Source organism: Allobosea sp. P1_B10 (assembly GCF_056406735.1).
Genome location: NZ_JBFTZP010000021.1, coordinates 1 through 53494 on the forward strand (window position 1 = coordinate 1; position 53494 = coordinate 53494).

General features: G+C 66.1%; 48 protein-coding genes, 2 tRNA genes and 1 pseudogene. 18 read left to right on the forward strand and 33 right to left on the reverse strand.

Features of this window, described 5'->3' with window-relative positions; translation table 11 throughout:
• From AC1D2L_RS24465 to aceB, 8 genes are all read right to left on the reverse strand, one after another.
• The coding region (locus tag AC1D2L_RS24465) for an alcohol dehydrogenase catalytic domain-containing protein (RefSeq protein WP_476848511.1) at window positions 1–389 on the reverse strand (389 nt) is incomplete at its 3' end.
• 31 nt (window positions 390–420) lie between these two features.
• Entirely contained in the window at window positions 421–705 is a 285-nt protein-coding gene (locus AC1D2L_RS24470; protein WP_476848512.1) for a metal/formaldehyde-sensitive transcriptional repressor, read from the reverse strand.
• An 86-nt stretch (window positions 706–791) separates the two neighbouring features.
• On the reverse strand, window positions 792–1628 hold the full coding sequence (locus tag AC1D2L_RS24475) for a hypothetical protein (protein WP_476848513.1): 837 nt from the start codon (window positions 1626–1628) through the stop codon (window positions 792–794).
• 259 nt (window positions 1629–1887) lie between these two features.
• Entirely contained in the window at window positions 1888–2787 is a 900-nt protein-coding gene (locus tag AC1D2L_RS24480) for a hypothetical protein (RefSeq protein WP_476848514.1), read from the reverse strand.
• Window positions 2788–2928: 141 nt separating this feature from the next.
• Window positions 2929–3498 (reverse strand): NUDIX hydrolase, encoded by a 570-nt coding sequence (locus AC1D2L_RS24485; protein WP_476848515.1) that lies wholly within the window; start codon window positions 3496–3498, stop codon window positions 2929–2931.
• The gene (locus AC1D2L_RS24490; protein ID WP_476848516.1) at window positions 3495–4532 is read right to left on the reverse strand and encodes a DUF3616 domain-containing protein; all 1038 of its coding nucleotides are present in this window, start codon (window positions 4530–4532) and stop codon (window positions 3495–3497) included. The genes AC1D2L_RS24485 and AC1D2L_RS24490 overlap by 4 nt, the downstream gene beginning before the upstream one ends.
• An 80-nt stretch (window positions 4533–4612) precedes the next feature.
• Complete coding sequence (locus AC1D2L_RS24495; RefSeq protein WP_476848554.1) at window positions 4613–6076, reverse strand: metal-dependent hydrolase family protein; 1464 nt, start codon at window positions 6074–6076, stop codon at window positions 4613–4615.
• A 108-nt stretch (window positions 6077–6184) separates the two neighbouring features.
• On the reverse strand, window positions 6185–7792 hold the full coding sequence (gene aceB, locus AC1D2L_RS24500) for a malate synthase A (RefSeq protein ID WP_476848517.1): 1608 nt from the start codon (window positions 7790–7792) through the stop codon (window positions 6185–6187).
• Between the two features lie 320 nt (window positions 7793–8112).
• On the opposite strand from aceB, the gene AC1D2L_RS24505 reads away from it, so the two are divergent.
• On the forward strand, window positions 8113–9405 hold the full coding sequence (locus AC1D2L_RS24505) for a TadE/TadG family type IV pilus assembly protein (protein WP_476848518.1): 1293 nt from the start codon (window positions 8113–8115) through the stop codon (window positions 9403–9405).
• Window positions 9406–9434: 29 nt separating this feature from the next.
• On the opposite strand, the gene AC1D2L_RS24510 is transcribed toward AC1D2L_RS24505, so the two are convergent.
• From AC1D2L_RS24510 to ygfZ, 3 genes are all read right to left on the reverse strand, one after another.
• Complete coding sequence (locus AC1D2L_RS24510) at window positions 9435–10034, reverse strand: YfbR-like 5'-deoxynucleotidase (RefSeq protein ID WP_476848519.1); 600 nt, start codon at window positions 10032–10034, stop codon at window positions 9435–9437.
• Window positions 10035–10139: 105 nt separating this feature from the next.
• A complete protein-coding gene (locus tag AC1D2L_RS24515) occupies window positions 10140–10763 on the reverse strand; it encodes a DNA-3-methyladenine glycosylase I (protein ID WP_476848520.1) in 624 nt (207 codons plus the stop codon).
• Entirely contained in the window at window positions 10760–11644 is an 885-nt protein-coding gene (ygfZ, locus tag AC1D2L_RS24520) for a CAF17-like 4Fe-4S cluster assembly/insertion protein YgfZ (protein WP_476848521.1), read from the reverse strand. The genes AC1D2L_RS24515 and ygfZ overlap by 4 nt, the downstream gene beginning before the upstream one ends.
• Before the next feature lie 196 nt (window positions 11645–11840).
• On the opposite strand from ygfZ, the gene AC1D2L_RS24525 reads away from it, so the two are divergent.
• The 4 genes and pseudogenes from AC1D2L_RS24525 (at window position 11841) to AC1D2L_RS24540 (ending at window position 15657) form a co-directional block, all read left to right on the forward strand.
• Window positions 11841–13181: a dihydroorotase gene (locus tag AC1D2L_RS24525; RefSeq protein WP_476848522.1), complete on the forward strand. Its 1341-nt coding sequence runs from the start codon at window positions 11841–11843 to the stop codon at window positions 13179–13181.
• Window positions 13182–13425: 244 nt separating this feature from the next.
• On the forward strand, window positions 13426–13845 hold the full coding sequence (locus AC1D2L_RS24530; RefSeq protein ID WP_476848523.1) for a YciI family protein: 420 nt from the start codon (window positions 13426–13428) through the stop codon (window positions 13843–13845).
• A 43-nt stretch (window positions 13846–13888) separates the two neighbouring features.
• Window positions 13889–14314 carry a YciI family protein gene (locus tag AC1D2L_RS24535; RefSeq protein WP_476848524.1) on the forward strand — a complete coding sequence of 142 codons (426 nt, stop codon included), beginning with the start codon at window positions 13889–13891 and terminating at the stop codon, window positions 14312–14314.
• A gap of 67 nt (window positions 14315–14381) precedes the next feature.
• Window positions 14382–15657: pseudogene (locus AC1D2L_RS24540) on the forward strand (RNA polymerase sigma factor).
• Here AC1D2L_RS24540 and AC1D2L_RS24545 read toward each other — a convergent pair.
• From AC1D2L_RS24545 to pdxH, 5 genes are all read right to left on the reverse strand, one after another.
• The gene (locus AC1D2L_RS24545) at window positions 15654–15923 is read right to left on the reverse strand and encodes a hypothetical protein (protein ID WP_476848525.1); all 270 of its coding nucleotides are present in this window, start codon (window positions 15921–15923) and stop codon (window positions 15654–15656) included. The pseudogene AC1D2L_RS24540 and the gene AC1D2L_RS24545 sit on opposite strands and share 4 nt — an antisense overlap.
• A 196-nt stretch (window positions 15924–16119) precedes the next feature.
• Entirely contained in the window at window positions 16120–16542 is a 423-nt protein-coding gene (locus AC1D2L_RS24550) for a TIGR02301 family protein (RefSeq protein WP_476848526.1), read from the reverse strand.
• A gap of 3 nt (window positions 16543–16545) precedes the next feature.
• On the reverse strand, window positions 16546–17028 hold the full coding sequence (locus tag AC1D2L_RS24555; RefSeq protein WP_476848527.1) for an NUDIX hydrolase: 483 nt from the start codon (window positions 17026–17028) through the stop codon (window positions 16546–16548).
• Entirely contained in the window at window positions 17025–17747 is a 723-nt protein-coding gene (locus AC1D2L_RS24560; RefSeq protein WP_476848555.1) for an SDR family NAD(P)-dependent oxidoreductase, read from the reverse strand. Before AC1D2L_RS24560 ends, AC1D2L_RS24555 begins: the two co-directional genes overlap by 4 nt.
• Window positions 17748–17813: 66 nt before the next feature.
• Window positions 17814–18428: a pyridoxamine 5'-phosphate oxidase gene (gene pdxH, locus AC1D2L_RS24565; RefSeq protein ID WP_476848528.1), complete on the reverse strand. Its 615-nt coding sequence runs from the start codon at window positions 18426–18428 to the stop codon at window positions 17814–17816.
• 159 nt (window positions 18429–18587) lie between these two features.
• Here pdxH and AC1D2L_RS24570 point away from each other — a divergent pair, with 159 nt between their 5' ends.
• The 3 genes from AC1D2L_RS24570 to fabI all read left to right on the forward strand — a co-directional run bounded on the left by AC1D2L_RS24570 (window position 18588) and on the right by fabI (window position 21061).
• Window positions 18588–19019, forward strand: a complete 432-nt coding sequence (locus AC1D2L_RS24570; RefSeq protein ID WP_476848529.1) for an RT0821/Lpp0805 family surface protein — start codon at window positions 18588–18590, stop codon at window positions 19017–19019.
• A gap of 120 nt (window positions 19020–19139) precedes the next feature.
• Window positions 19140–20060, forward strand: a complete 921-nt coding sequence (locus tag AC1D2L_RS24575; RefSeq protein WP_476848530.1) for a DnaJ C-terminal domain-containing protein — start codon at window positions 19140–19142, stop codon at window positions 20058–20060.
• 158 nt (window positions 20061–20218) lie between these two features.
• Complete coding sequence (gene fabI / locus AC1D2L_RS24580; RefSeq protein ID WP_476848531.1) at window positions 20219–21061, forward strand: enoyl-ACP reductase FabI; 843 nt, start codon at window positions 20219–20221, stop codon at window positions 21059–21061.
• Window positions 21062–21075: 14 nt separating this feature from the next.
• On the opposite strand, the gene folK is transcribed toward fabI, so the two are convergent.
• From folK to folP, 3 genes are read right to left on the reverse strand one after another with little or no spacing between them, the layout of a single operon-like run.
• Window positions 21076–21600: a 2-amino-4-hydroxy-6-hydroxymethyldihydropteridine diphosphokinase gene (gene folK, locus AC1D2L_RS24585; RefSeq protein ID WP_476848556.1), complete on the reverse strand. Its 525-nt coding sequence runs from the start codon at window positions 21598–21600 to the stop codon at window positions 21076–21078.
• Window positions 21581–21955, reverse strand: a complete 375-nt coding sequence (gene folB, locus AC1D2L_RS24590) for a dihydroneopterin aldolase (protein WP_476848532.1) — start codon at window positions 21953–21955, stop codon at window positions 21581–21583. The genes folK and folB overlap by 20 nt, the downstream gene beginning before the upstream one ends.
• Entirely contained in the window at window positions 21952–22815 is an 864-nt protein-coding gene (gene folP, locus AC1D2L_RS24595; RefSeq protein WP_476848533.1) for a dihydropteroate synthase, read from the reverse strand. The genes folB and folP overlap by 4 nt, the downstream gene beginning before the upstream one ends.
• A gap of 153 nt (window positions 22816–22968) precedes the next feature.
• On the opposite strand from folP, the gene AC1D2L_RS24600 reads away from it, so the two are divergent.
• The 3 genes from AC1D2L_RS24600 (at window position 22969) to AC1D2L_RS24610 (ending at window position 28503) form a co-directional block, all read left to right on the forward strand.
• Window positions 22969–23565 carry a histidine phosphatase family protein gene (locus tag AC1D2L_RS24600; RefSeq protein WP_476848534.1) on the forward strand — a complete coding sequence of 199 codons (597 nt, stop codon included), beginning with the start codon at window positions 22969–22971 and terminating at the stop codon, window positions 23563–23565.
• 137 nt (window positions 23566–23702) lie between these two features.
• Window positions 23703–24131: a translation initiation factor 2 gene (locus tag AC1D2L_RS24605; RefSeq protein WP_476848535.1), complete on the forward strand. Its 429-nt coding sequence runs from the start codon at window positions 23703–23705 to the stop codon at window positions 24129–24131.
• A 361-nt stretch (window positions 24132–24492) separates the two neighbouring features.
• Entirely contained in the window at window positions 24493–28503 is a 4011-nt protein-coding gene (locus AC1D2L_RS24610) for a Pls/PosA family non-ribosomal peptide synthetase (RefSeq protein ID WP_476848536.1), read from the forward strand.
• A gap of 3 nt (window positions 28504–28506) precedes the next feature.
• Here AC1D2L_RS24610 and AC1D2L_RS24615 read toward each other — a convergent pair whose 3' ends face one another.
• On the reverse strand, window positions 28507–29280 hold the full coding sequence (locus tag AC1D2L_RS24615; RefSeq protein ID WP_476848557.1) for a pseudouridine synthase: 774 nt from the start codon (window positions 29278–29280) through the stop codon (window positions 28507–28509).
• Window positions 29281–29705: 425 nt separating this feature from the next.
• Here AC1D2L_RS24615 and aroC point away from each other — a divergent pair, with 425 nt between their 5' ends.
• Window positions 29706–30824 carry a chorismate synthase gene (gene aroC, locus AC1D2L_RS24620; protein ID WP_476848537.1) on the forward strand — a complete coding sequence of 373 codons (1119 nt, stop codon included), beginning with the start codon at window positions 29706–29708 and terminating at the stop codon, window positions 30822–30824.
• 164 nt (window positions 30825–30988) lie between these two features.
• Complete coding sequence (gene ribB, locus AC1D2L_RS24625) at window positions 30989–32266, forward strand: 3,4-dihydroxy-2-butanone-4-phosphate synthase (RefSeq protein WP_476848538.1); 1278 nt, start codon at window positions 30989–30991, stop codon at window positions 32264–32266.
• Between the two features lie 13 nt (window positions 32267–32279).
• Here ribB and AC1D2L_RS24630 read toward each other — a convergent pair whose 3' ends face one another.
• Entirely contained in the window at window positions 32280–32597 is a 318-nt protein-coding gene (locus AC1D2L_RS24630) for an NIPSNAP family protein (protein WP_476848539.1), read from the reverse strand.
• Between the two features lie 55 nt (window positions 32598–32652).
• Window positions 32653–33582 carry a histone deacetylase family protein gene (locus tag AC1D2L_RS24635; RefSeq protein WP_476848540.1) on the reverse strand — a complete coding sequence of 310 codons (930 nt, stop codon included), beginning with the start codon at window positions 33580–33582 and terminating at the stop codon, window positions 32653–32655.
• Window positions 33583–33803: 221 nt separating this feature from the next.
• On the opposite strand from AC1D2L_RS24635, the gene AC1D2L_RS24640 reads away from it, so the two are divergent.
• Window positions 33804–34400 (forward strand): L,D-transpeptidase, encoded by a 597-nt coding sequence (locus AC1D2L_RS24640; protein WP_476848541.1) that lies wholly within the window; start codon window positions 33804–33806, stop codon window positions 34398–34400.
• Between the two features lie 147 nt (window positions 34401–34547).
• On the opposite strand, the gene AC1D2L_RS24645 is transcribed toward AC1D2L_RS24640, so the two are convergent.
• The 4 genes from AC1D2L_RS24645 to AC1D2L_RS24660 all read right to left on the reverse strand — a co-directional run bounded on the left by AC1D2L_RS24645 (window position 34548) and on the right by AC1D2L_RS24660 (window position 39301).
• Window positions 34548–35444, reverse strand: a complete 897-nt coding sequence (locus AC1D2L_RS24645; protein WP_476848542.1) for a metallophosphoesterase — start codon at window positions 35442–35444, stop codon at window positions 34548–34550.
• Window positions 35445–35912: 468 nt separating this feature from the next.
• Window positions 35913–37292 (reverse strand): aspartate aminotransferase family protein, encoded by a 1380-nt coding sequence (locus tag AC1D2L_RS24650; protein WP_476848543.1) that lies wholly within the window; start codon window positions 37290–37292, stop codon window positions 35913–35915.
• 125 nt (window positions 37293–37417) lie between these two features.
• Window positions 37418–38881: an amidase family protein gene (locus AC1D2L_RS24655; protein WP_476848544.1), complete on the reverse strand. Its 1464-nt coding sequence runs from the start codon at window positions 38879–38881 to the stop codon at window positions 37418–37420.
• An 18-nt stretch (window positions 38882–38899) separates the two neighbouring features.
• Window positions 38900–39301: a MarR family winged helix-turn-helix transcriptional regulator gene (locus AC1D2L_RS24660; RefSeq protein ID WP_476848558.1), complete on the reverse strand. Its 402-nt coding sequence runs from the start codon at window positions 39299–39301 to the stop codon at window positions 38900–38902.
• A 227-nt stretch (window positions 39302–39528) separates the two neighbouring features.
• Between AC1D2L_RS24660 and AC1D2L_RS24665 the strand changes: the two genes are divergently transcribed.
• Together AC1D2L_RS24665 and AC1D2L_RS24670 are read left to right on the forward strand one after the other, a co-directional pair.
• Window positions 39529–41157, forward strand: a complete 1629-nt coding sequence (locus AC1D2L_RS24665) for a long-chain-fatty-acid--CoA ligase (protein ID WP_476848545.1) — start codon at window positions 39529–39531, stop codon at window positions 41155–41157.
• Window positions 41158–41219: 62 nt separating this feature from the next.
• Window positions 41220–41996 (forward strand): DUF1499 domain-containing protein, encoded by a 777-nt coding sequence (locus AC1D2L_RS24670; protein ID WP_476848546.1) that lies wholly within the window; start codon window positions 41220–41222, stop codon window positions 41994–41996.
• A 3-nt stretch (window positions 41997–41999) separates the two neighbouring features.
• On the opposite strand, the gene AC1D2L_RS24675 is transcribed toward AC1D2L_RS24670, so the two are convergent.
• The gene (locus AC1D2L_RS24675) at window positions 42000–42914 is read right to left on the reverse strand and encodes an MBL fold metallo-hydrolase (protein WP_476848547.1); all 915 of its coding nucleotides are present in this window, start codon (window positions 42912–42914) and stop codon (window positions 42000–42002) included.
• Window positions 42915–43029: 115 nt separating this feature from the next.
• Here AC1D2L_RS24675 and AC1D2L_RS24680 point away from each other — a divergent pair, with 115 nt between their 5' ends.
• Window positions 43030–43656 (forward strand): biotin transporter BioY, encoded by a 627-nt coding sequence (locus AC1D2L_RS24680; protein ID WP_476848548.1) that lies wholly within the window; start codon window positions 43030–43032, stop codon window positions 43654–43656.
• Between the two features lie 94 nt (window positions 43657–43750).
• Here AC1D2L_RS24680 and AC1D2L_RS24685 read toward each other — a convergent pair whose 3' ends face one another.
• The 6 genes from AC1D2L_RS24685 to AC1D2L_RS24710 form a co-directional block, all read right to left on the reverse strand.
• Window positions 43751–44986, reverse strand: coding sequence for an AGE family epimerase/isomerase (locus tag AC1D2L_RS24685; protein WP_476848549.1), 1236 nt, complete (start codon window positions 44984–44986; stop codon window positions 43751–43753).
• A gap of 3 nt (window positions 44987–44989) precedes the next feature.
• Entirely contained in the window at window positions 44990–46192 is a 1203-nt protein-coding gene (locus AC1D2L_RS24690; protein ID WP_476848550.1) for a polysaccharide pyruvyl transferase family protein, read from the reverse strand.
• Window positions 46176–50459, reverse strand: a complete 4284-nt coding sequence (locus AC1D2L_RS24695) for a glycosyltransferase family 9 protein (protein ID WP_476848551.1) — start codon at window positions 50457–50459, stop codon at window positions 46176–46178. Before AC1D2L_RS24695 ends, AC1D2L_RS24690 begins: the two co-directional genes overlap by 17 nt.
• 17 nt (window positions 50460–50476) lie before the next feature.
• Complete coding sequence (gene rfaE1 / locus AC1D2L_RS24700) at window positions 50477–51934, reverse strand: D-glycero-beta-D-manno-heptose-7-phosphate kinase (protein ID WP_476848552.1); 1458 nt, start codon at window positions 51932–51934, stop codon at window positions 50477–50479.
• 34 nt (window positions 51935–51968) lie between these two features.
• Window positions 51969–52367 carry a hypothetical protein gene (locus AC1D2L_RS24705; protein WP_476848553.1) on the reverse strand — a complete coding sequence of 133 codons (399 nt, stop codon included), beginning with the start codon at window positions 52365–52367 and terminating at the stop codon, window positions 51969–51971.
• 404 nt (window positions 52368–52771) lie between these two features.
• Window positions 52772–52848: transfer RNA gene (locus AC1D2L_RS24710), tRNA-Pro, on the reverse strand.
• Between the two features lie 146 nt (window positions 52849–52994).
• On the opposite strand from AC1D2L_RS24710, the gene AC1D2L_RS24715 reads away from it, so the two are divergent.
• Window positions 52995–53069 (forward strand) — tRNA-Gln (locus AC1D2L_RS24715).
• Window positions 53070–53494: the final 425 nt, after the last annotated feature.

Below are 53494 nucleotides of genomic sequence, written 5' to 3' on the forward strand. Positions count from 1 at the left end.
CCGCTATCGCAGGAGAAGCGCGAGGTGCCGTCGGGCATCACGCCCTGGCCCTGGGTGGACCGGATCGAGGTGCAGAGGTTGGTGCGGCGCGACAGGCAGCTTTTGCACTGCCGGCATTCGGGCGTGTAGAGCGGGATCACATGGTCGCCGGGCTTCAGCGTGGTCACGCCGGCGCCGACCTCGCGCACGATGCCCGCTCCCTCATGGCCCAGGATCGCCGGGAACTTGCCCTCGGAATCCAGTCCCGAGAGCGTGTAGGCGTCGGTATGGCAGATGCCGGTCGCCATCACCTCGACCAGGACCTCGCCGGCGCGGGGGCCGCCGATCTCGATGGTCTCGATGGTGAGCGGCTTGCCGGCCTCCCAGGCGACGGCTGCGCGGGTCTTCATGGGGCGGTTCCTTCCGATGCGGTGGTGACGTTCATTTGAGATAGGGCCGGATGGCGCGCATGATGCCGGCGATACGCTCGGCGCCATCTGCCGGCGGATCGGTGCGGCTGGCCTGTTCGGTCAGGGTGTCGCGCAGATGGCTTTCGAGCACCTCCGACATCAAACCGGTCGCGGCGCCACGCAGAGCCGAGAGTTGCTGCAGCAGCGCGCCGCAATCGTCACCGCGCTCGACGGCGAGGATCAGCGCATCGGCCTGCCCGCGGATACGCCTGAGCCGGGCGGTCGCTCGCTTCTTCTCGTCCGGTGTGTGCGGCATGCGGCCCCTGGGTACTGGGGTGGAGTATTATTCTCCGATCTAGTGTACCCGGGCGGAGATTGTCAACGCGATGCCGCCGGCCTCGTTCAGAAGCTCCAGGCGACGTCCATCTGGACGAGGTGGCGGCTGAAGTTGTTGAGGTCGAGCTTGCCGGGGTCGCCGCGCTCCTGGCCGTAGACCTGGACGTTGTAGGCGAGCGAGATCGCGAGTTGCTCCGTTGCCTGCCAGTAGACACCGGGCCCCATGAAGGTCGCGTGGCCCTCGCGCCGGCCCAGGCCGAGCGTGTTGTGCTGCCGCATATGGCGGACCTCGCCGCTCAGATAGATCCCGTCCATGACCTGCCAGGCGAGCGAGCCGCCGACACTGAAGGTCGAGCCTCGCTGATGCGGCGCGGGGCCAGTCCAGATCAGGTTGTGCGAGACATTGATCGCCCCGAACAACGTGTCCGGGATCAGGATCTTGTCGGCCATCAGCTTGAAGGTGGTGTTGTATGTCGAAAAGCGCCCGGCGGTCTGGCCCTCGTTGCGCTCGACGCCATTGTCGATGCCGAGCGTCAGCCCAAGCCCGTTTCGGCCATGGCTGAGCAGCCTGTACTTGACGTCGAGGCCGCCCCCATAGGCCTTGTCCTTGAGGCCCTGGCGCTCGATCTGCGAGCGTGTCGTGCCGCCCAGCACATAGGGAGCGACCTCAAGGCAGGGCAGCAGGCCATAGGAGCCTTGCAGCATGGCGCCGCGTCCCATCGAACGGCCGCGACGAACGCCCATGTCGCCATTCAGGGTCAGGCCGACGCTGCCGCCGCCGCGATCGGCGATGCCGGCGCCGTCGGTGAAGCCGAAGGCGTCGGTGGGCGCGTCGCCGTCGTCGTCGCAGGTGGCCATGACCGGCTTGGGCGAAGCCGGATCGGCGGCCACCGCGACGGACACCACCGCCACAAGAGAGAGTGCGCTTACCAAGGCGCGGAGCAGAAATATTGTTAGCTTTGCCAAGATCGTCCGCCCGCCATGCCTGTACGAAGCAGAGATGGCGAAGGCGGGCCTAATCCAGCGTAAATCAAGGCGTTGGAACGGTGATGATTCGCCGGAGCGCCGCACATTTCGGCCACAGCGGTTAATGAGCCGCGACCGCGCTCACCGGCTTTTTTCGTAGGGCCGTGCCGCGTCGCCGCGGCACAGCGACGTAGGGTCAGAAGCTGTAGGCGACCTTCACCTTGACCAGGTGCTGGCTGAAATTCGTCAGGTCGAGATTGCCGGGCTCGCCCTTGGCCTTGCCCGCAACCTGGATGTTGTAGGCCGCTGAGATCGCAAAAGCCTTCGTCGCCTGCCAATAGACGCCGGGGCCGGCAAAGGTCGCGTAGCCAGCCTGCTTGCTGAAGCCGAGCGTGTCATAGGCGCGCTGATGGCGGACCTCGGCGCTGAGATAGACGCCATCCAGCACCTGCCAGGCCAGCGAGCCGCCAACCGTGAAGGTCGAGGAGCGCTGATAGGGGTCGGGACCCGTCCAGGTCAGGTCCTGGGACAGGTTGAGCGCGGCGTAGAGCTTGCCCGGAACCAGCGTCTTGTCGGCGAAGAGGCGCAGGCCCGTATTATAGGTGGTGAAGCGGCCGGCGCCGTCGGGATCGGTGCGATTGACGCTGGGGTCGATCACTGCGGTCAGGCCGATGCCGTGCATGTCTCGGCCCAGGAGCTTGTACTTCATCTCGACGCCCGCGCCGATGCCGGTGGAATCGGCGCTGCCACCGCCGAGCGAAGCCTGCGTGGTGTTCCCCAGCAGATAGGGACCGACCTCAAGGCAGGGCAGCAGGCCGTAAGAGCCCTGAAGCTGCGCGCCATGGCTGTTCAGCCGTCCGGCGCGCGTGCCGAAGCTGCCGCCATAGGTCAGGCTGGCGCCGAAGGAGCCGGGATCTGCGACGTCGGAGCCGGTGGTGAAGCCGAAGGCATCGGTCGGGATGCCCTCGCTCTCGCTGCAGGCGGACAGGACGGGAGCCGCGACAGGAGCGCCCTTGCGCGACGGCAGGTCCGCTGCGAACGCGGTCGACAGGGCGCTGGAGGCGAGCAGAGCCAGAGCAAAGAGCTTCACGGGCATGGGACGGGTTCCGGGGGCGCTGATTCGGGAATGCGAGCTGTTCCGGGCAGAGCATGCACGAGCCGTACCGTGCTCGCGAGAGATCGGCTGCGAGGTATATTGTTATAAAGTTACATGTTGCCGCGCGGCAACATTTCCCAGTCAGGGGAGGGCGACAGTCCGCAGCCTCGCCAGCGCCAGCGGCGCGATCTCCTGCAGGCTGTCGATCGGTTTCCAGGCCGCTGCATGGACCTCCTCCAACTGCGCCACGAGCGGAAGAGCAGGGTCGGCCAGAAAGAGATATTGCAGGTCGTGATGGATATGCGCCGGCTCGTTGCGCGATGGCTTTCCGGGCACATCATGGCTGTCGATCGCGAAGGGCAGGTCGCTGCCCTTGTGCCAGGGATGCAGAGCCAGACCCTGGACGCCGGTCTCCTCGACGGCTTCGCGCGCGGCCGAGGCTTGGAAGGTCCCGGCCGGCTCGTAATGCCCGCCCGGCTGGAGCCAGCGCTTGATCACCACATGGTCGATCAGCAGGATCTGCTTGTGGTCGGGCGAGACGACGAAGGCGCTGGTGGTGAGATGGCCGGGCAGGGTGGAGCGGTCGTCGAGCCGGTCGTCCTGCGCCATCTGCCAGCGCAGCAGCGCAAGATGCTCGCGCGAGGAGGCGATGTCGGTCCGATAGCGGCTGACCGCCTCTTTGAGGCGCTCGCGAAACAGGAGGCCGGTCATCGCTGCGTCGCCAGACGATAGAGCTCGAAGCCGCCATTGCGCGGGCCGTCATAGCCGATCAGCACTTCGAGGTGCCGCTCGTCTTCAGCGAGCACGGTGATCGACTCGGCCTTGGCACCGCGCAGCGTATGGAGCGAACCGAGATTGCGCGGCGCTCCTGGCGCCTTGGGATCGACCAGCACGATTTCGAAGGGCAGATCCTGCTCCTGAGCCGGGCCGGTGAGTGCGAGCAGGCGACCGTCCCCAAGGGCTGCGAGATCGCGGATTCCGCGATCGGCCCCGATCTCGATCTCAACGACCTGCGGAGCAACCTTGGCGGGCTCGTGGCCGCCACCGAACAGGTCGGTCAGGCTGCCGCCGACCAGGAAGGCGCGCTGCCGCAGCGACGGCGCGCGCAAGCCCGCCCAGAGCGTGTCGCCGACAACCGCGATGCCCTCGAGGTTCAACCCGTTCTCCTGCATCAGCGCCTTGCCGAAGAAGGCAGCAACTGGGCCGGACTGGCGCAGCAGGTCACTGAGCCGGTAGGTCAACTCGACGCCGCCGGCCGGTTGTCCGGCCGCGTCGACTTTCAGTCGTGCGAGGTGGAAAGCGGACAGCCGGAACTCGCCCTTGTTACGCGAGCAGCCATGCGAGCCCGCGACATAGAACGCGCCATCGGCGTAGGTCACGGCCTCGCCATCGAGCTCGGCGAAGGCGCCGGCCTTGCGGCAGAGCCCGGTCGGCGCGCGCCCCAGCGTCTCCGGCGCTGCCGCGGAGCCCAGGATCGGCAGCGTCGCGCCGGGCGTGATCCGGTTTTCGGCAAGCTGCGCGAACTGGGCAAAGCCGCCCTCATCGTTGATCAGCAGGCAGCGCCGCGTCCCGCTCGGACCGGGCATGCAGGCGAGCCCGCTGACATCGGCGGCGACCTTGCCCTTGCGCCCGATGAAATTGCCGGAGCTGCCCAGTTGCGCCTGTGGGACAAGCGTTTCCGCGAGCGTCGGCATGGCGAAGAGCCATGAAGCTGCGAGCAGGCCGATGAACGTGAGCTGGCGCAAGAGCGTGGTGTCCGGATTTGCGAGGATGGAAGCCGGCAATTGAAGGCGCTGCGCTTGCGGCGTCGCGCCTTCCGTAGCCCTTATTGCAGCGTGTTCTTGTAGATGCGGCCGTCCTTCATGATGATCTTCATGGTCTTGTCGGGGTCGGCGACCAGGCTGATGTCGGCGATCGGATCGCCATCGATCAGCAGGAGATCGGCATAGGAGCCGGCCTCGATGACGCCGATCTTGCCGGGATAGGGGTTGCGCGGACCCGACATCGCCAGGAGCTCGGCATTGGTGCTGGTGGCCATGACGAGGATCTCGTCATTGGAATACCAGCGCGACATCGTGGCAAGGATCGCGCCCTGGTTCTTCGTCATCGCGGGAGCAAACAGGATGTCGGTGCCCCAGGCGGTCTTGAGCTTGTGTTTCTTGGCAAGCGCGTAGGCATTGTCGGTGCCGGCGTACATGGTGAGCTGCTTTGCCTGGCTCGCGGAGCCTTCCGGATAGGTGTTCGAAAACTGGTTGTTGAGGAAGGCCTGTGAGGAAAACCAGATGCCCTTGTCGGCCATGATCTTGGCCGTGTCCTCATCCATCAGCTGGCCATGGTCGATGCAGCGCACGCCGCCTCGGATCGCCGTCTGGATGGCGCGCGGCGTGTAGGCATGCACCGTGACATAGGTGCCCCAGTTCTCCGCCGCCTCGACGGCGGCGCGGAATTCGGCCTCGGTGTACTGGCTGACGTCGATCGGATCGTAATTGGAAGCCACGCCGCCGCCGGCCGCCAGCTTGATCTGGCTGGCACCCAGCATCAACTGCTCGCGGACACGCTTGAGGACCTGATCGGCGCCATCGGCGACCATGCCGGCGCCGAGGACCTCGGCGTGCGAGAGCGGCGCCGCGGGCTCTGCTGGCACCTCATAGGGCAGGCGAAAATCGCCATGGCCGGAGGTCTGCGAGATCATCGCGCCCGACGGCCAGATGCGGGGGCCCGGGTTGAGCCCGCTGTCGATGGCGCGCTTGAGGCCGAAGGACGGGCCTGCGAGGTCGCGGATGCTGGTGAAGCCGCGCAGCAAGGTCCTGTGCGCCTCTTCGGCTGCGGCGAGGTTGATGTAGCCGACATCGGCCGTCATCAGGTCCATCATCGACATCGCCGCCATCATCGAATGCCAGTGGGCGTCGATCAGCCCCGGCATCAGCGTACGGCCGCCGCAGTCGATGACCGTGACACCGGCGGCGACAGCACCGCCGACGGGCTCGATCGCCTTGATCTTGTTGCCCTCGACGATGACGCGGCGACCCTCGATCAACCGGCTCGATTTGCCGTCGAAGAGCTTGATGTTGGTGAAGGCCAGCGGCCCCTTTGGCGCCTCGGGGATGGCCGCGGCGCCATCGCCGGCACCCAGCGCAACCGCTCCGAGCGTCGCTGCCGCCCCGGTCAGAAAGGCGCGCCGCGAGAATTTTGCTTCGACCAGTGCGTTCAGCCTCAGAAAGGCCGGGCTGTGGCAGATGCAGGTGGCGGACTGGGCCTCGGCCTCATCGACTGGCGTGCAGGCAAACATCACATGGACCCTTCTGGAATGACCGGAGCCATTTCCGGGCGAGGGCGAGCAATGTCAATGCAAACGCCGCCCGGAGGCGGCGTTGCGTTAGCGCTTATGTCGTCAGGCTCAGCCAAGCTTGCCGTAGGCCGGCACGGTCAAAAAGTCCTCGAACTGCGGCGCGAGCGAGAGTTTCGAGAACAGTTCGATCGCCTCGGGGAAGCGGCCCTTGGTGTAATTCTCGGCGCCGACCTCGCTTTTCACACGCTCCATCTCCTCGGTGAGGCAGCGCTTGAACAGATCGGCCGTGACCTTCGTGCCGCCATCGACCTCGACGCCATAATTGACGAACTGCCAGATCTGGGCGCGGCTGATCTCGGCGGTCGCGGCGTCTTCCATCATGTTGTAGATCGGCACCGCGCCACGGCCCCGCAGCCAGGCCTCGAGATATTGCACGCCGACGCGGATGTTCTCGCGGAAGCCCTCCTCCGAGCGCGTGCCCTCATGGACCTCGAGCAGGTCCTTCGTGCCGACCTGCACATCCTCGCGCAGCTTGTCGAGCTGGTTGGGCCGCGGCATCAGGCGGTCGAAGACTTCCATGGCGACGGGGACGAGGTCGGGGTGGGCGACCCAGGTGCCGTCATGGCCGTCGCCGGCCTCGCGCTCCTTGTCGGCCTTGACCTTGGCGAACGCCGCGGCATTGGCCTCGGGGTTGTTCTTGACGGGGATCTGCGCGGCCATGCCGCCCATCGCGAAGGCCCCGCGCTTGTGGCAGGTCTTGATCAGCAGCAGCGAATAGGCGCGCAGGAACGCCTTGGTCATCACCACCTGCGAGCGGTCGGGCAGGACGTAAGCCGCGTTGCGGGCGAGCTTCTTGATGAAGGAGAAGATGTAGTCCCAGCGGCCGCAGTTGAGGCCGGCCATGTGGTCCCGGAGCTCGAACAGGATCTCGTCCATCTCGAAGGCGGCCGGCAGCGTCTCGATCAGCACTGTCGCCTTTATCGTGCCCTGCTTCAGGCCGAGCGCGTTCTGGGCTGCGACGAAGACGTCGTTCCAGAGCCGGGCCTCGAGATGGCTCTCGAGCTTCGGCAGGTAGAAATAGGGCCCGGAGCCCGCAGCCAGCGCGGCCTTGGCGTTGTGGAAGACATAGAGGCCGAAATCGACCAGGGAGCCGGAGGCTTCCTCGCCGTCGATCTCGATATGTCGCTCCGGCAGGTGCCAACCGCGCGGGCGGATGATCAGGACGGCCGGCTTGTCCTTGAGCTTGTAGGCCTTGCCGGTGGTGGCATCGGTGAAGTCGATCGCATTGGCCCAGCGATCCCTCAGGTTGATCTGGCCCTCGATCATGTTGGCCCAGACCGGCGAGGAAGCGTCTTCGAAATCGGCCATGAAGACCTTTGCGCCGCAGTTCAGCGCATTGATGATCATCTTGCGGTCGACGGGGCCGGTGATCTCGACGCGGCGGTCCCTGAGGTCGGCGGGAATCGGGGCGACCTTCCAGTCGCCCTCGCGGATATGCCGGGTCTCGGCCAGGAAATCGGGCGTCTCGCCGGCGTCGAAACGCTTCTGGCGCTCGGCGCGCAGGCTGAGCAGACGCTTGCGGGTCTCGTTGAAGCGGCGATGCAGGTCGGCGATGAAGCCGAGCGCGTCATGGGTCAGGATCGCATCGAAGCCGGGATTGATCGCACCCTTGACGACGACGCCCTTGGGCAGGTTGAGGCTGGTGGGCTGAGACATGGTCGGCTCCCGCATGACGTTGCGCTAATGTCAGCATCATCGGCCGTCTCGATCTTTGCCGAAACGTAGAAAAATGGCGGATCACCTTTCACGTTTTTGCATCAATGTCTCGTGGACATCGAGCAGTTCGACAAGTCACTTTCGGTACAATTTTAGCGAAAAAATCGGTAAAATAATCGCAATAGTTGTACTTACGCTAATTTGTTCACTTCGACCCGGGGATAGGGCCGAGTTCCGACAGTCGATTTTATAGATTCGTAAGTTCCCAAGTCCAAGGCTGCACTGGAGAACGCTGACGTTGCGTTACGAGGTGTCCAGCGATGGTTTCGTTCAAGGGTAGCAGGGGCAAGGCGGGTGCGCTGCTGCGCAGGTTCGGCCGCGACCGCTCCGGCAATGTGATGATGTTCTTCGGCCTGGGCCTGATCCCGATCCTCGGCCTGGCCGGGGCCGTGCTCGATTATTCCCGCGCTACCACAGTGCGCGCCCAGCTCAATGCGGCTGTGGATTCGGCTGCGCTGATGGCGGCGCGCGATGCGACCAAGCTCACGGACGCCCAGTTGAGGGAGCGCATCAATGGCTGGATCAAGGCCACGCTGAGCCCCGACGAGGCCGCCAAGTTCACAGGCGCGACGATCGGCATCGACCGTACGGCGCGCACCGTGACCATCGCCGCCAAGGTACCTGTCGAGAAAACCCTGTTTCGCGTGATAAACGGCGACGACATGCGCGTCTCCAGCAACAGCGAGTCGACCTGGGGAACGAGCAAGATCGAACTCGCGCTGGTTCTGGACAATACCGGTTCGATGTCGAGCTCGGGCAAGATGACGGCCCTGAAGGCCGCGTCCAAGGATCTGATCAAGATCATGAAGGACGCTACGACGGAAACCGGCCAGATCAAGATCGCGATCATTCCCTTCGCCACTCAGGTGCGGCTCGAGCCGGCGACCTACAAGGATGTGAACTGGCTGCGGTGGAACATGCAGCGCTCCTACAGCTGCTACAACAGCCAGGGAAAGCTGACGACCTGCTATGAGACCATCACCAAGGCGGCCTGGCGCGGTTGCGTCGCCGACCGGGACAAGAACAACGACGCATCCGACACCGGGCCCAATTCAGGCGTGAGCGCGACGCTCTATCCCGCGGATTTCTGCCGCTACGGCGAACTGGCCACGATCCGTCCGCTCACCGACAATTGGACGGCACTGAACAGCACGGTCGATGCGATGGTTGCCTCGGGCAATACGAACGTGACCATCGGCGCAGCCTGGGGGCAGGCGGCCGTATCCCAGCAGGATCCGCTGCCGGAAGCCCAGTCTGCAACGACACCGCGGCTGCAGAAATTCATGATCCTGCTCACCGACGGCGATAACACGGAAAACCGCTTCGGAGACTCCGCAACCAACATCGACAAGCGGACGGAAGCGGCTTGCGCCAGCGCGAAGGCGGCCGGCATCAAGGTCTACACGATCCGCGTCATCGACGGTAACGCGACGCTGCTGAAGAACTGCGCGACCGACCCGACCATGTATTACGACGTGAAGAATGCCTCGGAGCTCAGCCCGGTGTTCAACCAGATCGCCCGAGAAATCAGCGCGGTGCGCCTGACGCAGTGAGATCTCGCGGGGGATGGGCCGCGACAGGCCTATCCCTTCAGAGCACCGAAGCGCTCCAGGAATGCCGCCTGCGCGGCCTCCGTATCGAGCGGTTCGAGCCAGTCCGTGACCGATTGCGGCAGCGCGACCGGCCGGCCGAAGAAGCGCAAGGCCTCGTCGCGGGCAAAACCAGCCAGCTGCGTGGCCTCGAGAAACGCCGCGATCATGTCGGCCTGCTTGATCTGACGCTTGAGCAGCGCCGGCGTTGCGGCCGGTAGCGCGAAGCGCAGGTGGATTGCGGCGAGCAGCCGCGCCTCTACGCTCTTGTAGGCATCGCCCATCACCGCCTTGAACGGCGAGATCATGTCGCCGATGACGTATTCGGGCGCATCGTGCAGCAGCGCCAGTAATCGCGTCGAGGACGGCCAGTCCGGGTTGAGATGACCAGCGATCGCCTCAACCAGCAGCGAATGCTGCGCCACTGAAAACGAGTGCACGCCGCGCGTCTGGCCGTTCCAGCGAGCGACGCGAGCCAGGCCATGGGCGATGTCCTCGATCTCGACGTCGAGCGGCGAGGGGTCGAGCAGGTCGAGCCGGCGGCCCGACAGCATGCGCTGCCAGGCGCGGGGAGGGGCGGGTGAGCGCGCCATGTCAGCGCTTCGTCATTGCGAGCGCAGCGAAGCAATCCAGAGTCGGCGCGCAATCCCGGATTGCTTCGTCATCGGTGCCTTCTCGCAATGACGATGGGAGCTTGATCATGCGGATACACGCGTGTCGCGCGCCAGTTCCGCGCATTCCTGCCGGCGGAAACAGCCTGTGAGGTGGTCATTGACCAACCCACAGGCCTCCATGAATGCGTAGACGATGGTAGGGCCGCAAAAGGTGAAGCCTGCGGCCTTCAGGTCCTTGGCCATTGCTTCGGAGACTTTTGTCTGCGTCGGCACCTGCTCCTGGGTCAGGAAGGCGTTCTGCGTGACGCGACCATCGAGGTGCTTCCAGAGGAAATCGGCGAAGGGCTGGCGCTCGCTGATCGCGAGATAGGCGCGCGCGCTTTTGATCGTGCCCTCGATCTTTCCGCGATGGCGGATGATGCCGGCGTCGGCCAGGAGTCGCTGCACATCGGCTTCGGTGAAGCGGGCGATGGCCTCAGGCTCGAAATCCGCGAACCCGGCGCGAAATGCATTGCGCTTGCGCAGGATCGTGATCCAGGACAGCCCGGCCTGAAACCCGTCCAGGATAAGCTTTTCGAACAGCGCGCGTGAATCATACTCCGGCACGCCCCATTCAGTGTCGTGATAGGCGAGGTAGAGCGGGTCGACCCCAGGCCAGACGCAGCGGAATTTTCCGTCCGGTCCTTCGACAGCTTCGCGTCCGCTCATGCTGCGGCTCCAAATCCGGCCTCGCCGGGAAAGGGGAATCGGATGAATTCGGGTTTCTCCAGCGTGAAGGCGAGCCCGCCGCCAAGAAGTGGCGTGCCTTCGGCCAGCGCGTCGGCGACCCGGTCGAGACGCAGCATCGCCAGCGCCTTGCCGTTTGCGCCGCTGCCGATGCGGCCCAGCGTCTTGGCGCCGGCCAGCGCCTCGGAGCCGCCTTCCGCGACAATGCCGTCGCTGAAGCGGACGGGTACGACCCGGGTACGCGCCGTGCCGCGATGCTGCATGCGCGAGACGACCTCCTGGCCGATATAGCAGCCCTTCTTGAACGAGACCCCGCCGATCTGGTCGAGCAGCGCCTCATGCGGGAAGGTGTCGCCATAGGCGAAGTCGCGGCCGCCATCGGGGATGCCGAGCCCGATGCGGTGGGCGTGGTAGGCGTCCATCTCCGCTCTCGCGATCTCATCGACACCGTCGCGATCGACGATGGTGCGCTGGCCCATAACTGGCAGGCGCGGGTCGGTATAGACGACCCCGGCTTCGGGCGGCAGGCTGCCGCCATCTGTGGATGCGATCACGGTGCTCGCTTCCGAAAGGTCGTCGAGCGTCACCTTGGCGCGCAGCTTGTAGAGCTTCAGGCGTTTCATCAGGTCCGGCGTCTGGATCAGGGGCGTATCGATCAGGAAGCCGCCGCCATGCTCCTCCGACAGCGCGACGACGAAGAAATCGCAGATGATCTTGCCCTGCGGTGTCAGCAGCGCGCCATAGCCGGCGTGACCGGGTGTGACGGAGTCCATCTCGTTGGTGACGATGTTCTGCAGGAAGTCGCGTGCATCGGCACCGCTGACGCGAATGACGCCGCGATCGATCAGTCGAGTGGCAGGCATGGCTTTTCCAAATCTCCGCGGCGTCATCACGTCATTGCGAGCCGCGCAAGCGACGAAGCAATCCAGGGGCAGCGCGCGACGCAGGCCTGGATTGCTTCGCTGACGCTCGCAATGACGGTTGGCGCTTGCAAACTAGGTCGTGGCCGATAGTTAGGCGCTCTCAGCCCAAGGCTCAACCTGCCCGGAGACCGGCACCATGACGCAAACCTACGATGTCATCCTGAAGGGCGGCACGGTCGTGAACCATGACGGCCGCGTCGAGCGCGACCTGGGCATCACCGGCGGCAAGATTGTGGCGCTGGGTGATCTCTCGCGGGCCTCGGCCGGCGAGGTCGTGGACTGCCGGGGCCTGCACATCCTGCCGGGCGTCATCGACAGCCAGGTCCATTTCCGTGAGCCCGGCCTCGACCACAAGGAAGACCTGGAAACCGGCTCGCGCGCTGCTGTGCTGGGCGGCGTGACCACCGTCTTCGAGATGCCCAATACGATCCCGCAGACCACCGATCCAGCCGCGCTTGCCGACAAGATCCGCCGGGGCCGCCATCGCATGCATTGCGACTTCGCCTTCTGGGTTGGCGGCACGCATGAGAACGTCAAGGACGTGCCCGATCTGGAGCGCCTGCCCGGCGCCGCCGGCATCAAGGTGTTCATGGGCTCGTCGACCGGTGACCTCCTCGTCGAGGACGACAAGGGCGTGGCGGAAATCCTCAAGCGCACGCGCCGGCGCGCGGCCTTCCATTCCGAGGACGAGGGCATGCTGCGCGAGCGCATGGGGCTGCGCATCGAGGGCGACCCGTCGAGCCATCCCGTCTGGCGTTCGCCGGAGGTCGCGCTGACCTGCACGAAGCGTCTCGTGCGGATCGCGCGCGAGACCGGCGCGCGGGTGCACATCCTGCACATCTCGACCGGCGACGAGATGGAGTTCCTCAGGGACCACAAGGATGTCGCGACCGTCGAGGTGCTGCCCAACCACCTCACGCTGGTGGCGCCCGACTGCTATGAGCGGCTCGGAAACTACGCCCAGATGAACCCGCCGATCCGTGACGACAGCCACCGCCAGAAAATCTGGTGGGGCGTCGAGCAGGGCATCGTGGACGTGCTCGGTTCCGACCACGCGCCCCACACCCACGAGGAAAAGCACCACGCCTATCCCGCCAGCCATTCCGGCATGCCGGGTGTGCAGACGCTGGTTCCGATCATGCTCGATCACGTCAATGCTGGCCGGTTGACGCTGGAGCGCTTCGTCGACCTGTCGAGCCATGGGCCGCAGCGCATCTTCGGGATGGAGGGCAAGGGCAGGATCGCAGCGGGCTACGATGCCGACCTGACCATCGTAGACCTGAAGCGCCGCGAGACCATCACCAATGCCTGGGGCGCCTCGAAATGCGGCTGGACGCCCTATGACGGCGTCACCGTCACGGGCTGGCCGGTGGGCACCTATGTACGCGGCCGCAAGGTGATGTGGGAAGCCGAGATCACCACGCCGTCGCAAGGCGAGCCGGCCCGCTTCCTCGAGGCGCTGCCGCGCGGCGCCTGACGCACGATCGGTTCATACTGTCGAATTCCTGTTACGGGCCGCGAAGATTTTCGTGGCCCGTTTCGATTCCGCATGGCTCCTTTCGTCAACGGGGATCCGGCTCGGCCGAGTGCCGGAAAAAAATCCGACCGCCTGTCGATTCCTCTGTCTCTCGATCGACGTGGTTTCAGAGAGCGGGTTTGGACGGCGGCGATGTCGCTGCCGGGCCCGCCTCCCGAAGCTGGAAAACCAGGGAGCGTTTGCGATGCGCGTGATGGTTCTGATCAAGGCCAACGAAGACAGCGAAGCCGGCATCATGCCGAGCGAAGAGCTTCTCACCCGGATGGGCGCCTATAACGAGGAGCTCGTGAAGGCCGGCGTCATGCTGGCCGGCGAAGGGCTTCATCCCAGCAGGAAAGGCCTGCGCATGCGGTTCTCGGGGGCCGAGCGCGTGATCACCGACGGCCCCTTCGCGGAGAGCAAGGAACTGATCTGCGGCTTCTGGCTCTGGCAGGTCAAATCCCTCGACGAGGCCGTCGCATGGCTCAAGCGAGCGCCGTTCGATGGCGGTACCGAGATTGAGTTGCGGCCCGTCTTCGAAATGGAGGATTTTGGCGAGGCGCTGACGCCCGAGCTGCGCGAGCAGGAGGACCGGCTGCGCGCCGGGATCCAGCAGACGCAATGATCACCACACCAACATCCCAGCCGTCCAAAAGAGGAGAAGACCGATGCGTTTCATGGTGATGGTCAAGGCGACGAGCGACAGCGAGGCCGGCGCGCAGCCGACCCGCGAGCTGCTCGAGGCGATGATGGCCTATAACGAGGAGCTGGTGAAAGCCGGCGTGATGAAGGGTGGCGATGGCCTGCAGCCCAGCGTGAAGGGCGCGCGCGTCCAGTTCGACGGCACCAAGCGTACCATCGTCGACGGCCCTTTCGCCGAGACAAAGGAACTCGTGGCCGGCTTTTGGCTGTGGGAATGCAACTCTCTCGACGAGGCGATCGCCTGGGTCAAGCGCTGCCCCAACCCGATGCCCGGCCCCTCGGAGATCGAGATCCGCTCGGTCGTCGATCTCGCTGATTTCGGCGAGATCGTAACGCCGGAAACCGCGGCTGCCTGGGAGCGCCTGAAGCAGGAGGCCGCCGGCCAGGGCTGACCGATCCACGACGCGCCAGGCTCGATCCGCTTGCCTGGCGGCGCCGTCGCGGCGAGTATCGCGACCCATGTCGGCGAGCGATACTTTTCGTGCCATCGAGGCCGTCTGGCGCATCGAGGCCGCCCGGCTGATCGCCGGGCTGGCACGCGTCACGCGGGATATCGGGTTGGCGGAGGAGCTGGCGCAGGACGCCTTGGAAGCGGCCCTGAAGCAGTGGCCGGACGAGGGCGTGCCGCGCAATCCCGGTGCCTGGCTGATGCAGGTGGCCAAGCATCGCGGGCTCGACGCCCTGCGCCGCCAGAAGCTGCTGGCGCGCAAGCATGAGGAAATCGGCCACGAACTCGAGACGGAGGGGCTTGCCGCGCCCGATCTCGACTCAGCCCTCGACGACGAGGTCGGCGACGATCTGTTGCGATTGATCTTCACCGCGTGCCACCCGGTGCTCTCGACCGAGGCACGCCTGGCGCTGACACTGCGATTGCTGGGCGGTCTGACGACGGAGGAGATCGCCCGCGCCTTCCTCGTGCCGGAGCCGACCATGGCGCAGCGGCTGGTGCGCGCCAAGAAGACGCTTTCGGACGCGACTGTGCCCTTCGAGGTGCCCCATGGCGCGGAACTGGCGGCTCGGCTCGCCTCCGTGCTGGAGGTCGTCTACCTCATCTTCAACGAAGGCTATTCCGCCACGGCCGGGCAGGACTGGGTCCGGCCGGCGCTGTGCGAGGAGGCCATGCGGCTCGGTCGCATCCTGGCCGCCCGGGCGCCGCTCGAGCCCGAGGTCCACGGGCTGCTCGCGCTGATGGAGCTGCAAGCCTCGCGGTTGCGGGCGCGAACGGGGCCGAAGGGCGAGCCGATCCTCCTGCTGAACCAGGACCGCGGACGCTGGGACCATCTCCTGATCCGGCGCGGTCTCGCCGGGCTGGCGCGGGCGAGGGCGCTCTCGCAGGGCCCGGGGCCCTATGTGCTGCAAGCGGAACTGGCGGCCTGTCATGCTCGCGCCGACGGCCGACGCAACCGACTGGAGCCGGATCGCCGCGCTCTACGCGCAACTCGGCGCAATCTCGCCGTCGCCCGTGATCGAGCTGAATCGGGCCGTGGCGGTGTCGATGGCGCAGGGGCCGGCCGCGGGGCTGGCTCTCGTCGAGTCCCTGGCGGAAGAGCCTGCGCTGAGGCGCTACCACCTGCTGCCGAGCGTGCGTGGCGATCTGCTGGCGAAGCTGGGGCGTCACGCCGAGGCGGCGGAGGCCTTCGAGCACGCGGTGGCGCTGACGAAAAATGACCGCGAGCGCGAGATGATGCAGGCGCGCGCGACCGACGAGCGCGCGGCCGCCGAAGCTAGAGACTAGTGCCGGGTGCCGCTGGTGAAGGCGCCGCCGCGCAGCTTGTCCGGCAGCGCTTCGGCGAAGACCGCAGTGGCTTCCTCGCCATAGGTCTCGACCAACTGGCGGAAGGCTGCGAAGAGCGCCGCATGGGCCAACGCGTCGCTGTCGAGCCCGTCCTGCTGCGCCTCGGTGAAGGCGTCCTCTACGTAGCCGTAAGCGACACGCCTGGCATCGCCGTGGTCGTCGGCGAACATGGCGTCATGCGGCAGATCGTCGGGGAAGATCGACATGAGGGGCGGGACTCTGCGTTTGATTTCTGATTCTGGCACAGTGCTGCGTCGAAGCGGTACGAATCTACTGTGTAGCCGAACCACTAACGCCCCTATTTCATACAAAGGCTTTCTGCCGCGCGCTACGACGGTCTTTAAGAAAGGTTAATTTCAGCGCGAGAGTTTTGACGGAAAGGAGTTTTCGTTCAGCTGTAACCTATCCGCCATAGCGTCCCGCAAGCGCCCGGGACAGGCGCTGGCCCTCGCTGGCAAGTCGCGCCGAAGCCTCCTGACTGCCCTCGGTGCAGGCCCGGTGCGTCGCTGCATAGGCCCGGAACCCGCGGTTATAGGCGGCTGTCAGCCTTTCGCGGGCGGCGGCGGTGCGCCCTTCGGCCTCGATCAGCGCGGACATCCGCTCGCGCCAGGTCTCGGCCTCCTTGCCCGCGCAGAGCGTCCGCAGATAGGCCAGCGAGCCCATGATTTCGGCGAGATCCAGCAATTGCGGCTCGTAGGGGGAGGGCGCGGGGTCCGGTTGCGCTGCAGGAGGTTGATTCGGTGCGGGGGCGGGCCGCTGGACCTGCGCGATCGCGCCGCCGGAAACGGACAGGCTCAGGCACAGTGCAGCGGCGAGGATGCGCATCGCCTAGGGCCGGCCAGGGGCACTGCGAAGGATCGCATCGGCGCGGCGCAGGACATCGCCGAGCTCGCGCGTGGTCGCCAGCCCGCCCAGCCGCAGCGGATCGGCCCACATCACGGCGCCGGCTTCCGGCCCGGGCTTGGGCTCGCCGGCCAGCCACTCCCCGACGAAGGAGGCGACGACGAAGTGATGCGTCACCGCGCCCTTGGCGTCGCGGCCGAAGATCTCGACATGGCGGTTGAAGCCGATGATGCGGGCGCTGACGCCGACCTCCTCGTCGAGTTCGCGCAGGGCCGCCTCCTCAAGGGTCTCGCCGGCCTCGACCTTGCCGCCGGGCAGGGACCAGAGCTGGTCTGCCGGCGGCTTGGTGCGGGTCGCGAGCAGGACCTTTCCATCGCGGAAGACCGCGATGGACGCTGCCAGCACCGGCCGGGCCGGCGCCTTGCCGGATGCGGGAAAGCGAATGACCTGGCCGCTGGCGTCGCTCACACGTGCTGCCCGCCATTGATGTGGAGCTCCGAACCGGTGACGTAGCTCGAGGCGTCGGTGCACAGGAAGTAGATCGCCTTGGCGACCTCGTCGGTCTTGCCGAGACGCTTCATCGGCAGGGTCGCGACGATCTTCTCGGTCCCGGGCGACAGGATCGCAGTGTCGATCTCGCCGGGCGAGATCGAGTTCACGCGGATGCCAAAGGGTCCGAAATCGGCCGCCATCTCGCGGGTCAGGCTCGCGAGCGCCGCCTTCGAGGTGGCATAGGCCGCGCCGGCGAAGGGGTGCACCCGCGAGCCGGCAATCGAGGTCACGTTGACGATCGCGCCCTTCGCGACGGTCAATTCGTCGAGCAGGCCGCGCGCCAGCATGATCGGCGCGAAGAAGTTGACCTGGAAGACCTTGTGCCAGTCGTTGAACGAGGTCGTCGCCGCGCCGAGCCGTTGGCCGTTGCTGCCCTTTGGCGAGATGCCGGCATTGTTGACCAGAGCGTTCAGCTTGCCGCCCTCCGCGGCGAGCCGCTTCTTGATCTCGGCAATGCCGCGCATCGTGTCCTCGGGATCGCCGAGGTCGATCTGGATGTGATCGTCGGCGCCTGACGGCCAGGGGCATTTATCGGAAAAGGCTTGGCGCGAGCACGACAGGATGCGCCAACCCGCCATGGCGAACTGCATCACCGTGGCATGGCCGATACCGCGGCTGGCGCCGGTCAGCAGCATGACCGGGCGCTTGCCGGCCTCTGTCTTGGGGAAATCGAATTTTGGCATCGCCATGAAAGCTATTCCTCAGGGGTAGAGGCGCGTGCGCGCCCAGGGCTGCGAGGCCGAGGAGCGGCGGAAGACGACGCGATCGTGCAAACGGAATGCGCCGTCGCGCCAGAATTCGATATACACGGGCTCGATACGAAACCCGGTCCAATGCGGGGGGCGCGGGATTTCGCCAAGCCCAAACTTGGCGGCATGCACAGCGACGGATTTCTCCAGCGCAAAACGGCTCTCGAGCGGGCGCGATTGCTGCGAGGCCCAGGCACCGATCCGGCTGTCGCGGGGGCGCGACTGGAAATAGGCGTCGGCCTCGGCGTCTGTCACGATCGAGACGGGGCCCCGGATACGCACCTGGCGGCGCAGGCTCTTCCAGTGAAACAGCGCTGCGGCCTTGCCTTGGCCGAGCAGCTCCTCGCCCTTCTGGCTCTGGGTGTTGGTGTAGAACACGAAACCGTCCGTGTCGTAGCCCTTGAGCAGGACCATTCGGCTGTTTGGCAGGCCATCGGCGTCCACGGTCGAAAGCGCCATGCCATTGGGGTCGTTGGGCTCGGAGCGCTCGGCGTCGGCCAGCCACTCGGCAAACAGGGCAAAGGGCTCGTCGCTTTGCGTGAAGTCACCGCTCGTTAACCGTTCCACGTGTCTAATCCTCGAGAGTTTTCTGGTCTTTGCGTCGGGCGAGCGCGATTTGTGATCTGGGGTGTGACAACGCATCTGTATAGGGCAGCGAGCGGGGCGATCCAAAGCCCTGCTTCGCGCGGCACATCCATGCGCTGTGGAGCGGTCGCAGGCGCTGTCGTGATCAGCGTGCTGGCTGCCGGCTGCTCGGTTTCGTTTCCGATCCTGGGCCTGTCCGGCAAGAGCGAGGACGAGGTCGCGACCACTTCCGCGGTGCTGCCGGCGCGGGGGGCGGTCGGCACAGGGCCGCTGGCCTCGCTGGCAAGCGAGCTAGGGCCCGAGGACATGCGCCGGGCCGATGGCGCCATGGCCGTCGCGCTCGATCCGCAGGGCAACGGAGCCGCGGTGAACTGGGACAACCCGCAAAGCGGAATCAAGGGCTCCTTCATCCCGGTCGGCGGGCCTTTCGTGCGCTCCGATGAAATCTGCCGCGCTTTCATTGCCAGCGTGCAAACCCAGACCAAACCTGCGAAACTGCAGGGCACGGCTTGCCGGCCCTCCGGCGGCGAATGGTCGGTCACGGACATGCAGCCCTGGAAGGGGACGAGCTGAGGCCGGCGCGGGGCGTGTCCTGGAAACTTTGCCGGGGCTGTTGCACTCGCGCCACACCATTCCCAGATATCGCAGGCAGGCGCCGCGCTGCGCCGGCAATCGTGCGAATGGGGTTTTTGAATGCGTGATCCGTATCAGGTTCTGGGTGTCGCCCGCTCGGCCGATGAGGCCGAGATCAAGAAGGCGTACCGGAAGCGCGCCAAGGACCTGCATCCGGATCGGAACCAGAACGATCCCAAGGCGCAGGACCGCTTTGCCGAGCTGAACGGCGCCTATGAGATCCTTGGCGACGATGCCAAGCGCAAGCAGTTCGACCGCGGCGAGATCGATGCCGACGGCAAGGCGAAATACCAGGGTTTCGAAGGCATGGGTGCGGGGCGCGGCGGCCGCGCCGGCGGCTTCGAGTTCAATTTCGGCCAGGGCGGCCCTGGGGCCGCTCGTGGTGGTGCCGATATGGGCTTCGACCCAGCCGACATCTTCGGCTCTCTGTTTGGCGATGCGGCCCGGCGCGGCGGTGGCGGCGGCCGGGCACGGCAGCAGCATGCCAAGCCGCAGGACCAGAGCTTCACCATCGAGGTCACGCTGAGCGAGGCGGTCGCTGGCGCGACGCGGCGCGTCAGGCTCCCCGGCGGGCGCGAGGTCGAGGTCACGATTCCCGAGGGTGTGGCCGACGGCAAGGTCATGCGACTTCGCGGGCTGGGCCAGGCCGACCCGTTCTCCGGCGAAGCCGGCGACGTGATGATGACCGTGAAGGTCAAGCCGGATTCGCGCTTCGCGATCGACGGCAATGATCTGCGCACGCGCGTCGCCGTCCCGCTCGCGCAGGCCGTGCTCGGCGGAGCGCTGCATGTGCCGACACCGACCGGCGCGGTCGAGATGAAGATCCCGCCGCTGACCGGAACGACCAAGCAGTTTCGCCTGCGCGGCAAGGGCCTGAAGGGCGAGAAGGGCGCTGCCGGCGACCTCTTAGTCGCGATCGACATCGAGATGCCGGAGACCGATGCCGAGCTCACGGCACTGATGAAAGCGCGGACTGCGTAGGGCCGCCAGCGGCCCGCCGCCCCGGCTTTTCCGCTTGCAGGCGGCCGGGAAGAGGAGGCGTGCGCCGACTTGTTGTGGGCGCATCCGAAATCCGGTTTCCTCTTTTCGGCGTCATGTTCTAAGAGACCCCCTCCTTTTGTTTCCTTCCAGGGTCTCCGATGCCTGAAGCCAGCACTGCCGCTCCCGTGACCGCCAACCTCCTCAAGGGCAAGCGCGGGCTCGTGATGGGCGTCGCGAATAACCGTTCCATCGCCTGGGGTATCGCCAAGGCCGCTGCCGATGCCGGCGCGGAACTGGCGTTCACCTATCAGGGCGACGCACTCAAGAAGCGTGTCGAGCCGCTGGCGAAGGAACTCGGTGGCCATGTCGTCGGCCATTGCGATGTCACCGATTCCGCTTCGATCGACGCGGTCTTCGCCGAGGTCGAGAAGCTCTGGGGCAAGCTCGATTTCGTCGTGCACTGCATCGCCTTCTCCGACAAGGACGAGCTGACCGGGCGTTATGTCGAGACCACCGAGGCGAATTTCACCAAGTCGCTGCTGATCTCCTGCTACTCCTTCACCGCCGTAACCCAGCGCGCCGAAAAGCTGATGACCGATGGCGGCGCGATGCTGACGCTGACCTATTACGGCGCCGAGAAGTGGATGCCGCATTACAACGTCATGGGCGTCGCCAAGGCCGCGCTGGAATCGAGCGTGCAATATCTCGCCGCCGATCTCGGCCCCTCGAAGATCCGCGTCAACGCGATCTCGGCCGGCCCGATCAAGACGCTGGCCGCCTCGGGCATCGGCGACTTCCGCTACATCCTGCGCTGGAACGAGTATAACTCGCCGCTGCGCCGCACCGTGACGATCGAGGAAGTCGGCGAGACCGCCGTGTTCCTGGTGTCCGACATGTCGCGCGGCATCACCGGCGAAATCCTGCATGTCGACGCCGGCTATCACGTCGTCGGCATGAAGGTGCCAACCGCGCCCGACATCACCCTCGACAAGGGCGAGTGATCGCCTCGCTCGCCTCAGGCTGAGGCGAGCGCCTCAAGCCGCAGCGTCTCCGCGTCGTCGCGCCTGACGTCGGCGCCGGCGAGGCGGTCTCGCAGCGTCGCGACGTCTGTGCCGCTGATCAGAATGCCCGGCGCGATCTCGGCCAGGGGCGCCAGCACGAAGGCGCGCTCGGCGATGCGCGGATGCGGCACCTGAAGGCCCGGCTTGTCGATGGCTTCGGGCCCATAGGTCAGGATGTCGATGTCGAGCGTGCGCGGCCCCCAGCGCTCATGGCGCTCGCGACCCTGGCTGCGCTCCAGCGCCAGGCACAGTTCCAGAACCTCCGCTGCAGCGAGGTCGGTCTCGATCAGCACCGCCAGGTTGAGGAATTCGGGCTGGTCGAGCTTGCCCCAGGGCGCGGTACGATAGACCGACGAGACGCGCTTCAGCGTCACGCCGGGCGTGCGAGACAGTCCCGCCAGCGCGGCTGCGAAAGCCTTGACGGGATCGCCGATATTGCCGCCGAGCCCAAGCGTGACGTCAATGCTCACGCCGGAAATCCAGCTTGATGCCGACCGAGGACAGTGTCGCATGGATCGGCGGCGCAGGCTTGCGCAGCGTGACCTCGATCCGGGTGACGGGTGGGAAGCTCTCGAGCACGGCCAGCGCTACGGCGCGCGCCGCGGCCTCCAGCAGGTTGAAGCGACGTGCGGTAAAGGCCTGTGTCACGACCTTGACCACCTCGCCATAGTTCACGGTGTCGTTCAGCGCGTCGCTGATCGACGAGGCGCGCAGGTCGGTCTCCAGCAGAAGATCAAGCACGAAACGCTGCCCGAGCCGCTCCTCTTCGGTGAAGAAGCCGTGATAGGCGTAGATATCGAGCTTCTCGATCAGGATGATGCCGGTCTCGCTCACGCGGGTCCCCTTGCCGTTGTGCCGTCGGCCTCGGCGATCGCGCGCCAGACCTGCAATGCTTCGATGTGGTGGCGCACGTCATGGGCGCGGATGATCGCGGCCCCTTGCGAGACCCCGTAGAGATGGGCCGAGATGCTGCCGGCCAGGCGCTCGGCGGCAACCTTCTGGCCGGTGATCAGGCCGATCGTCGATTTGCGCGAGGCGCCGAGCAGGATCGCGCAGCCCAGTTGTTCGAGCCGGCCGAGATCGCGAATCATCGAGAGGTTCTGCGCCGGCGTCTTGCCGAAGCCTACGCCCGGATCGACCACGATCTGGCCCAGGGCTACGCCCGCCCCGGTCGCGATCGCGATCGAGCGTTCGAGGAAATGCAGCACGTCGTCCCAGATATCGATCCCCGGGTCGATCGCATCGCGGTTGTGCATGAGGATCATCGGCGCGCCGAAACGGGCTGCGACCCCGGCGATGGCGGGCTCGCGCTGGCAGCCCCAAATGTCGTTGACGATCGAGGCGCCGGCGCGCAGCGCGGCCTCCGCGACCTCGGCCTTCCAGGTGTCGATCGAGATCGGCGCCGCCTCAGCGCCGTGCAGACCCGCGATGACGGGACGCACGCGGGCGATCTCCGTGGCTGCATCGACAGTGAGATGGCCGGGCCGCGTGGATTCGCCGCCAATATCGATGATGGCCGCGCCTTCGTCGACCAGCCGGCGGCCATGCGCGATGGCAGCTTGCGCGTCGGCGAGCTGGCCGCCGTCGGAGAAGGAATCGGGCGTGACGTTGACGATGCCCATCACGAGCGGGCCCTGGTCGAGCGCGAGCCTGCGGCCGTCTGGCAAGGTGAGGGACCGGGGCATTTGAACCATCTACTGAAACGTCGTGCCGCCTATACAGGGCTGCCGCCGAGCAGGCCAACGGAAAGCACGGGGAGGGCCCGTCTTGCCCGTCATGGCTGCTGTGCATGTGGCCGTGCCGATTCAGCGCTTTGAGGTCGATGGCGCAGCGTGCATGAGCCCTACATGATCCCGATCACGCTTCCGCACCGGCTCATCCTCATCCGTCACGGCGAAACCGACTGGAATCGCGAGGGCCGCCTCCAGGGCGCCCAGGACATCCCGCTCAATGCGCTGGGGCGCACGCAGGCCGTCGAGGCGGCGGGACGCTTGCGGGAACTCGCACCGAATTTTGCCGAGCTCGACTTTGTGGTCTCGCCGATGGAGCGGGCCCGGGAGACGATGACGATCATCAGCGGCGAGCTCGCAATGTCGCCCGACAAGGCGCGCGTCGAGCCGCGGCTTCGCGAGCTGACCTTCGGCAGCTGGGAAGGGCAGACCTGGCGCGACCTCCGCAAATCCGACCGCGAGCTGGCGCAGGCCCGCCAGCGCGACAAATGGGGCTTCATCCCGCCTGCCGGGGAGAGCTATCGGATGCTGTCCGAGCGGATCGCGCCCGTGCTCAAGGAGTTCACCCGCGAGACTGTGGTTGTCAGCCATGGTGGTGTGGCGCGCGCCGTGCTGGCGCTGGTGGGCGCGGTGTCGCCGCAGAAGGCCGCTCTTGTCGATATCTGGCAGGGCAAAATCCTGGTCGTGAACGGCAACAAGGCCGACTGGCTCTAAATTTCCAGATCGCCTCAATGGCAACGCTCGCGGATGCCTTTGGCGCCCAGTTATTTTACCCCTGGGCTCTTGGCAAATGGTCTGATATCGCCGCGTTACGAAAGCAGTCATAGCTGACCTAACTCTTGGGGGAATCTATGAAATTTGCTTTGGTATCAGTCCTGGCCCTTGGCCTGGGCGCTTGCGGAACTGTGACGCGTGGCACGACGAACGACGTCACTTTCAATTCGGAACCTACCGGTGCCCATGTCCAGACTTCAAACGGCCTGACCTGCCAGGCGACGCCCTGCACATTTCCGATCAGCCGCAAGCAGGAGTTCGTCGCGAGCTTCTCGCTGTCCGGCTATCAGACACAGCAGGTCGCGGTGACCACCGATGTGAGCGGGGGTGGGGCGGCGGGATTCGCGGGCAACATTCTCATAGGTGGAGTGATCGGCATGGGTGTGGACGCTGCGACGGGCGCTGCGCTCGATCACAAGCCTAACCCCGTCTTCGCGACGCTGGTTCCGGTAGCAAAATCCCGCAAGGCGATGCCGACAAGGCGCAGGGGGCGTCCGGTTTCCTGAGAGCCTTCGCTCTCAGCAGAGAGCATCTCGACTCCAGCAGAACCCAGGCTTTAGCCTGGGTTCTGCTGTTTTGGACGCGGCACATCCAGCCCACCTCGACCGCCACCCACGTCACGACATGTCCGACTTGCCTCGACGTCGCCTGACGTTCATCGCGGGTTCAGTCGTGCTCTCGCAGGAGAAATGTGCTAGCAGGCGCTATGAAGCAGCGGCTTGCTCGGCCGGGGGGCTCGACCGGAGACGTGCATCCTCGAATGCGCGATTCCGAGTTTGTTTAAAGGTGCGTGACAGGATGGAACGGCATGGCGAAGGGCGTAGCGCCCGCCTCTCCATGCATCTGGCCTGACCGCAGCGGGGCGCGATGAACGACGTGAGTACGCTGTCGGCGACGGCAGATCTGGCGGCTGCTAGGCCGCTCGCCATGCTGGCCGGCGACAAGCGGCCCGATTTTCTGCGCGACGAAGTCCTGGGCGAGATTTTCGCGGCGACCGTCGGGTCGCGGGGGCCGCATCCGGCGCTGGTGGATGGTTCACGGCAACTCAGCTATGCCGAGGTCTGGGAGGCGGCTGGTCGCCAGGCGCGGGGGCTGGCGCTTGCCGGTGTCGCGGCCGGAGACATGGTCGGCCTCTGGATGCCGCGTGGCATCGAACTGCTCGTCGCCCAGATCGCGATCACGCGGGCTGGCGCGGCCTGGGTCCCGTTCGATGCGGAGGCGCCGGTCGAGCGCATCGCCACCTGCCTCAACGATGCAGGCGCCAAGGGGCTGGTAACATCAGCCGAGTGGAGCGGACGCGCCAGCGCTGCGGGACGCACGGTTTGGACGCCTGACGCCCTCGCAGGCGCTTCCGACGGCGTCGAGATGCCGGCGCGCGCGACTGGTCTCACCAAGGACCATCCAGCCTATCTGATCTACACCTCCGGCTCGACGGGAACGCCGAAGGCGATCGTCATCAGCCATCGCAACATCTGCCATTTCCTGCGCTCGGGTAACGCCTTCTACGAGTTCGGTCCCGATGACATCGTCTTCCAGGGCGCCTCGGTCGCGTTCGATCTCTCGATGGAGGAGATCTGGACGCCGTATCTCGTCGGCGCGACGCTCTTCGTGGCTTCGCCCGAGACGATGGGCGATGCCGAGAAGTTGCCGGCCCTGCTGACCGAGGCCGGCGTCACGATCATCGACACCGTGCCGACCCTGCTTGGCATCCTGCCCTCCGACGTGCCGTCGCTGCGCCTGATCCTGATGGGCGGCGAGGCTCTGCCGCCCGCCATCGTGCAGAGATGGTCGCGGCCCGGACGGCGCATTCTCAACACCTATGGGCCGACCGAAGCGACCGTCGTCGCCACCGCCGCGGAGGTGGTGCCCGGCGAGACCGTGACGATCGGCCAGCCGATCGCGAACTACACCGCCTATATCGTCAGCGAGGACATGAAGCTGCTGGCCGCCGGCGAGCAGGGCGAACTACTGATCGGCGGCCCCAGCGTCGCCAAGGGCTATCACGGCCGCCCGGAACTGACGGCCGAGAAGTTCATCGCCAACCCCTTCGGCGGTATCGACGATCCCGTGCTGTATCGCTCGGGCGACGCGGTGAGCCTCGACGAGGCCGGCAACATCGTCTTCCACGGGCGCATCGACGACCAGATCAAGATCCGCGGCTTCCGCGTCGAGCTCGGCGAGATCGAGTCCAAGCTCGCCGACGAGCCGGGCGTGAACCAGGCCGCCGTGGTGATGCGCACTGATGACGAGATCGAGCGTCTCGTCGCCTTCGTCGTGGCCGAGCCCGGCGTCGCGGTCGATGGCGCGGCGCTGCGCGCTGCCCTGCGTGACAAGCTGCCGCCCTATATGGTCCCCGCGCATTTCGAGGCTGTCGGCTCGCTGCCGCGCATGGTCTCCGGCAAGGTCGACCGGAAGATGCTCAAGGCAGCGCCGCTGACGGCGCCGTCGGCTGCAGGCGAGCAGGAGCCCCCGCGCAATCCCACTGAGGCCGCGCTGCTGGAGGCCGCCAAGCGCGTGCTCGGCGCCGCGAGCCTCCCTCTGGAGGCCGATTTCTTCGTCGATCTCGGCGGCCACTCGCTGCTGGCGGCGCGCTTCATCTCGATCGTGCGCGAGACGCCGGCCTATGCCGGGATCACCCTGCAGGACGTCTATGGCGCGCGCAGCTTGCGCGGCATGGCGGCCCTTCTAGACGGGCGCGGCATCGCCGAGGCCGAGGATCTCTCGTTCACGCCACCGCCCTTCCTGCGTCGCTTCCTGTGCGGGCTGGCGCAGGCTGCCGTCCTGCCGATCATCATCGGTCTCTCGACCGCGCAATGGCTCGGCATCTTCGTCACCTACATGCTGATCTCCGGCGAGGCATTCTCGCTCGTCGGACAGGTCTTTGCGCTGCTCGGCGTCTATGTTGCAATCACCATCGTGACAGGGCTGATCTCGATCGCGCTGAAATGGATCGTGCTCGGCCGCACCAAGCCCGGCGTCTACCCGCTCTGGGGCGTGTATTATTTCCGCTGGTGGTTCGCCGCCCGTGTCGCTGGTCTCGTCCATATCAAATGGCTGCAGGGCACCCCTGTAATGCGGTTCTACTGGCGCCTGCTCGGCGCCAAGGTCGGCCGCGACGTCATCATCTCGGACTACGAGGCCGGCGCCGTCGACCTGATCGAGATCGGAGACGGCACGACGCTCGGCTCCAAGACCACGTTCGCCAATGGCGAGGCCGTGGGCGATAAGCTGATCATCGGCAGGATCACGCTCGGCAGGGATATCTCGGCCGGTGCATCGGTCGTGTTCGGACATGACTGCGTCGTCGGCGACCACGCCGAGATCGGCGATCTCAGCGCGATCAGGCCGCATGGCCGGATCGGCGAGGCCGAAATCTGGGACGGGACGCCGGCGCGCAAGACCGGCATGGTCGATCTCGCCTCGCTGCCGCCGCAGGCCGAAGCCAGCCCGCGCCGGCGCGCGGCGATGACCGCGTTCTACATCCTGATGCTGATCGTGCTGCCGCCGGTCAGCCTGCTGCCGATCTTCCCGGCCTTCTGGCTGTTCGACCAGATCGACGACTGGATCGCGACCTGGTCGGAGGTGAGCTACCTCTGGTACCTGCCCATCCTGACCTGGCCGACCGCGATCGGGCTCATCGCCTTCACCGTCTTCCTGATGGCGGGGCTGCGCTGGCTGATCCTGCCGCGCGTGACCTCGGGCTCATGGTCTATCCATTCGGGCTTCTATGCCCGGAAATGGACCGTCGCCCTTGCCACCGAGGTGACACTGGAGACGCTGTCCTCACTGTTTGCCACGATCTATATGCGCTTCTGGTACCGGATCATGGGCGCGCGGATCGGCACCGGTGCCGAGATCTCGACCAATCTCTCGGGCCGCTATGACCTGACCGCGATCGGGGCCGGCAACTTCATCGCCGACGAGGTGGTGTTCGGCGACGAGGACATGCGGCGCGGATACATGCGCCTCGACATGACCAGGACCGGCGAGCAGGTTTTCGTCGGCAACGATGCGGTGGTGCCGCCCGGCGCTGACATCCCCGACCGCGTGCTGATCGGCATCAAGTCGAAGCCGCCGGCCAACGAGATGATGCAGGCCGGCGACACCTGGTTCGGCTCGCCGCCGATCCGCCTGCCGACCCGGCAGAAGGTCGATCTCGGGGCCGACTGGACCTACAAGCCTTCGCTGCGCAAGCAGTTCGCGCGCGGTGCCTTCGAGGCGCTGCACACCTCGTTCCCGGCGATGCTGTTCATCACCTTCGGCACGATTGCCGTCGATCTGGTGCTGCAGCAGAAGATCAACGAGCAGGACTGGGTCGGCCTGGTGCTCTCCTTCATGGGCGTGTCGGTGCTGATCGCGGTCACCCAGGCGTTGATCTGTGCGGCGATCAAATGGCTGATGATGGGCGTCTACAAGCCGGTGATGAAGCCGATGTGGTCGTTCTGGGCGATGCGGACCGAGGCTGTCGCGGTGCTCTATTGGGGGTTGGGCGGCAAGGTGTTGTTCGACTATCTGCGCGGCACGCCGTTCCTGCCCTGGTTCCTGACGCTGTTCGGGGCGCGCTTCGGCAAGGGCTGCTGGATGGATTCGACGGATATCACCGAGTTCGACTGCGTGCGGATGGGCGATTTCTGCACCATCAACGCACATTCCGCCCTGCAGACGCATCTCTATGAGGACCGCGTCATGAAGGTCGGCCGCGTGCATCTTGGCAATGGCGTCTGCGTCGGGGCGGGGGCTACCGTGCTCTACGATACCCATGTCGGCGACTACGCCCAGATCGGCCTGCTGACGGTGATCATGAAGGGCGAGAACCTGCCGGCGCATACGCGCTGGGAGGGTGCGCCAGCCGTGCCGGCAAAGGCGCACGCCGCCTGAGACTCAGCGGTGCGCGCCACTCGGCGCGGCGGCCGATGCCAGGGGCAGCGCGATCTCGGCAGGCTCAAGTGGCCTGACCGCGCCCTTGGCGAGGTCTCCCAGCGTCAAGGCACCGATACCGACGCGCACGAGCCGCAGCACCTGCGCGCCTGCGGACTCGACGATGCGCCGGATCTGCCGGTTGCGGCCCTCGTCGATGACCATCTCGATCCAGGCATTGCGTTCGCCATGGCGGAGCAGTTCAGCCGATCTCGTCGACAGCGTCTCGCCATTCTCGACGACGCCGGCGCGCAGCCTTTGCATGAATGCTTCGTCTGGAACCGTGTCGATCTGGACGTGATAGGTCTTCTCGACGCCCGATGCGGGGTCGAGGATGCGCTGGGCCCAGCGCGTGTCGTTGCTCATCAACAGCAGGCCCTCGCTGGCCATGTCCAGTCGTCCGACCGGCGCTATGAAAGGCAAGTCGATCTCGCTCAGGCTGTCATAGACGGTGCTGCGGCCTTGCGGATCCAGACGCGTCGTCACCACGCCGCGCAGCTTGTTGACCATCAGGTAGACGCGTTGATTGGCGAAGACCGGCTCGTCATCGACCAGGATGCGCGCCCGGTCCATGTCGATCCGCAGGCTCGGATGCGTGGCGAGGCGGCCATCGACCTTGACCCGCCGGCTCAGGACCAGCGCCTCGCCCTGCGTGCGCGAACAATAGCCGAGCTTGGATAGCGCACGGGCGAGGCTGACGGAGCCCGCCGGGAGAGGGCGGCTCTTGCGGTTCAACATGGTGCCGGTCTCACGGAATAGCGGACGTCCGCTCAAGCGGCGTCTATCCCTTGCGGGTGCGCGCGAGCGGGTAGCCGGAATGAGGATGCGTCGCGGAGGCTCTGCGCCACGCCGACTGCAATCGATTGAAAGGTGAGTTTGGGTCAGGGGCGACGCGCGCGGCGCGTCATGGCGGACCCGGGCGCCATGATCCCCGGACTTGCCCGCGCGGGGCTGTCCGGGGCTAGGCGCCCGCGATGATGACACTCCCGCGCCGCCAGCAGCGCGATTTCTGGAATATGAGGCGTCTCATGGCGCCTTGAAGCCGCCTTGGGCAGCCGCTGTCAAGCAATGGCGGTGTCGCAGGACCGGTATTGGCCCTTCAGGGTTTCGCAGCGTCGCGTTCCAGCTTAAGACCCGGATGAGTAAACGGCGTCAGGCTCTCCATGTCCCACAACAGCTTCGGTCACCTCTTCCGCGTCACCACCTTCGGCGAGAGCCATGGGCCCGCGATCGGCTGCGTGGTCGACGGTTGCCCGCCGCTGCTGCCGCTGACCGAAGCGGATATCCAGGGTGATCTCGACCGCCGCCGTCCTGGCCAGTCACGCTTCACGACGCAGCGCCAGGAGCCGGACGCAGTCCGCATCGTCTCGGGCGTCTTTCCGCGTGAGAGCGACGGCGTGCAGGTCACGACCGGAACCTCCATCGGCCTGCTGATCGACAATGTCGACCAGCGCTCGAAGGACTATTCAGAGATCAAGGACAAGTACCGGCCCGGCCATGCCGATTTCACCTATGACGTGAAATACGGCATCCGCGACTATCGCGGCGGCGGGCGCTCCTCGGCACGCGAGACCGCGATGCGGGTCGCGGCCGGCGCGATCGCGCGAAAGGTGGTGCCGGGCATGATCGTGCGCGGCGCGCTCGTCCAGATGGGGCCGCACAAGATCAATCGCGACAACTGGGACTGGAACGAGGTCGGCAACAACCCGTTCTTCTGCCCTGACGCCGAGGCGGCGAAGATGTTCGAGGCCTATCTCGATGGCATCAGGAAGTCGGGCTCCTCCATCGGCGCGGTGCTCGAGATCGTCGCAGAGGGCGTGCCGGCCGGGCTGGGTGCGCCGATCTACGGCAAGCTCGATGCCGAGATTGCCGCGGCACTGATGAGCATCAATGCCGTCAAGGGCGTCGAACTCGGTGACGGTTTCGGTGCCGCCGAGCTTTCCGGCGAGGAGAACGCGGACGAGATGCGCGCCGGCAATGATGGGAAGCCACTGTTTCTGTCGAACCATGCGGGCGGCATCCTGGGCGGCATCTCGACGGGCCAGCCGATCGTGGCGCGCTTTGCGGTGAAACCGACCTCGTCCATCCTCGCCACGCGCGCGACCGTCACCCGCACGGGCGGCGAGGCCGACATGTTCACGAAGGGGCGCCATGACCCCTGCGTCGGCATTCGTGCCGTGCCGGTGGGCGAGGCGATGGTCGCCTGCGTGCTGGCGGACCAGTTCCTACGCCACCGCGCGCAGGTCGGCGTGATAGAGTCGCGCTGGCCGTTCGAGGCCTGAGCACAGAGGCGTCATTGCGAGCGAAGCGAAGCAATCCAGCCATGACGAGCGCTACGTCCCCAGGATTGCTTCGCTTCGCTCGCAATGACGATATAATTTCAGTGTCACTGAAAATCGAATAGTCTTTCATTGAAACTGAAGCGACCTCGTATTAGCTTCGCTGCATGAAACTCGCTCCCTGGCTCGCGCAAAACAAGATCGGCCGCAGCGAATTTGCGCGGCTGGTCGGCATGTCGCCGGCGAGCGTGACGGCGCTCTGCAACGACCAGGGGGCCTGGATCTCGCGCGAAAGCGCCGAACGCATTGCCGCCGCCACCGGCGGTTCCGTTACCCCCAATGATTTTCTCGGCCTGTCAGCGCCGCGCGAGGTCACCATGTCCAGCCACGTCACCACCGCAATCGAAGCCTTCGCCAAGGGTGAGATCGTCATCGTCACCGATGATGACGATCGCGAGAACGAGGGCGATCTCATCGTCGCCGCCTCGCTCTGCACGCCGGAGAAGATGGCCTTCATCATCCGCAACACCTGCGGCATCGTCTGCGCGCCGCTGACCTCGACAGAGGCGCGGCGGCTGCGGCTGGATCCGATGGTGTCCTCCAACGATGCCCCTCTTGGCACCGCCTTCACCATCACGGTCGACGTCAAGCACGGCCTGACCACCGGCATCTCGGCCGAGCAGCGCTGCAACACCGTGCGCGCGCTCGCCAACGGCAATATGGGTGCGACCGATTTCGTGCGGCCGGGCCATGTCTTTCCGTTGATCGCCAAGGATGGCGGCGTGCTGATGCGCTCGGGCCATACCGAGGCTGCGGTCGATCTCTGCAAGCTTGCCGGCCTGCCGCCGGTCGGTGTGATCTGCGAGCTCGCCAATGACGACGGCACGGTGATGAAGGGCGCGCAGATCACGGCCTTTGCCGAGAAGCACGGCTTGAAGCAGATCACCGTCGACGACCTCATCGCCTATCGCCAGTCGCGCGAAAAGCTGGTCGAGCGGGTGCATTCCTTCCCGGTAAAGACGGCGTATGGCGAGATGACCGGCCATGTCTACGTCACCCCCTTCGAGGATACGCAGCACTTCGCCTTCGTGATGGGCAAGCTCGGCGATGGCGAGAAGGTGCCGGCGCGGCTGCACAGGGCCGATGTCGTGGCTGACGTGCTCGGCGGCGCGCCGTCGATCCAGTGTGCTCTGAAGCGCTTCCAGCAGGATGGCCGCGGCGTCCTGATCTATCTGCGCGACGGCTCGGCCGGCGTGCCGATCAAGAGCGTCGAGGACGATTCCGACTCGCTGCGTACCCAGCAATGGCGCGAGATCGGCCTGGGTGCGCAGATCCTGCGCGACCTCGGCGTCGCCTCCATCGTCAACCTGGCCTCCTCGACCCGCTCCTTCGTCGGGCTGAGCGGTTTTGGTATCGAGATCGCCGGGACCGAGCCGCTCGAGTGAGCGGCTCAGGCCGTCACTGAAGCGGGGAGAAGAAGGTCGGCTTGATGATTCTGTTCTCCATTTTCTCGATATAGGCGCGCGTCTTCGGGATGAAGGCGAGCCAGTCCGGATCGGCGCCGAGCTTCTCGCGCCGCTCTTCGCGCTGCGCGTAGCTGTCGTAGCGCCAGATCATCATGACCTGGTTGAGTTCGCCGATATCGGAATAGAACCAAGCGGTCGCCGGCCCCAAAGAGCGGCAGTGAATGGCGAAGCCCTCGTCATGGTAGAGCCTGAGATAGTCGTGCAGCAGGCCGACCTTGATCGTGTAGGTCCGCATTTCGAAGATCGCCATGAGATCGGCCTCGCCCCTGAAGCACCGTTCCGAATCGGGCGGTGTGGCGCGCAGGTTAACGGCCCATCAGCGCGCTGACATGGGCCGCGGTCGATTTCGACAGGCCTTCGAGATCATAGCCGCCCTCAAGCACCGAGACGACGCGGCCGCCCGCACAGGCGTCGGCGATCGCCATCAGTTCGCGCGTTGCCCAGGCGAAATCGGCCTCTTCGAGATTGATGTTGGCCAGCGGATCGCGCCAATGCGCGTCGAAGCCGGCCGAGATGATGATCAGCTCCGGTGCAAATGCTCTGACCCGCGGCAGCAACGCTGTCTCGAAGGCCTCGCGAAACGCCTCGGGGCCGGTTCCCGCCTGGAGCGGCAGGTTGAGGATGGTGTCGTGCTCGCCGCGCTCCGAGGCGGCGCCGGTGCCGGGAAAGAGCGGTGCCTCATGCGTCGAGGCGTAGAGCACGCTGGCGTCGTTCCAGAAGATATCCTGGATGCCGTTGCCGTGATGCACGTCCCAGTCGATGATCGCGACGCGTTCGATGCCATAGGTGCTCTGCGCGTGGCGCGCTGCGATCGCGGCGCTGTTGAAGAAGCAGAACCCCATCGCGCGCGTGCGCTCCGCATGATGGCCGGGCGGGCGCGTTGCCGAAAAGGCATTGTCGACCCGGCCCTGCATGACCTCGTCCACTGCATGGATCGCGCCACCGACACCGCGCAATGCAGCCTCGACGGTGCCCGGCGACATCGAGGTGTCTGCGTCGAGCTGGACCATCCCCGATTGCGGAGAGGCGGCCATGATGGTCTCGGCATAGTCACGGGGGTGGCAGAGCGCGACCTGGTCGAGCGTGCCGAGCGGCGCCAGCGTGCGCAACAGGCCGGAAAAGCTTTCGCCCTCCAGCGCGCGCTCGATGGCGCGCAGGCGGTCGGCGCGTTCGGGATGGCCGGCTGGCATCTCATGGTCAAGACTGGCCGGATGCGTGATGAGCAAGGACGTCAAGGAGAGATGCCTCAAGGGGATGCAGGGTAATTCGTGGCTATTTTGCTACGCCTTGCGGAGAAGCGCCGGATTCGCGTGCCATAAACGGAACCAGATTGCGCCATAAATGTTTCGGGCCTAGTGCTTCGTCGCACCATGTGGCGGTGCACAACGATCCGGCCGTCATGAAGCGTTAACTCCGGATTCATCATAAAGGTCGCCTCACGGCAGCTGGTGGACTCATGAAAAAGACTGCGATCCTTGCCCTGGCCCTGTCGAGCCTGCTGGGGGCCTGCCAGTACAAGAGCGTCAGCGCCCCTGCGCTGTCGGCCCGCGATGCCGAATACATCGCGCTGGTGCCGAAGTTCGACCACTACGTCACGCAGTTGCCCTACGAGATCGCTGATCCGACCGGTCAGCCTCCCGGTACGATCTATATCGATACCCGTGAGAAGTACCTGTACTACGTGCTGCCGAACAAGAAGGCGATCCGGTACGGCGTCGCGACGGGCGACGAAGCCTTCGGCTGGACGGGCGAGGCTGTGATCCAGCGCAAGGCAGAGTGGCCCCGCTGGACGCCTCCGGGCGAGATGCTTGTCCGCTGGCCGCATCTGAAGCCTTTCGCGGGCGGCATGCCCGGCGGCCCCGAGAACCCGCTCGGCGCCCGCGCACTCTATCTCTACCAGAATGGCAAGGACACGCTGTATCGCATCCACGGCACCAACGAGCCGGAGACGATCGGCCGCTCGGCGTCGTCGGGCTGCATCCGCATGCGCAACATCGACGTGATCGACCTGTTCAACCGCGTTCCCAGCGGCACCAAAGTCGTCGTGGTCTGAGGCGGAACCGACCGACTATCTTGGTCGCCGTTCCGCCATTGCGTGCTCGGCGAAGCCCGAGTTGGCGTGGCGCTCTGACGGCATGGATTGCTTTTCTGCGCTCGCAATGACGATGAGCGTGGATGCAGATGTCAGGCGCGCGCCTGTTCAGCCGAGCTCGACAAGCACGATCTCGGGGGGCACGCCGAGCCTGATCGGCAGCTTGCTGGTGCCGATGCCGCCTGAGACGATCAGGTTCCGGCCCTCCTGCACGACATGTCCGTAGGCGTAGCGGTTGCCGTAGCGCGACGGCACGACCGGAGACCAACCGAACAGCCGGACCTGACCGCCATGGGTGTGGCCCGCCAATGTCAGGCCTATGCGGTCCGGCATATGCGCGAAGGCATCCGGTTCATGCGCCATCATGATCGCCGGCGCGCCATCATCGGCGATCTGCTCTAGCGTTCCGGCGAGATCGTCGATCCCCAGCGGCAGGCCCTTCTGGCGCCTTAGGAAGGCGATCTGGTCGCCGAGCCCGGCGAGCCAAAGCGGGCCGGCGGGGGTCTCCAGCCGCAGCGCGCGGTTTTCCAGCACGGTGATTCCAACGGCCTCGAGCGTCAGGCCGACCTGGGTCGGCCCCATGCGCGCCGACTGCGCCTCGGCATCGTGCCACCAGTCGTGATTGCCGAGGATCGCATGAATGCCCGCCGGCGCCCTGAGGTCGGCGAGGCGCCGGGCCCATGCCTGCATCGGCGGGTCGCTCGGGCGCGGCTTCCGGCTTGCGATGAAGTCGCCGAGCAGGAGCACAATGTCGGGCTTCAACGCATTGGTCGCGGCGACGAGTTCCTCGACGCGCTCCAGTGACATGTAGGGGCCGCCGATATGCAGGTCCGAGAGAACAGCGAGCTTCAGTTTGCGGCCTGCTGGCCAGCCGCGCGGTGTCAGCGCGTAGCGGGTGATGCGCTGGTGGGTCGGTTCCCAGGCGGTCGCATAGCCCGTCGTCGTGCCGAGGCCGACGAAAAAAAGACCGGCGAGAGCTTTGAGGACTCTGCGCCGGTCAAACATCAGTGGTCTCGGGGGGGGGTCTCAAATACTCAGTCGTCGAATCCGTGGTGTGCGTCGTAAGTCTCGCGGAGGACACCGGCAGGCCGGGATGGTTTATCCTCGCTCGATGCATTGAACGCCGGAGGCGCACGTCTTGTTCCCGCGGCAACCGCAGGAATTCCGATCGGGCGGAACCAGGAGGGATAGACATCCCTGGCGGAAGGGTCATGAAAACTCGCAGTATGGGGCGTCGTGCGACGCAGGCTGAAGAGACTCATGGCTCCCGACTTCGTTGGTTGCAATAGCGCCGACGGTTCCTGGCCCTCGACACCGCAAAACTGGCAGCCGATCAGGCCGGCGGCGCGGCGCGATCGTGATTTCTTCGTGGCGGTTCACCAGGCTTCCGGCGTCTCTGCCACAATCGTAAAGAGCACAAAAAAGCCCGGCACATGACTGTGCCGGGCTTTCGTCAGTGTCCGCGCTGGGAGCTCAGGCGGAGAGCAGGCCTTCGCCCTTGGCCCAGTTCAGGGTCTTGTCGAGGGCGCGCTCATAGCGGCTGAACATCTCCTCGATCTCGGCCTCGCTGATGACCAACGGCGGGCAGAACGCGACGCGGTCGCCCATGGCGCGCACGATCAAGCCCTCTTCCTGCGCGTAGAAGGCGGATTTGGCGCCGACGCCCTTCTTGCCCTCGAAGGAAGCCTTGGTCGCCTTGTCCTTGACGAGCTCGACCCCGCCGATCAGGCCGATGCCGCGCGCTTCGCCGACCAGCGGATGGTCCGCCAGCGCATTGAGGCGGCGCAGGAAGGTCGGCTCGACCTTCTGGACGTGCTCGACGATCTTGTCGCGCTGGTAGATCTCGAGTGTCTTGACCGCGACCGCGCAGCCGACCGGATGGCCGGCATAGGTGTTGCCGTGGCCGAACGTGCCGATCTTCTTGCTCTGGTCGACGAGCACCTCATAGATGCGCTCGTTCATCATCACGGCGCTGAGCGGGAAATAGGCCGAGGTGATCGCCTTTGCGCAGGAGATCGAGTCGGCGTTCAGGCCATAGGTCTCGGTGCCGAACATCTTGCCGGTACGGCCGAAGCCGGTGATGACCTCGTCGGCGATGAAGAGGATGTCGTACTTGCCGAGGACGGCATTGATCTTCTCGAAATAGCCCTCGGGCGGGGTGATCGCGCCGCCGGCGCCCAGGATCGGCTCGGCAATGAAGGCCGCGACCGTATCGGGACCCTCGCGCTGGATCATCTCGTCGAGCTCTTCGGCCAAACGTGAGGAGAAGTCCTGCTCGCTCTCGCCGGCCTGCGCAAAGCGATAGTGATGCGGTGCGGAGGTGTGCAGGATGCCGGGTAGCGGCAGGTCGAAGTCGATGTGGTTGTTGGGCAGGCCGGTCAGCGAGGCCGAGGCGACGGTGACGCCGTGATAGCCCTTCAGGCGCGAGATGATCTTCTTCTTCTGCGGCCGGCCAAGCGCATTGTTCATGTACCAGACGAGCTTGACCTGGGTGTCGTTGGCGTCCGAGCCCGACGCGCCATAGAAGACCTTCGAGATCGGGACCGGGGCGATCTCCTTCAGCTTCTCGGCCAGCTCGATCGCCGGGTCGTTGCTGCGGCCGGAGAAGATGTGGGTGTAGGGCAGCTTCTTCAACTGCTCATAGGCCGCCTCGACCAGTTCCTGGTTCGAATAGCCGAGCGAGGTGCACCACAGGCCGGCCATGCCCTCGATGTATTCCTTGCCCGCGGTGTCATAGACGAAGACACCCTTGCCGCTTTCCAGGACCAGCGGACCGACTTCGCGATGCGTCGCGAGATTCGTATAGGGATGGACGAGGGTCTCGATATCGCGCACGGCGAGGTTGGACAGCATAGGGCGGCTCCCGGATTTCGTGGACGGCTTGTGCGACAATAGACCGTGCGGCACGCAAGCGCTGAGCGATTTTCACGCAGGGCACGGCAGACTCTGCCGCAGGGCAAGGGCGGCTGCGCGCGCCTTCAGGGCGGGCCGTCGCCACCTGGAGCCACGAAGCCGGCTCCGCTTATTTCCAGCATCCGGCCGACCGCGATCGCCATTCGGTCCTCGCCGATGGCGGTGACGATCTGCACACCCAGCGGCAGGCCGTCCTTGGAGAGTCGGACCGGCGCGCTCAGCGCCGGCAGGTCGGCGCCCGTGGCGAGCGAGGCCCAGAGCAGGAAATCGAGATAGGGGCGCTCGGTGCCGTTCACGCTCAGGCGGCGGGCATGGATGTCGGGGCCGTGGTCGTGCGGGATCGCCGCGACGGGGGCGGGCGGGCAGAGCAGCACGTCGTAGCGCTCGAAGAAGCGCGCCCATTGCCGCTTCAGCGTCAGGCGCCGCTGCGAAAGCTGCTGGTACAATCCTGGCGTCATGCCGGCGCCGCGCGCCTGCAACGCCTGATGCGAGAGGTCGCCGGGATGGAAGCGCGCGGCCTGCGCCTGGATGCGGGCGCGCACCTTCGGCGGCAAGCCATAGGCGACGACCGCGTGGTTGAGCAGCGCATAGACCTCGAAGGCTTCGGTGAAGCGTAGCGAGGGGCGGGCGGTCTCGTCGATGATGGCGCCGGCGGCCTCGAGCCGGGTTGCGGCCTCCCTGACCGCGCCGGAGACCTCGGCATCGACCGGTGCAAAGGCATCATCGGCCCAGACCGCGACGCGAAGGCCTTTTGGTGTATCGCGGCGGGGCGGAGCCAGGGGCTGTCCCGAAAGGGCGGCGTCGCGCGGCCCGGCGAGAACGGGCAGGATCAAGTCGAGGTCCTCGGCTGCCCTCGTGATCGGCCCCGCCACCATCAGGTCGACATTGCGGGCGGTGCGACGCTCCGGCGGCGGCGGGATCGCGCCCCAGGTCGAGACGAGCCCCCAACTGGTCTTCAGCCCGAAGACGCCGCAGGCATGGGCCGGCCAGCGGATGGAGCCACCGAGATCGGAGCCGAGTTCGAAGGCGCTCATGCCGGTCGCGACCGCTGTCGCGGCGCCGCCCGAGGAGCCGCCGGGCGAATACGCGGCGTTCCACGGATTGTTGGTCACGCCATGAGCGGGGTTGTAGCTCTGGAAGTCGCCCGAGAAGACCGGGACATTGCTCTTGCCGATGATGACCACGCCGGCCGCGCGCAGTCGCGCCACCGCGACCGCGTCCTCGTTGGGCACGCGCTCGCGATAGGCGGGCAGCCCGCCCGAGGAGGGCAATCCGGCGACGTCATAGGCGTCCTTGATCGTGATCGGCAGCCCCTCGAGCGCGCGGGCCGTGCCGTTGGCCAGCCTCGCGTCGGAGATTGCAGCCATGGCGCGGGCCGCCTCGCGATCCTGAGCGACGACGGCGTTGAGACGGGAGTTCAGCGCGTCGATGCGTGCGAATGTCGCCTCCAGCAGGTCCGTGGCGCTGAAGCGTCGTTCCAGAAGGGCGGCGCGCAGGCTGGAAGCCGATGCCGTGAGATCGATCGCCACGCCCATTCCCCGTGCGTCCTATTCTGCGTCGATGGCGCGCGACATGTCGCGCCAATCGCGTACCAGGCGATCGAGCGCGGCAAGGTCCTCGGTGGGCAGCTTGCCGAGCGTGTTGGCGACGAATTCGCGTTGGGCGGCCATCCCGGCTTCCGCGAGGCGGCGCCCTTCCGGGGTCAGGTGCATCGCGTAGGAGCGTCGGTCGCCGGCGATGGCACGACGCTCGACCAGACCGGCCTGGACCAGCCTGTCGACCAGCCCCGAGACATTGCCCTTCGTTACGTAGAGGCGCTCGGCGAGTTCGCTCTGGCTGATGCCTTCGCGCTCGGTCAGCGTCGAGATCAGGTCGAACTGCGGAATCGAGAGGCCGAGTTCCCGAATGCGCACGGTAATCTGGCCGAGCAGACGCTGGTGCAGCCGCATGAAGCGGAACCAGACCCGATCGACCTCGACCGGCTCGGTTTGCTGGGCATTTTGAGCAGTCACGGTCTCACTTTCCAGAAATGGATCGGTCAGACCTAAATCATTGCGCCGGGGCAGGCGAGTGTTTCGTGTCTTCACCCAACGGATGAGACGAGAAAGCTTTCCCTACGCTCCCTGACGCTCCTATCCTCACCGGAACGAGAACAAGGACTTCTGGAGAAACGCCTATGCTCGGCCTCATGCAGGACTGGCCTCTTCTGCTGCACCGGATCATCGACCATGCGGCGATCCAGCATGGCACGCGCGAGGTCGTGACCCGCGGGGTCGAGGGCGGGCCGCTCAGGCGCACGACCTACGCGCAGGTCCGGCAGCGAGCGCTCAAGGTCGCGAAGCGGCTGGCGCGCGAGGGCATCGTGCAGGGCGACCGCGTCGCTACGCTGGCCTGGAACACCGACCGCCATCTCGAGCTCTGGTATGGGATCAGCGGGATGGGCGCGATCACGCACACCGTCAATCCACGCCTGTTCCCCGAGCAGATCGCGGGGATCATGGACCATGCTGGCGACCGGCTGCTGTTCCTCGACCTGACCTTCGTGGCGCTCGCCGAACAGCTGCAGGACAAACTGCCGAGCGTCGAGCGCTACATCGTGCTGTGCGACGCCTTCCACATGCCCGACACCTCACTCAAGGGCGCCGTGCCCTATGAGGACTGGCTGGCGGAGGCCGACGACGATTTCGCCTGGGCTGCGCTCGACGAGAACACGGCGGCGGGGCTTTGCTACACCTCGGGCACAACAGGCGGCCCCAAGGGCGTGCTCTATTCCCACCGCTCGAATGTCCTGCACGCGCTCGCGGTCGCCGCGCCCGATTTCATGGGGCTGTCCTCGCGCGACACGGTGCTGCCGGTGGTGCCGCTGTTCCACGCCAACAGCTGGTCGCTGGCCTATTCCGCGCCGATGACCGGGGCCAAGCTGGTGATGCCCGGGGCAAAACTCGACGGCGCGTCGCTGCATGAACTGCTCGAGGGAGAGGGCGTCACCATGACTGCGGCGGTGCCGACCGTCTGGCTCGGGCTGCTGCAGCATCTCGAAGCCGGCGGTGGAAAGCTCACGAGCCTGAAGCGCGTCGTCATCGGCGGCTCGGCCTGTCCGCGCGCCATGACCGAGGCGTTCGAGCGCAAATACGGCGTCACGGTCGCGCATGCCTGGGGCATGACCGAGATGAGCCCGCTCGGCTCGTTCTGCTCGGTGAAGCCGGTCTATGCCGATCTCGAAGGTGAGGCGCTCTACGACCTCAAGGTCAAGCAGGGCCATCCGCCCTTCACGGTCGAGTTCCGCCTGACCGACGACAACGGCGTCGAGCTTCCCTGGGACGGCAAGACCTTCGGCCGGCTCAAGTCGCGGGGCCCGGCCGTGGCGAAAGCCTATTATCGCCGCGAGGACGAGCCGATCCTCGACGAACAGGGCTTTTTCGACACCGGCGATGTCTCGACCATCGACCCGGCTGGCTACATGCAGGTCACCGACCGCTCCAAGGACGTGATCAAGTCCGGCGGCGAGTGGATCTCGTCGATCGATCTCGAAAACCTCGCCATCGGCCATCCCGACGTCGCGGAGGCCGCCGTGATCGGCGTCGCCCACCCGAAATGGGACGAGCGCCCTTTGCTGGTGCTTGTTCCCAAGCCCGGCAAGACGCCCGACAAGGCTGCCATGCTCGCCTTCATGACCGGCAAGATCGCGAAATGGTGGCTGCCGGACGATGTCGTGCTGGTCGAGGCGATCCCGCACACGGCCACGGGCAAGATCCAGAAGACCAAGCTGCGCGAGATGTTCAGGGATTATCGCCTCCCCGAATGACGTCCGGGCCAGCGGCGCAGGCTGATCCTTGCCTTCCGGTTGCGCTGGCGTAGGCTTGCCCGATGCATCGTCGTCTCGTCTTCGAGGAGCCGGTATCGCGGGCCGCCGTATGGAGCCGACGGCTGGCCTGGTTCTCGCTGACGGTCCTGCTTCTCGCGGTGTTGGCCTTCCGGTTAGGAGATGGCAGCGTCGCGGAGCTGGCGCCGATCGCGGGGGCCTACATTCTCGTCTTGCTGGCGCTGCTCCTGGCGCTGGCCGCCTTCGCCCGGATCTGGCAGTCGGGCCATCGCGGGGTCGGGATGGCGGCTCAGGCCTTCCTTCTCAGCCTGATCCTGCTGCTGCCGGCGGGCTATGCGGGGTTCAGGTTGGCGACGCTTCCGGCGCTGACCGACGTCTCGACCGATATCGACGATCCCCCCGCTTTCAGCCGTTCGGCGGCCGCGCAAGGGGCACGCAAGGGGCGCATCCCGCCCGACGTGCCGGCGGAGCGGCGCAGGCTGCAGCGCCAGGCCTATCCGAAGGCAGTCCCGATCATCCTCGAGGTTCCGGCCGAGGCGGCGTTCGAGATGGCGCGCCGGGCGTCGACCCATCTCGGCTGGCAGGTGCTCGAAGCGTCCCGGCCGGGTGGCCGCAGCGGGGCAGGGCGGATCGAGGTGGTGGCGCGCACGCGCATCCTTCGCCTCGCCGACGACATCACCATCCGGATCCGGCCTCGCGTCGACGGCAGCCGCATCGATATCCGCTCCGCCTCGCGGATCGGCAGGCATGATCTCGGCGGCAATGCGGCGCGGATCGCCGCCTTCGCCCACGAGATCGAACTGCTCGTCGAGACGCGCTGAACCTCAGCCGAGCCGGTAGCGACTGCCCAGCTGCGGCGAGGCATCGCTACAGGCGACGATGCCGCGCAGCATGAGATCCTCGAGTTGGGCCAGCACCGAGAGGCTCGCGGCTCCGTGAAGCGTCGGCGCGAGCCCCTGGTAGATCATCGGGACCATCTGGGCGATCGTCTCGTCCCCGGCGCCCAGCCGGCTCATGATCGCGGCCTCGCGCTGGCGACGGTGGTGGACCAGCCCGCGCAGGAAACGCTGCGGCTCGAGGACGGGCCCACCATGACCTGGCCAGTACAGCGTGTGCTCCATGCCGCGGAGTTTCTCGATCGAGGCCATGTAGGCGGCCATCGAGCCGTCGGGCGGCGCGACGATGGTGGTCGACCAGGCCATGACGTGGTCGCCGGAGAACAGAGTCGCCTCCTCGGCGAGGCTGAAGGCGAGGTGATTTGCGGTATGGCCGGGCGTCTCGATGGCGCGCAGGCTCCATCCGGCGCCGGAGACGGCATCGCCCTCGCGCATCTGGAGATCAGGCGCATATGTCCGGTCGCCGGCGCCGTCGAGAGGATTGATCTCGCCGAGTGCGAGTTCGCGGGCGGGCCGATGCGGGCCGCAGCCGACGATTCGAGCCCCTGTCGCAGCCTTCACCGCCGGGGCAGCAGGAGAGTGGTCGCGATGGGTGTGGGTGACGACGATGTCGCTGACCGTCTCGCCGGTCACGGCCTCCAGAAGGCGCGCGACATGGGCCGCGTCGTCGGGGCCCGGGTCGATGATCGCGACCGTGCCGCGCCCGACGATGTAGCTGCATGTGCCGGTAAATGTCATCGGGCCGCCATTGCCCGCGATGACGCGCCGGACCAGCGGCGAGAGCTGAACGATCGCTCCGGAGGGGGCTGTCGCTGTCCTGTCGAACTCGATCTCGTCGCTCATGGTCCGCCTTGCGTTGTCCGCCGCGCGTCGCGCCGCTTGTCCGGCTTTGCCGCATTTCCTATAGGAGAGCTAGATGGTCGTGCAGCGCGACCGTGGCGGACAGGACCCCACACAGATGGCAGATATGCTCCCTCTTCAAGCTCCCACACTCGTCAATGCCGTGCTTCCCTCGGTTTCGAGCGCCCGCGCGACGATGATCCGCAACGTCACGCTCGCCATTGCTGGCAGCCTGATTCTGGTGCTTGCCGCCAAGATCAAGGTGCCGTTCTGGCCGGTGCCGATGACGCTTCAGACGCTCGCCGTCCTGGCGCTGGGCGCCGCCTATGGCCCGCGTCTCGGCGCTGCGACCGTCGCGCTCTACATCGCCTGCGGCCTGGCCGGACTGCCGGTCTTCACCAACACCCCGCCGGTCGCTGCCGGCCCGCTCTACCTCGTTGGCCCCACCGGCGGCTTCCTGATGGGCTTCATCGTGGCCGCTGCCGTCGCCGGCTGGGCTGCCGCGCGTGGTGCCTCCTGGCCCCGGCTCATCGTCGGTCTCGTGGCTGCCGAAGCCCTGATGCTCGGCCTTGGCTGCCTGTGGCTGGCGCTTGGCGCGCAGATGGCCGCCGGCGTCACCGGGGTCGGCTTTGCCAAGGCGTTTGCCTATGGCGTGCAGCCCTTCCTCCTGGGCGATGCGCTCAAGGTCCTGCTGGCGATCTGCATGGTCGCGACGGGCTGGTCGGCTATCGAGCGCCGCAGCTGATATCTTCGCCGCCGCCGATTTGAAGAGGGCCGGGGGAAACTCCGGCCCTTTTCTCTTGGCTGCGGGGTAGCCACGCGATGCGCGCGGCGCCGTTCTAGCCTGTGGCCTTCGCAGATCTGGCGCGCGAGCCGGCTACGAGGATACCGCAGGTCAGGTGGTAGAGGCTCGATGCCGGGACGGGCTCTGCCGCGAAGGCGCCTTCGGGTGTGCGGCGTTCATGCCAGAGGCCGTTCACGGGGTGGTCGAGATAGGGGGCGAGGGCGGCGACCGCGCGGTCCAGCGCCTGCGGGTCGGATGGCAGGTGCAAGGCTGCGGCCTTGAGCCGCTCCGTTTGCGGCCAGAGCCGGGCGCCCGCCGCCAGGACGCTGCCATCGGCTGCAACCGCATCCAACAGCGCGCCGTCGGGCGAGTGGACATCGCCGCGCTGGAGAAAGCGCCATAATGAGGCCGAAGCCGCCTCCGAGCGCTTCGGGATGTGACGCCCAGCAGCCCGCGAGGCCAGGCGATGCCAATCGAGCAGCGCCAGCCATTCCGCGTGATGCCCTGGCTCGAGCTGGCTGCCACGCAGGGAGGGCCGGGCTCGCAGGGCTTCGCTGAAGAGCTCCGGCAGCGTGCCGCTCCTGTGATCGAACAGGCGACCCAGGAAGAGCGCGACGATCTCGTCGGCGCGGTCGAGGAACAGCGCGTCGCCGAAGGCTCGCCAGGCCGCCAGTGTCGCCTCGAGCAGATGCATGTGCGAGTTCTGGCGCCTTGGCTCGCCGAACTGCGACAGCGACTCGCGATAGCCGCCCGACGGGTGACGCATGTGGCGGTCGAGCCAGGCCATCAGCTCACGCGCCTCGCGATGCAGATCCGGCTTGCCGGTGACGCGCGCCGCGCTCGCAAGGGCCAGCAGGACGAAGCTGTGATCATAGAGATCGCGGCGCTGGTCGATGGCGCTGCCATCCAGGGCAAAGCGCCAGGCATAGCCGCCCTCGGGCTGCTTCGCGCACCGCAGCAGCACCTCGAGGCCCATGGCGACGAGGCCGTCCGCGCCGGGCAATCCATGGCGGGCAGCACGGGCGAAGACGTAGATCTGGCGCGTGAGCACGCGCAGCCTGCGAAATGTCGCGGGACATGTCAGCGTGACGGCGTCGAGCGCCTCATGAAAGCCGCCATGCCGCCGGTCGACGCCGTGATCGCGCCAGAACGGCCAGGCGCTTTCGACGAGCCAGATCTCGAGTTCTCCGATCGATCGCGGTTCGGTCGCCTGCGGGCCCAGGCCAGGAGCCGGCGCGCGCGCCGCATTCTGTCCAACCGCCCGGAACGCGCTGGCCCGAGACGGCGCCATGGGTCAGGAGCTCGCCGATACGGCGGAGGCCCGCGGCGTCGCGATTGGGTGCCGGAGGCGCAGGGCTCGCGTTGCCGTCACCGTATCGAGAAACGGCGCGAATGCCTTCGCGAGGCCATCTGCGGTGGTGCCGCTCAGCAGCGCAGAGGCGTGATCCCTGAGAAAGCCCTGTAGCTTCGTCAGGTTGCTGCCGAGCGCGAGCGCGGGGATGCCCGCCATCTCAGCGAAAACGAGCCCGTGATAGCGCGAGGAGACGACGCCATCGAGGGACTTGTAACGCTGAAGGACGCGCAAGGGATCGCCGTCATAGGGCAGGGGCTCGAAGGCCGCCTCATCCCAGGCGTGATGCATTCTCGCGCTCGTCCAGATCTCCTCGGCGGTGATTCGGTCATTGTTCTCCAGATTGAAATAGGAGCGGGAGTGGGGGACGTGCACGAAGCGGAGCCGGCGCGTGGCAGCCTCATGGGTGCAGGCCCGGATGACGCCGGCGATCGCCTGGATTTCAGTGAGACTTGCCGTGGCGGTGACGATCCCGATGGTGGTGACGTCGTTCAGTTCCAGCGGCAATGCCAGAGTTTCCGGCCGCAGTAGAAAAGCAAAATCGAACTCGACGGGACATTCGCGGCCGATCACGCGCCACATGATCTCGCGGGATTCCGAACTGCGGACCGTCACCCGCCTGGCCTGCGAGAACAGGCGCCTGATTTCGGAGGCATAGCTGCTCTGGGCAGCCTCGCAACCCAGCCGCAGGATATCGACCGTGGCGCCGGCGCGCCGGGCTACCTGCGCCAGATCCGCCATCAATGCGACGGTCTCGCGGTCATAGAGCAGCCCGCCGCCACCGATGATGAGATAGTCGCCGGGCCGGAAGAATCCGGGTGTCGCAATCGCGGTCTGGGCGAACTCGCCACGACCGGACCGAAGCTTGTTGCTGTAGAACTGCACGCATCGTGGATAGAGCCGCCGGATGCCTTCGAGGATCGCCTCGTCTCCGACATTGTTCGAGCCGAACGAGCCATAGGCGAAGACGCGATCATTCTCGGGCTGCGGCGCAAACGGCAGCCGCCCTTCGGCAACACCATGTTCGAGGTAATGCTCCTGCAGGCTCGCGATCCGGCCCGCCTGATAGGCCAGCCGTATGTCGGGATAGCTCTCCTGGTACCAGTCGCCATCGAAGTTGATGTCGAGGTCAGGCATCGCAGCCATGCCGGACCTCGAGTGTCGGATTCGCCCGGGAGTTGCGCCCCGCGCGCAACGCGAGGAAACGGCGGCACACCGCATGAACGGCCGGCGGCGTGATCGTCGTCAGGCAGGCCATCCCGCGGTGACATTGGTCGACGCTGACGATGTAGCAGGGCGCGCAGCTCATATCCCGGCGCAACGCCACCGCGACCGGGCCGAGCGGCCCCCATTCCTCGGACGCGACGATGGCCGAGTGAACCGCAATGGTCGGCACGCCCAGTCCGGCCGCGAGATGGCTGGGACCACTGTTGTTGCCGACGAACAGGACGCTGCGGGCGAGGATCTCGGGAAGCTCTGCGAGCCGAGAGCGTCCGACGAGATCGAACACCGCACCGGCATGCTTCGTCAGCCGCAGGACGTCGTCAGCTATGTCGCGTTCGTCGGGGCCACCGACCAGTGCGATCCGCATCCCGTCGCGCTCGACCAGGAGATCGATCAGTTTCGCGAAATGGGCTGGCGGCCATTGTCGCAACGCCGTGCCTGCCGCTGGGTGGATGACGACATAGCCATGGGCGAACAGGGGCCCGAAGTCTCGGTCAAGTTCGCGGGAGAGCGCCGGCAAACGAGCGTCATGTCCGATCGTACGACGCTCCTCACCGAAGGCGTTTGCGACGGCGTCCGCGAGATTGATCAGGTCGTCGGCGACATGGTTGCGCTTGCGCGCCTGCAGCGGATCGCCCTCCCATTCCAGCGCGATGTCGAGCCAGGGAAAGCTGCGGCCGTGATCGAACCCTGCCAGCACGGGTGCATGCGTGAGCTGCAGGACCTGTCGAGTGTCGCCGAGCTTGCGGAGGTCGATTGCGAGATCGTACCTCCGTGCCTTCAAGGTGGCTTCGAGCGCGGCGTAGTCCTGCCTGCCGAGCGCCTTTCGCCCGAGGCTCGAACGCGCCTCAAAGAAGGCAAAGGGAATGATCTCGTCGATCGCGGGCTCCAGACCGGCGATGGCCAAGGCTGACGGCCCGACGAGCGCATCCAGTCGCGCCGCGGGGAAATGCGCCTTCAATCGCCGCAGCGCGGGCAGGGCGGTGACGAGATCGCCGATATGATCGAGCTTGACCGCGAGTATCCGCTTGATCCCGGCGCGCGAACCGAGTGGATGGCCGGCATAGACCTCTCGCAGCGGTTCCTCCTCAATGGCGTAACGCTCCTCGGCATCGGCGAGGTTGCGGTTGTGGAAGGGGTCCCCTGCCAGGAACAGGTCGGCCCAGCGCGCGAGAAAGGCCGATCGGTCATAGGTGTCGACCAGCACGGCGCGGCTGGCGAGTTCATGGTGGGTCAGACACACATGCGGCGTGTAGACGATCAGCTTTCCGGCGCTGTGCAGGCGCAGGCAGAAATCGACGTCGTTGTTGACGACGCCATGGGCCTCGTCAAACCCGCCCGAGGCCTCGAAGACCTCGCGGCGCAGCATCATGCAGGCGCCGGTCACGCAGGCGACGTTGCGCTGGCTCAGCGCGAGGCTGAAATAGCCGGATTCATCCGGGGCGGCGAAGCGGAAGGCGTGACTGGCATGCCCGTGCGTCGCGCGCGACAGTATCATCCCGGCATGCTGGACCTTGCCGTCGGGGTAGAGCAGCCGCGCGCCGACGACGCCGACCTCGGGACGAGCCGCCTCGGCTGCGAGAACCGCGAGCCAATCGGGATCGCGGACCTCGACGTCGTCATTCAGGAACAGCAACAGATCGCCCGACGCGACCTCGGCGCCAAGATTGTTGAGCCTCGACCAGTTGAAGTCCTCATCGACGCTGACGACCAAGTCGGCATGGCCGCGAAACCACGCCTTCCATGCGCGCTGCTCCGGTGACAGCAGGCCCCCGCGCAGATTGTCGACGAGGATGATTTCATAGGCGATGCCTCTGGTCAGCCGCCGTATGCTCTCGATGCAGGTACGGACATGCCCCTTGGCGGCGATCGTCGGGATGATGATCGAGACTTTTGCGCAGGGCATAGCGCGGCGCCGTACGCGGTGAACCCCGCGCAAGGGGCCCGGGCCCACCGTGCCTGCAATTCCGCGTCGTCGCAGCGCCTGCGCCAAGGCCCGCCGCTCCAGCCCGACGGATTCGCGCGAGCGACCAGCTTGCAGGACGAGTTGCGGCACGTGGCCGATCCCGCCTGCGATCTCTGTCAGTCGCAGAAGCGCGCCGTACGCGCCGCAAGCCGCGACGGCCGGCAGATCGAGCCCGGCGCGGACGAGCGCACCCTCCCGTGCAAGCCAGGCCCGGCCGATATAGTTTTGCGAGAGGAGCAGGTCCGGCGACCAATCCGGCTTGAAGAAGGCGGCCGGGTGCAGGTCGGCTGGATCGGGGCGGATGTCGTCGCCGTATACGAGGTCCGCGGGGTCTGGGCCGGTGGCCGCAATAGCCAGCACCAGCAGGCTGTCGACGGCCAGGATGTCTCCAGCCTCGAGCAGGCCCGCCAGGGCTGGCCCGCGGACGGGCTCGTAGTCATCCAGAGTGCGGATGCGGTCTGCATGGTCGGGATGGGCCGCGCAGAGGGCTTTGCGGATCGTGTCGCCCCGCTGCCGGGAGCCGGAGAACGGCCAAAGCCGCCAGGCATCGTGTCCTTGCGCGATCAGGCTTTCCAAGGTCGCCATGGCGCGTTGCGCTGCATCGCGACCTGCCGGGATTCGCAGAGCGAGATCGCAAGTCGGAAGCGGCCCGCGCGCCGCCAGAACGGCCAGATGGACAGCAGTCTCCGCCGCCGACATGCGGCTTCGCAGCGGCGGGCCTTTGTTCGCACGCGCGGAGAGGTCGATATCGACGGTGAAGCTGGTTTCCGCTCGTGCGCCCTCGCGATCCGTGACCACGACCCGGATTTGTGATCGCCCGGGATTCAGAGCGCGTGAGGGCACCGACAGGGCGAAGCCGGCGCGCAGGCTGTTGGGAAGATGCGGGTAAGCCGCTGCGACATCATCGCGCCGCAGCCCATGATAGGCCATCCCGAGCGTCGTATCGTCGAGAAACGCCTCGACGCTCGCGACGCCCGCCTGCGCTGCCGCCCAGCCAACGAGATGGAAGGCCCCGGAAACCCGGCGCGCTGCATGTCCCGCCTCGATTTGCATGCCGTCGACCGCCATCTCGATCGCGGCGGAGCCGGGGTCGGCCAGCATTGCGGTCGCTATGGCTGTTTCCCGGAAGCGGTGCTGCGAGCCGTCTTCCAGGCTCAGCACGAAATCGACCGCGTTATCGCCCGTCAGCAGGCCCGCGACGGCCAAGCGGGCGGAAAATCCGGCTTCCTGACGGATCGGGAAACCGGGGAATGCGCGGCGCACATCGGGACGTGGCAGCCCAATTTGAGCAGTGCCGGCAAGGCTCCCACCGACGGAGATCGCGATTTCCTTGATGGAAGGTCGCGCGAGCGCCCAGCCCTCGATGCACAACACGCCATCTGGTGTGAGCGTGATCGCATCGCAGTTGAAATGCAGTCCCGGAGCCGGGAGCATCGGCCCGCGCATGATCGCAGGCGGCGGGGTGCGGCGGTTTTGCAGCGCTTCGCGTAAGCGGACCGGTGCAGCCATGGAGCGCGCGCTGCCGTCGCGCGCGATGACCTCGATCCGGACCCGTTCCGGTGCGGCTCCTCCTTGCAACGGCAAAAGCCGGGCGATGTCGAAGCCGCAGTTTTCCGAGTTGGGGTAGGCCGGAAACGTCAGGGCGACGTCCGGCCTTGGCCGAGCCGGCACTGTCGTGGCGATATGGTCGGCGCCGGCAAAGACCTGAATTGCGACGATCTGCGCCTCGGCGAGCGCCCAGCCTGCCAGGTGCAACTGTCCCTGTGAATCCACGGTGCAACTGTCGACAGCCATCCTGATCGGAAAGGCATCGAGATCCGCGTCGCCCTGCGTGAAGCTTAGCGGATACGTGACGGACAGACTGCGCCCGCCAGCGGTCTGCAGCTTGAGGACGACATCGCTCTCGGTGGGGCCGAGGCGGCCGCTGGTCAGGATCGCCTCGAAGCCGGCGCGCCCGGCATGCTCGATCTCGGGAAACAGCGACGCGACATCGGGGCGGGCATCGCCGATCCGCGCCGTGCTAACGAGCCGGTCGCCGAGGAAGACGTCGATCCGGGCGAGCGACTCAGGGCCGACGGCCCAGCCACGAACGCTGCCGAGTTCCACGTCACGTCCGCCATCGCGGCGCGTTCGGAGGCGGGTGATCGCAGCGAGGTCGATATGCACCGTGGTCGGAGAGCGTGGGGCAGGACGATCTGGGGGAATGGCCTGAGCGCTGTCCATCACCGGGCCGCCGCTGACTACGCCGTTGCCGTCGATGGCTGTCCGGCGACGTGCGGGGCTTCGCGGCGCGCGCGCTCCACCACGGTCGTCGTGGAGCGCCCGGGAAGGAGGTCGAGCAGCATGGCCTGCCCACCCCATGACGCCAGTTCGCGCGCGCCGATGACATCGCTCAAATCGTAGTCCGAGCCCTTGAACAGCCGGTCCGGGCGGATCGCGAGAATGGCGTCGAGCGGCGTGTCTTCCGGGAAGCACATCACGGCGTCCACGAAGGACAGCGCGCCGATGACGGTGGCGCGATCGGCCAGGCCATTCAGCGGGCGCGAAGGTCCCTTGAGACGCGCTACGCCGGCGTCGCTGTTGAGCGCGACGATCAACCTGTCGCAATGGCGCCGCGCCTCCCGCAGCATCAGCGCGTGGCCGGCATGCAGAATGTCGAAGCACCCATTCGCAAAGCCTATGCGCAATCCCTCCGAGCGCCATTCCGTCGCGAGACGTGTGACGGTTTCAAGCGACAGCACCGGACCGATGCCGCCCTCGGCCTCTCGCAACGCGCTGAACAGTTCGTCGGCCGAACAGGCCGCTGTGCCGAGCTTGCCGACGACGACGCCGGCTGCCGCGTTCGCCAGGCGCATAGCCCTGGGCAGTGCCGCGCCGCCTGCGACGGCCAGCGCCAGGGTCGCGATGACTGTGTCGCCCGCGCCCGAGACGTCAAAAACATCCCTGGCGTGTGCGCGTTCCGAAATGGCGGGGCCGGCCCTGGGCACAAGCATCATGCCGTTATTGCTGCGCGTCACGAGCAGCGCACCGATCCTGACCTGCGCGAGAATGGCACGAGCGGCGGCCTCGACCTCCGCAGCGGTGCCTGTCGGCATTCCCGAGGCTTCCGCCAGTTCCCGCGCATTGGGCGTCACCACGTCGGCGCCCTCATAGCGCTTGTAGTCGCGGCCCTTTGGATCGACGACGCACGGTATGCCGGCCTGGCGAGCGGCGGCGATCGCTTTTGCGCAGAGCGAGGGGGTCAGCACGCCCTTGCCGTAGTCCGAAAGCACCAGCGCGGCGGCGTGCTCGATTGCGGTCCCGAGGATGGCGAGCAGGGCCTCTTCCTCAGCGGGATTGGCGCAGCGAACCTCCTCGTCGTCGACGCGAACGACCTGCTGGTTCGCTGCTATCACGCGCAGCTTGGATGTCGTCTTGCGGGCTTGCGAGCGAAGCACATACGCGTTCGAGGGCAGCTTCTGAACGAGTTCCTCGCCAGCCTGGTCGCCCCCTGCGAGCGTGATCAGGATCGGGTCTCCACCCAGCGATGCGAGATTGCGCACGACGTTGCCTGCGCCGCCGGCCATGGACCTCGTGCGATTCAGCTTCACGATCGGGATCGGCGCCTCCGGAGACAGGCGGCTTGCCTCGCCATAGAGAAAGCGGTCCAGCATCGCATCGCCCAGTACGATCACCCGACGATCGAATGACGGCAGCATGGTCCCGTCTCCCAGATTGAGTGCGTGATGCCGGTCAGAGAAGTCGGCAGGGCAGGCGGCCTTCCTCATATCCGTGCGACGCGAAATGCTCGTTGGCGGAGGGAAAAATTCGCGCGGCGACGGCAGAGGCTATGTCGTCATAATGCGAGAGGTACCATTGCTCGTCGACGTTCATCGCAAATGGACGGCGGCCCTCGAAATACCCGTCCCGAACGAAATGCTCTCTGCCCGACCCTAAGAGGCCTTGCGTGATTGCCTGGTCGATGTCGGGATAGGCTTTGCGATACCAGTCTTCATCGAATGGGATAGCGAAGAGCATCGATCTTACGAATTCTTCGAGATCGTCCAATTTTGCGGCAACAAGCAGGACGTCGCTCTCAGAGCTGATAGTAAGTCGCTGTCTCAGTTGAGAATAAGGAGGTACGTAACTCATTGGCGGCTATCCATCATCACCATGATGTGCTTGCCTTCCCTAACTGACTGACAGAGTAGCTATCGGCTCATAATCCCCAGAGGAGATAGGGCGTTCGATCGACGTGGCCCTATCATCATTGATCGTAGTTCGTAAGATTGATGCAATTCAACATCAACTTTCGTATCTGCGTCATATTTCTTGGGATTGACGGAGTCGCGATGTGGCGGAAGCGAAGTTGGCATCGCTACGCATGCGCCGTGAGATCCGCGCCAACGCAGAGGCCAGAACCATTGCCGACCGTCGGTTGCGATCTGCCTATCGCGACAGTGATCGGCCCGCCGCGCGCTTGCGGAAGCTCACCGTCTCAGAACGGTGGCGGGCGCCCCTAAGGGGCAAGTTTTTGATGATTGTCTTGGAGTGTTTGGTCGGAGTGGCAGGATTTGAACCTGCGACCCCCTCGTCCCGAACGAGGTGCTCTACCAGGCTGAGCCACACTCCGATCAACTGGTGTCGGGCTTATAGCCAGCGTCGCTCGCGCTTGCAACAGGGGTTTTCCCGATCTCGACGATTTATCGCGCGGGCGTTCAAGGGAGTGTCGCAACAGGTTGCGCAAGGCTGCGACGCGTTCTAGAAGGCGCGACGCATTGGGGCGTCGCCAAGTGGTAAGGCAGCGGTTTTTGGTACCGCCATTCGGAGGTTCGAATCCTCCCGCCCCAGCCAAATATTCTGTGCGAACCAGATTCTCGGGTGGCTCGCGGGTTTCCGCGACGGTGTCGCGGGTTAGCCGGGGCGCGCCGTCTGCTCTTCGCCTTCAAGCGCGCGATTCCGCCAGATCGGGCAGGTTTCTGGTCGGCTGTCTGGCCTACCCCATTTTGAAATTCCGCGGGAATATCAGCGAGACCGGTTTGCATCAGTCCTGGGCCAGACCGGTTCGACAAGGGCGGCGGAACCAGAAGCCCGCCGCAGAGCGGCGGGCTGCGATGCGCTGGTCCCAAGCCGTCAGTGGATCAGGAAGCGCTGTTCCTGGCTCGCCCAGTCATGGGGCAGGGCTGCACAGAGTCGACTGACAGAGAGGTTGGCAGGCGCGGTTCCATCAGCGATGGCGCCGATGACCTTGGGCGATAGACACGCCAGTGGAAGTAGCT

What these genes read in the sequence shown, in the direction of transcription:
- AC1D2L_RS24680 (WP_476848548.1), top strand. Translation starts at nt 43,030, where the DNA reads ATGGCAGATATGCTCCCTCTTCAAGCTCCCACACTCGTCAATGCCGTG.
- AC1D2L_RS24550 (WP_476848526.1), bottom strand. Translation starts at nt 16,542, where the DNA reads ATGCGCATCCTCGCCGCTGCACTGTGCCTGAGCCTGTCCGTTTCCGGC.
- aroC (WP_476848537.1), top strand. Translation starts at nt 29,706, where the DNA reads ATGTCCCACAACAGCTTCGGTCACCTCTTCCGCGTCACCACCTTCGGC.
- AC1D2L_RS24645 (WP_476848542.1), bottom strand. Translation starts at nt 35,444, where the DNA reads ATGTTTGACCGGCGCAGAGTCCTCAAAGCTCTCGCCGGTCTTTTTTTC.
- AC1D2L_RS24600 (WP_476848534.1), top strand. Translation starts at nt 22,969, where the DNA reads ATGATCCCGATCACGCTTCCGCACCGGCTCATCCTCATCCGTCACGGC.
- AC1D2L_RS24560 (WP_476848555.1), bottom strand. Translation starts at nt 17,747, where the DNA reads ATGCTGCTGACCGGCGCCAGCCGCGGTATCGGCCATGCCACGGTGATG.
- AC1D2L_RS24650 (WP_476848543.1), bottom strand. Translation starts at nt 37,292, where the DNA reads ATGCTGTCCAACCTCGCCGTGCGCGATATCGAGACCCTCGTCCATCCC.
- AC1D2L_RS24675 (WP_476848547.1), bottom strand. Translation starts at nt 42,914, where the DNA reads ATGAGCGACGAGATCGAGTTCGACAGGACAGCGACAGCCCCCTCCGGA.
- AC1D2L_RS24480 (WP_476848514.1), bottom strand. Translation starts at nt 2,787, where the DNA reads ATGCCCGTGAAGCTCTTTGCTCTGGCTCTGCTCGCCTCCAGCGCCCTG.
- AC1D2L_RS24705 (WP_476848553.1), bottom strand. Translation starts at nt 52,367, where the DNA reads ATGAGTTACGTACCTCCTTATTCTCAACTGAGACAGCGACTTACTATC.
- AC1D2L_RS24615 (WP_476848557.1), bottom strand. Translation starts at nt 29,280, where the DNA reads ATGTTGAACCGCAAGAGCCGCCCTCTCCCGGCGGGCTCCGTCAGCCTC.
- AC1D2L_RS24630 (WP_476848539.1), bottom strand. Translation starts at nt 32,597, where the DNA reads ATGGCGATCTTCGAAATGCGGACCTACACGATCAAGGTCGGCCTGCTG.
- AC1D2L_RS24510 (WP_476848519.1), bottom strand. Translation starts at nt 10,034, where the DNA reads ATGGCGCGCTCACCCGCCCCTCCCCGCGCCTGGCAGCGCATGCTGTCG.
- ygfZ (WP_476848521.1), bottom strand. Translation starts at nt 11,644, where the DNA reads ATGCCTGCCACTCGACTGATCGATCGCGGCGTCATTCGCGTCAGCGGT.
- AC1D2L_RS24670 (WP_476848546.1), top strand. Translation starts at nt 41,220, where the DNA reads ATGCATCGTCGTCTCGTCTTCGAGGAGCCGGTATCGCGGGCCGCCGTA.
- AC1D2L_RS24610 (WP_476848536.1), top strand. Translation starts at nt 24,493, where the DNA reads ATGAACGACGTGAGTACGCTGTCGGCGACGGCAGATCTGGCGGCTGCT.
- AC1D2L_RS24495 (WP_476848554.1), bottom strand. Translation starts at nt 6,076, where the DNA reads ATGTTTGCCTGCACGCCAGTCGATGAGGCCGAGGCCCAGTCCGCCACC.
- AC1D2L_RS24665 (WP_476848545.1), top strand. Translation starts at nt 39,529, where the DNA reads ATGCTCGGCCTCATGCAGGACTGGCCTCTTCTGCTGCACCGGATCATC.
- aceB (WP_476848517.1), bottom strand. Translation starts at nt 7,792, where the DNA reads ATGTCTCAGCCCACCAGCCTCAACCTGCCCAAGGGCGTCGTCGTCAAG.
- folP (WP_476848533.1), bottom strand. Translation starts at nt 22,815, where the DNA reads ATGGTTCAAATGCCCCGGTCCCTCACCTTGCCAGACGGCCGCAGGCTC.
- AC1D2L_RS24685 (WP_476848549.1), bottom strand. Translation starts at nt 44,986, where the DNA reads ATGGCGCCGTCTCGGGCCAGCGCGTTCCGGGCGGTTGGACAGAATGCG.
- AC1D2L_RS24505 (WP_476848518.1), top strand. Translation starts at nt 8,113, where the DNA reads ATGGTTTCGTTCAAGGGTAGCAGGGGCAAGGCGGGTGCGCTGCTGCGC.
- AC1D2L_RS24605 (WP_476848535.1), top strand. Translation starts at nt 23,703, where the DNA reads ATGAAATTTGCTTTGGTATCAGTCCTGGCCCTTGGCCTGGGCGCTTGC.
- AC1D2L_RS24575 (WP_476848530.1), top strand. Translation starts at nt 19,140, where the DNA reads ATGCGTGATCCGTATCAGGTTCTGGGTGTCGCCCGCTCGGCCGATGAG.
- AC1D2L_RS24535 (WP_476848524.1), top strand. Translation starts at nt 13,889, where the DNA reads ATGCGTTTCATGGTGATGGTCAAGGCGACGAGCGACAGCGAGGCCGGC.
- AC1D2L_RS24530 (WP_476848523.1), top strand. Translation starts at nt 13,426, where the DNA reads ATGCGCGTGATGGTTCTGATCAAGGCCAACGAAGACAGCGAAGCCGGC.
- AC1D2L_RS24640 (WP_476848541.1), top strand. Translation starts at nt 33,804, where the DNA reads ATGAAAAAGACTGCGATCCTTGCCCTGGCCCTGTCGAGCCTGCTGGGG.
- AC1D2L_RS24470 (WP_476848512.1), bottom strand. Translation starts at nt 705, where the DNA reads ATGCCGCACACACCGGACGAGAAGAAGCGAGCGACCGCCCGGCTCAGG.
- AC1D2L_RS24660 (WP_476848558.1), bottom strand. Translation starts at nt 39,301, where the DNA reads ATGCGGCTGCACCAGCGTCTGCTCGGCCAGATTACCGTGCGCATTCGG.
- AC1D2L_RS24525 (WP_476848522.1), top strand. Translation starts at nt 11,841, where the DNA reads ATGACGCAAACCTACGATGTCATCCTGAAGGGCGGCACGGTCGTGAAC.
- AC1D2L_RS24485 (WP_476848515.1), bottom strand. Translation starts at nt 3,498, where the DNA reads ATGACCGGCCTCCTGTTTCGCGAGCGCCTCAAAGAGGCGGTCAGCCGC.
- AC1D2L_RS24695 (WP_476848551.1), bottom strand. Translation starts at nt 50,459, where the DNA reads ATGGACAGCGCTCAGGCCATTCCCCCAGATCGTCCTGCCCCACGCTCT.
- ribB (WP_476848538.1), top strand. Translation starts at nt 30,989, where the DNA reads ATGAAACTCGCTCCCTGGCTCGCGCAAAACAAGATCGGCCGCAGCGAA.
- AC1D2L_RS24545 (WP_476848525.1), bottom strand. Translation starts at nt 15,923, where the DNA reads ATGTCGATCTTCCCCGACGATCTGCCGCATGACGCCATGTTCGCCGAC.
- AC1D2L_RS24690 (WP_476848550.1), bottom strand. Translation starts at nt 46,192, where the DNA reads ATGGCTGCGATGCCTGACCTCGACATCAACTTCGATGGCGACTGGTAC.
- fabI (WP_476848531.1), top strand. Translation starts at nt 20,219, where the DNA reads ATGCCTGAAGCCAGCACTGCCGCTCCCGTGACCGCCAACCTCCTCAAG.
- AC1D2L_RS24515 (WP_476848520.1), bottom strand. Translation starts at nt 10,763, where the DNA reads ATGAGCGGACGCGAAGCTGTCGAAGGACCGGACGGAAAATTCCGCTGC.
- rfaE1 (WP_476848552.1), bottom strand. Translation starts at nt 51,934, where the DNA reads ATGCTGCCGTCATTCGATCGTCGGGTGATCGTACTGGGCGATGCGATG.